This window comes from Pacificispira spongiicola, from assembly GCF_012926505.1.
In the GTDB taxonomy this organism is placed as follows: domain Bacteria; phylum Pseudomonadota; class Alphaproteobacteria; order UBA8366; family Aestuariispiraceae; genus Pacificispira; species Pacificispira spongiicola.
Genome location: NZ_JABBNT010000002.1, coordinates 1 through 57,671 on the forward strand (window position 1 = coordinate 1; position 57,671 = coordinate 57,671).

At 57.5% G+C, this 57,671-nt stretch carries 50 protein-coding genes and 1 tRNA gene (1 of these 51 running past the window's edge); 20 read left to right on the forward strand and 31 right to left on the reverse strand.

The window, feature by feature from the left end; translation table 11 throughout:
* Positions 1 to 111: 111 nt before the first annotated feature.
* The 5 genes from HH303_RS05260 to HH303_RS05280 all read left to right on the forward strand — a co-directional run bounded on the left by HH303_RS05260 (position 112) and on the right by HH303_RS05280 (position 5,465).
* The gene (locus HH303_RS05260) at positions 112 to 564 is read left to right on the forward strand and encodes a hypothetical protein (protein WP_169624196.1); all 453 of its coding nucleotides are present in this window, start codon (positions 112 to 114) and stop codon (positions 562 to 564) included.
* 71 nt (positions 565 to 635) lie between these two features.
* Positions 636 to 2,645, forward strand: coding sequence for a phage tail length tape measure family protein (locus HH303_RS05265; protein ID WP_169624197.1), 2,010 nt, complete (start codon positions 636 to 638; stop codon positions 2,643 to 2,645).
* A 67-nt stretch (positions 2,646 to 2,712) separates the two neighbouring features.
* Positions 2,713 to 2,946, forward strand: a complete 234-nt coding sequence (locus tag HH303_RS05270; protein ID WP_169624198.1) for a hypothetical protein — start codon at positions 2,713 to 2,715, stop codon at positions 2,944 to 2,946.
* Between the two features lie 419 nt (positions 2,947 to 3,365).
* Entirely contained in the window at positions 3,366 to 5,084 is a 1,719-nt protein-coding gene (locus tag HH303_RS05275; RefSeq protein ID WP_169624199.1) for a DNA methyltransferase, read from the forward strand.
* A gap of 33 nt (positions 5,085 to 5,117) precedes the next feature.
* On the forward strand, positions 5,118 to 5,465 hold the full coding sequence (locus HH303_RS05280) for a hypothetical protein (RefSeq protein ID WP_169624200.1): 348 nt from the start codon (positions 5,118 to 5,120) through the stop codon (positions 5,463 to 5,465).
* A gap of 821 nt (positions 5,466 to 6,286) precedes the next feature.
* On the opposite strand, the gene HH303_RS05285 is transcribed toward HH303_RS05280, so the two are convergent.
* Complete coding sequence (locus HH303_RS05285; RefSeq protein WP_319637316.1) at positions 6,287 to 6,532, reverse strand: helix-turn-helix domain-containing protein; 246 nt, start codon at positions 6,530 to 6,532, stop codon at positions 6,287 to 6,289.
* 107 nt (positions 6,533 to 6,639) lie between these two features.
* Between HH303_RS05285 and HH303_RS05290 the strand changes: the two genes are divergently transcribed.
* From HH303_RS05290 to HH303_RS20255, 6 genes are all read left to right on the forward strand, one after another.
* A complete protein-coding gene (locus HH303_RS05290; protein ID WP_169624201.1) occupies positions 6,640 to 7,107 on the forward strand; it encodes a hypothetical protein in 468 nt (155 codons plus the stop codon).
* Positions 7,108 to 7,243: 136 nt separating this feature from the next.
* Positions 7,244 to 7,912: a hypothetical protein gene (locus tag HH303_RS05295; RefSeq protein ID WP_169624202.1), complete on the forward strand. Its 669-nt coding sequence runs from the start codon at positions 7,244 to 7,246 to the stop codon at positions 7,910 to 7,912.
* Between the two features lie 390 nt (positions 7,913 to 8,302).
* A complete protein-coding gene (locus tag HH303_RS05300; protein WP_169624203.1) occupies positions 8,303 to 9,118 on the forward strand; it encodes a DNA/RNA non-specific endonuclease in 816 nt (271 codons plus the stop codon).
* Between the two features lie 45 nt (positions 9,119 to 9,163).
* Positions 9,164 to 9,316, forward strand: coding sequence for a hypothetical protein (locus tag HH303_RS05305; protein WP_169624204.1), 153 nt, complete (start codon positions 9,164 to 9,166; stop codon positions 9,314 to 9,316).
* 72 nt (positions 9,317 to 9,388) lie between these two features.
* Positions 9,389 to 9,700 carry a hypothetical protein gene (locus tag HH303_RS05310; RefSeq protein ID WP_169624205.1) on the forward strand — a complete coding sequence of 104 codons (312 nt, stop codon included), beginning with the start codon at positions 9,389 to 9,391 and terminating at the stop codon, positions 9,698 to 9,700.
* Between the two features lie 838 nt (positions 9,701 to 10,538).
* Positions 10,539 to 12,359, forward strand: coding sequence for an ATP-binding protein (locus HH303_RS20255; protein WP_169624206.1), 1,821 nt, complete (start codon positions 10,539 to 10,541; stop codon positions 12,357 to 12,359).
* A 38-nt stretch (positions 12,360 to 12,397) separates the two neighbouring features.
* Here the strand turns inward: HH303_RS20255 and infA are convergent, their stop codons facing one another.
* Positions 12,398 to 12,616, reverse strand: a complete 219-nt coding sequence (gene infA, locus HH303_RS05320) for a translation initiation factor IF-1 (protein ID WP_169624207.1) — start codon at positions 12,614 to 12,616, stop codon at positions 12,398 to 12,400.
* 350 nt (positions 12,617 to 12,966) lie between these two features.
* Between infA and HH303_RS05325 the strand changes: the two genes are divergently transcribed.
* Entirely contained in the window at positions 12,967 to 13,473 is a 507-nt protein-coding gene (locus HH303_RS05325; protein ID WP_169624208.1) for a response regulator, read from the forward strand.
* Here HH303_RS05325 and HH303_RS05330 read toward each other — a convergent pair.
* From HH303_RS05330 to HH303_RS05350, 5 genes are all read right to left on the reverse strand, one after another.
* Positions 13,422 to 13,826 (reverse strand): DUF6285 domain-containing protein, encoded by a 405-nt coding sequence (locus HH303_RS05330; protein ID WP_169624209.1) that lies wholly within the window; start codon positions 13,824 to 13,826, stop codon positions 13,422 to 13,424. The genes HH303_RS05325 and HH303_RS05330 overlap by 52 nt on opposite strands.
* On the reverse strand, positions 13,823 to 14,872 hold the full coding sequence (locus HH303_RS05335) for a phosphotransferase family protein (RefSeq protein ID WP_169624210.1): 1,050 nt from the start codon (positions 14,870 to 14,872) through the stop codon (positions 13,823 to 13,825). The genes HH303_RS05330 and HH303_RS05335 overlap by 4 nt, the downstream gene beginning before the upstream one ends.
* Before the next feature lie 125 nt (positions 14,873 to 14,997).
* Positions 14,998 to 15,312, reverse strand: a complete 315-nt coding sequence (locus tag HH303_RS05340) for an NIPSNAP family protein (protein ID WP_169624211.1) — start codon at positions 15,310 to 15,312, stop codon at positions 14,998 to 15,000.
* A gap of 22 nt (positions 15,313 to 15,334) precedes the next feature.
* Positions 15,335 to 16,096 carry an SDR family NAD(P)-dependent oxidoreductase gene (locus HH303_RS05345; protein ID WP_169624212.1) on the reverse strand — a complete coding sequence of 254 codons (762 nt, stop codon included), beginning with the start codon at positions 16,094 to 16,096 and terminating at the stop codon, positions 15,335 to 15,337.
* 35 nt (positions 16,097 to 16,131) lie between these two features.
* Positions 16,132 to 17,775 carry an acyl-CoA synthetase gene (locus HH303_RS05350; protein ID WP_227421592.1) on the reverse strand — a complete coding sequence of 548 codons (1,644 nt, stop codon included), beginning with the start codon at positions 17,773 to 17,775 and terminating at the stop codon, positions 16,132 to 16,134.
* 191 nt (positions 17,776 to 17,966) lie between these two features.
* On the opposite strand from HH303_RS05350, the gene HH303_RS05355 reads away from it, so the two are divergent.
* Both HH303_RS05355 and HH303_RS05360 read left to right on the forward strand, forming a co-directional pair.
* On the forward strand, positions 17,967 to 19,316 hold the full coding sequence (locus HH303_RS05355) for a diguanylate cyclase domain-containing protein (protein WP_169624213.1): 1,350 nt from the start codon (positions 17,967 to 17,969) through the stop codon (positions 19,314 to 19,316).
* Positions 19,317 to 19,400: 84 nt separating this feature from the next.
* A complete protein-coding gene (locus tag HH303_RS05360; RefSeq protein WP_169624214.1) occupies positions 19,401 to 20,063 on the forward strand; it encodes a DsbA family oxidoreductase in 663 nt (220 codons plus the stop codon).
* Positions 20,064 to 20,069: 6 nt separating this feature from the next.
* Here HH303_RS05360 and mfd read toward each other — a convergent pair whose 3' ends face one another.
* Together mfd and HH303_RS05370 are read right to left on the reverse strand one after the other, a co-directional pair.
* A complete protein-coding gene (gene mfd / locus HH303_RS05365; protein WP_169625052.1) occupies positions 20,070 to 23,510 on the reverse strand; it encodes a transcription-repair coupling factor in 3,441 nt (1,146 codons plus the stop codon).
* 42 nt (positions 23,511 to 23,552) lie between these two features.
* Positions 23,553 to 23,861 (reverse strand): FAD assembly factor SdhE, encoded by a 309-nt coding sequence (locus HH303_RS05370; RefSeq protein ID WP_169624215.1) that lies wholly within the window; start codon positions 23,859 to 23,861, stop codon positions 23,553 to 23,555.
* Positions 23,862 to 24,020: 159 nt separating this feature from the next.
* Between HH303_RS05370 and recG the strand changes: the two genes are divergently transcribed.
* Positions 24,021 to 26,105, forward strand: a complete 2,085-nt coding sequence (recG, locus tag HH303_RS05375) for an ATP-dependent DNA helicase RecG (protein ID WP_169624216.1) — start codon at positions 24,021 to 24,023, stop codon at positions 26,103 to 26,105.
* Here the strand turns inward: recG and HH303_RS05380 are convergent.
* Together HH303_RS05380 and HH303_RS05385 are read right to left on the reverse strand one after the other, a co-directional pair.
* Positions 26,102 to 26,815 (reverse strand): DUF502 domain-containing protein, encoded by a 714-nt coding sequence (locus HH303_RS05380; protein WP_169624217.1) that lies wholly within the window; start codon positions 26,813 to 26,815, stop codon positions 26,102 to 26,104. The two genes, recG and HH303_RS05380, sit on opposite strands and share 4 nt — an antisense overlap.
* A 96-nt stretch (positions 26,816 to 26,911) precedes the next feature.
* Entirely contained in the window at positions 26,912 to 28,591 is a 1,680-nt protein-coding gene (locus tag HH303_RS05385) for a sensor histidine kinase (protein WP_169624218.1), read from the reverse strand.
* A gap of 167 nt (positions 28,592 to 28,758) precedes the next feature.
* Between HH303_RS05385 and HH303_RS05390 the strand changes: the two genes are divergently transcribed.
* From HH303_RS05390 to HH303_RS05400, 3 genes are all read left to right on the forward strand, one after another.
* Entirely contained in the window at positions 28,759 to 29,457 is a 699-nt protein-coding gene (locus HH303_RS05390; RefSeq protein WP_169624219.1) for a Crp/Fnr family transcriptional regulator, read from the forward strand.
* A 379-nt stretch (positions 29,458 to 29,836) separates the two neighbouring features.
* A tRNA-Lys gene (locus HH303_RS05395) sits at positions 29,837 to 29,912 on the forward strand.
* 308 nt (positions 29,913 to 30,220) lie between these two features.
* On the forward strand, positions 30,221 to 31,417 hold the full coding sequence (locus tag HH303_RS05400) for a hypothetical protein (protein WP_169624220.1): 1,197 nt from the start codon (positions 30,221 to 30,223) through the stop codon (positions 31,415 to 31,417).
* Positions 31,418 to 31,568: 151 nt separating this feature from the next.
* Here HH303_RS05400 and HH303_RS05405 read toward each other — a convergent pair whose 3' ends face one another.
* Together HH303_RS05405 and HH303_RS05410 are read right to left on the reverse strand one after the other, a co-directional pair.
* Positions 31,569 to 34,214 carry an AAA family ATPase gene (locus HH303_RS05405; RefSeq protein WP_169624221.1) on the reverse strand — a complete coding sequence of 882 codons (2,646 nt, stop codon included), beginning with the start codon at positions 34,212 to 34,214 and terminating at the stop codon, positions 31,569 to 31,571.
* A gap of 255 nt (positions 34,215 to 34,469) precedes the next feature.
* Positions 34,470 to 36,095 carry a recombinase family protein gene (locus HH303_RS05410; protein WP_169624222.1) on the reverse strand — a complete coding sequence of 542 codons (1,626 nt, stop codon included), beginning with the start codon at positions 36,093 to 36,095 and terminating at the stop codon, positions 34,470 to 34,472.
* 800 nt (positions 36,096 to 36,895) lie between these two features.
* On the opposite strand from HH303_RS05410, the gene HH303_RS05415 reads away from it, so the two are divergent.
* Complete coding sequence (locus HH303_RS05415) at positions 36,896 to 38,044, forward strand: ABC transporter transmembrane domain-containing protein (RefSeq protein ID WP_169624223.1); 1,149 nt, start codon at positions 36,896 to 36,898, stop codon at positions 38,042 to 38,044.
* 38 nt (positions 38,045 to 38,082) lie between these two features.
* Here HH303_RS05415 and HH303_RS05420 read toward each other — a convergent pair whose 3' ends face one another.
* The 13 genes from HH303_RS05420 to HH303_RS05480 all read right to left on the reverse strand — a co-directional run bounded on the left by HH303_RS05420 (position 38,083) and on the right by HH303_RS05480 (position 51,522).
* The gene (locus HH303_RS05420; RefSeq protein WP_169624224.1) at positions 38,083 to 38,526 is read right to left on the reverse strand and encodes a c-type cytochrome; all 444 of its coding nucleotides are present in this window, start codon (positions 38,524 to 38,526) and stop codon (positions 38,083 to 38,085) included.
* A gap of 28 nt (positions 38,527 to 38,554) precedes the next feature.
* On the reverse strand, positions 38,555 to 39,226 hold the full coding sequence (locus HH303_RS05425; RefSeq protein WP_169624225.1) for a TVP38/TMEM64 family protein: 672 nt from the start codon (positions 39,224 to 39,226) through the stop codon (positions 38,555 to 38,557).
* 6 nt (positions 39,227 to 39,232) lie between these two features.
* Complete coding sequence (locus HH303_RS05430; protein ID WP_169624226.1) at positions 39,233 to 40,564, reverse strand: APC family permease; 1,332 nt, start codon at positions 40,562 to 40,564, stop codon at positions 39,233 to 39,235.
* 14 nt (positions 40,565 to 40,578) lie between these two features.
* Entirely contained in the window at positions 40,579 to 41,229 is a 651-nt protein-coding gene (locus HH303_RS05435; RefSeq protein ID WP_169624227.1) for a methyltransferase family protein, read from the reverse strand.
* Positions 41,226 to 41,411 (reverse strand): DUF2933 domain-containing protein, encoded by a 186-nt coding sequence (locus HH303_RS05440; protein ID WP_227421593.1) that lies wholly within the window; start codon positions 41,409 to 41,411, stop codon positions 41,226 to 41,228. The genes HH303_RS05435 and HH303_RS05440 overlap by 4 nt, the downstream gene beginning before the upstream one ends.
* 100 nt (positions 41,412 to 41,511) lie before the next feature.
* Entirely contained in the window at positions 41,512 to 43,740 is a 2,229-nt protein-coding gene (locus HH303_RS05445) for a copper-transporting P-type ATPase (protein WP_169624229.1), read from the reverse strand.
* A gap of 141 nt (positions 43,741 to 43,881) precedes the next feature.
* Positions 43,882 to 44,580 (reverse strand): copper resistance protein B, encoded by a 699-nt coding sequence (locus HH303_RS05450; RefSeq protein WP_169624230.1) that lies wholly within the window; start codon positions 44,578 to 44,580, stop codon positions 43,882 to 43,884.
* Positions 44,577 to 46,400, reverse strand: a complete 1,824-nt coding sequence (locus HH303_RS05455; protein ID WP_169624231.1) for a copper resistance system multicopper oxidase — start codon at positions 46,398 to 46,400, stop codon at positions 44,577 to 44,579. The genes HH303_RS05450 and HH303_RS05455 overlap by 4 nt, the downstream gene beginning before the upstream one ends.
* 19 nt (positions 46,401 to 46,419) lie before the next feature.
* Positions 46,420 to 46,965, reverse strand: a complete 546-nt coding sequence (locus HH303_RS05460) for a cupredoxin domain-containing protein (protein WP_227421594.1) — start codon at positions 46,963 to 46,965, stop codon at positions 46,420 to 46,422.
* A gap of 488 nt (positions 46,966 to 47,453) precedes the next feature.
* Positions 47,454 to 48,890, reverse strand: coding sequence for a TraI/MobA(P) family conjugative relaxase (gene traI / locus HH303_RS05465; protein WP_169624232.1), 1,437 nt, complete (start codon positions 48,888 to 48,890; stop codon positions 47,454 to 47,456).
* Positions 48,891 to 48,892: 2 nt separating this feature from the next.
* Positions 48,893 to 49,225 (reverse strand): plasmid mobilization protein, encoded by a 333-nt coding sequence (locus HH303_RS05470; protein WP_169624233.1) that lies wholly within the window; start codon positions 49,223 to 49,225, stop codon positions 48,893 to 48,895.
* 7 nt (positions 49,226 to 49,232) lie between these two features.
* A complete protein-coding gene (locus HH303_RS05475; protein WP_169624234.1) occupies positions 49,233 to 51,365 on the reverse strand; it encodes a zincin-like metallopeptidase domain-containing protein in 2,133 nt (710 codons plus the stop codon).
* On the reverse strand, positions 51,355 to 51,522 hold the full coding sequence (locus tag HH303_RS05480; protein ID WP_169624235.1) for a conjugal transfer protein TraD: 168 nt from the start codon (positions 51,520 to 51,522) through the stop codon (positions 51,355 to 51,357). The genes HH303_RS05475 and HH303_RS05480 overlap by 11 nt, the downstream gene beginning before the upstream one ends.
* A 42-nt stretch (positions 51,523 to 51,564) precedes the next feature.
* On the opposite strand from HH303_RS05480, the gene HH303_RS05485 reads away from it, so the two are divergent.
* Positions 51,565 to 51,816 carry a hypothetical protein gene (locus HH303_RS05485; protein WP_169624236.1) on the forward strand — a complete coding sequence of 84 codons (252 nt, stop codon included), beginning with the start codon at positions 51,565 to 51,567 and terminating at the stop codon, positions 51,814 to 51,816.
* Here HH303_RS05485 and HH303_RS05490 read toward each other — a convergent pair.
* The 5 genes in view from HH303_RS05490 to HH303_RS05510 are tightly spaced (each overlapping or abutting the next) and all read right to left on the reverse strand, a layout consistent with a single transcriptional unit that may run on beyond the window.
* A complete protein-coding gene (locus HH303_RS05490) occupies positions 51,779 to 52,045 on the reverse strand; it encodes a helix-turn-helix domain-containing protein (protein ID WP_169624237.1) in 267 nt (88 codons plus the stop codon). The genes HH303_RS05485 and HH303_RS05490 overlap by 38 nt on opposite strands.
* Positions 52,042 to 53,907 carry a type IV secretory system conjugative DNA transfer family protein gene (locus HH303_RS05495; RefSeq protein ID WP_169624238.1) on the reverse strand — a complete coding sequence of 622 codons (1,866 nt, stop codon included), beginning with the start codon at positions 53,905 to 53,907 and terminating at the stop codon, positions 52,042 to 52,044. The genes HH303_RS05490 and HH303_RS05495 overlap by 4 nt, the downstream gene beginning before the upstream one ends.
* Positions 53,904 to 54,866 carry an ATPase, T2SS/T4P/T4SS family gene (locus tag HH303_RS05500; protein WP_169625054.1) on the reverse strand — a complete coding sequence of 321 codons (963 nt, stop codon included), beginning with the start codon at positions 54,864 to 54,866 and terminating at the stop codon, positions 53,904 to 53,906. The genes HH303_RS05495 and HH303_RS05500 overlap by 4 nt, the downstream gene beginning before the upstream one ends.
* A complete protein-coding gene (locus tag HH303_RS05505; protein ID WP_169624239.1) occupies positions 54,866 to 56,998 on the reverse strand; it encodes a hypothetical protein in 2,133 nt (710 codons plus the stop codon). Before HH303_RS05505 ends, HH303_RS05500 begins: the two co-directional genes overlap by 1 nt.
* Positions 56,998 to 57,671: the 3' portion of a TrbI/VirB10 family protein gene (locus tag HH303_RS05510; RefSeq protein WP_169624240.1), read on the reverse strand. Its footprint extends 415 nt past the window's final position; only the last 674 of its 1,089 coding nucleotides appear in the window; the start codon falls outside the window, past its right edge — the gene reads right to left on this strand; it ends in the stop codon at positions 56,998 to 57,000. Before HH303_RS05510 ends, HH303_RS05505 begins: the two co-directional genes overlap by 1 nt.

Consider the following 57,671-nt stretch of genomic DNA (forward strand, 5'->3'; position numbering starts at 1 on the left):
GAGCTGCACCCGTCGCCCGCACCCTCGCCGCCCGCCCCCCACATGTGCGGGGTAGAGTCCGACCCGGCCACCAGGGGTAGGGGGTGTCAATTTCTAGGGGTTCGGAGCCCCATGTCCGGGCTCGGGCTAAATTTTCCGCAATGGCAAATAGAAAAATGGAAATCGACGATGGCTATTCGAGGGAAACACCCAGATTCACCGAACTTGCGGCTAATTACGGGAACGCACCGTAAGGATAGGCATGGCGAGATTTCAGCGACAAAAGCGAGTGTCCGATCTGCCCGCAAATCCTTCGGGAATCTTGAACAACCCGAAGGATTGAAAGGCGAAGCGCTCAAGGCGTGGAAGAAGTTCATCGCCCCCGCCGGATGGTTGGACGGGAGTCGAGAGCCTTCGGCCATCGCTTTTTGCGAACTATGGTCTGAATTCCGTTCGAACCCTTCGGAGTTCCTGGCTTCAAAACATGCGCAACTTCGCGGCTATATGGCGGATCTTGGAATTACTGACGAACGCAACCGGCCGGTCCGCGAAGAGGACGAGCGGGACGAGTTCTTCGACGACTGAAGGCTTGAGATTCAAGGAACTAAACGATGGCCATTGAACAAGTCGGCATGGCGGTGACGATTGAGGCGCAATTGGAGCGCTTCGACCGGAACATGAAGGCCAGCGGAGTCATTGTCGATACCGTCGCCACTGGCATGGATAAAGCGACGAAACGCGCCGCTACCAGCTTCAATCGGTTGGAGGGGGCGCTTAATCCGGCAGCCGCCGCGACACGTCGGTACGAAAGGGATGTTCAGCGCGTCAAAACCGCACTTGATAGCGGCGTAGTCAGTAACGAGCGTGCAGCACAGGTCTTGTCGCGTCTGGGGGATCAGTACGAGCGAGCATCACAAACCGGGTCCAATATGACTCGGTCCCTGGGGCAAAGCGCGCGCGGCTCCCGTCAGATGGGCATGGCTATTCAACAGGCCGGTTATCAGGTCGGTGACTTTGCGGTTCAGGTTGCTTCCGGTCAAAACCCGCTTCGCGCCTTCATCCAGCAGGGGACCCAGCTTGTCTCTATGTTTGGCCCGTGGGGTGCGGTTATCGGCGCGGCTGGTGCGGTCGTCGGGGCACTCGTGACCGCGTTTTGGGAGAGCAACGAGGCGGCGGAGACGGCGACCGACAAAATTGATGCGTTCGCGCTGGCCACCCAAAATATGGATTCGCTTGTCGCGCACGGTGCGAAATCCCTGGGAGAAATGCGAACGGCTTTTTCGCAATTGGATAGCACGATCCGGGAAATCGAAACCGTAAAAATACAGACCCAAATCGACACCACGAGGGCAGCGATGCGCGCCCTCGCGGTCGACGCGTCGCAGTATCGGAAATCGATCGAAGACATTTCCGATCTATCGTTCATGCCTTCGTCAGAATCCGGCCCGGTTCTAACGATTTCGGATGACGCCGCTCAGTTTGAATCCCAGATCAAAGAACTTAGTAAATCCATCGAGGCGGCGCGCAAGGCGGGCGACCTTGAAGCCGCCCAGGCGATGCTGAAGCGCCTGAACGAAATTCAGGAGCTCCAGCGTCGGTTGGACGCGCTCCAGAACAGTCTGGAAACACTGGGCGGCGGCGGGAAGGAATTTGGAGACGGCTTGTCGCCGGAAAAACAGTGGGATCGCGTCAAAAATGTGATGGCGTCCACACAAGGCGTCAATTCTCTGACCACCGGCGGACCGTCCCCGGAGTCTCAGGCAGTTTTCGACCGCGCCAACGCCAGTACCGACCGTTACCGGGACACGCTGGAACGGCTGAAAAAGGCGATGGAGGACGGCAAGGCGGTCGAGCTATCCGTCCGTACCGAACGGGAGCAGCACGCCGATACCCTGGAACGTCTGGATCGTCTCCTGATGCAGGGTGCTATCAGTCAGGAAACCTATAACCGGGCCGCTCAGAATGCGAACCGGACGCTGATGCAGTCGGACCCGGTGCTAAGTACGGTTGCTCATGGACTGGATTCCACGACAACCGGCTTGTTTCGGTTTGGTGATGCGGCGGAAAGCAATGCGGAGCGTGTGCGGAATGCGCTAGTCGGCATGTTGAACGACATCAGCGAGGAATTCGGTCGACGCGCACTGACTAACCCACTTCTCAATCTGCTGTTCGACGCTGGATTGCCGACGTTGACGGGATTGTTCAGCGGTGGTGGCGGAATCAACATCGCCAGCAACGCTCTTGCGTCCGGTTCCGTTCTGCCGCCTAGCCTTGCGGCTGGATTGTTCCACAGTGGCGGTATCGTCGGTAGTGGCGGTGTGCAGCGCGATGTCCCTGCGGCGCTGTTCGCAGAAGCCCCACGCTATCACAGCGGTGGCGTGGTTATGCCTGGAGAGGTTCCGGCAATCCTGAAACGTGACGAGGAAGTTCTGACGCGAAGCGATCCGCGACACCGCTACAATTTCGGTCGTGGTTCCGGCGCGGCCAGCGGCCCCACATTCAACATCGACGCGCGCGGTGCGGATCGCCAGGGCATGGCCGAACTTAGCGCTACGGTTCGTGCGTTGAACGGGAAAATAAATCGTATCGACGCCACTTTGGAGCCCCGCGCCGTCAAGTCGATGGTCGATACGCGACGCCGGAATCCGAAAATCTTCAGTGGATAAGCGAATGTGTTCGGAACCGATCAGAAACCACCCCGCATTCGTTTCACGAGAAGGTTTCGTCGCCTTCATGGCAGAAATCTGGCCCCATCTGGACCTATGTCTCGCCATCACAGAGGACTTCACGACGACCGGCGATGCGGGCCCCTATCGGCTCGGGGGAACACCCATTGAAATCGCTGACGACGCCGAATCTAAAGCGGCGTTACTGGAGCATATGGCGAGCCTGCTTCGGTGTTCCGCTCAGATCGTCCGCGCATCGGATTCCACGGTCTTCCACTTGATCGACGGCGGGAAGAAATAGCAGCTAGCTCTTTGCCTGCTAGGCTGCGCTATTGTGTTGACCGCAGATTGAGGCTTGGCCGCGCCCTAATGCCTCAGTCGGGCGGCACGGTCGGTGCGGAGACCGGAAGCCCAAAGCCTTTGTCTCCAAGAGACACATACCACAATGCATATATCCTTCAGCGGTTAATGCCGACAGGTAATGTAACGAGGGCGCAACCGAGGGAACAAGGGTTTGGTGAGCAGTGATCCGGGTGTTGAGTATCTACTTTTCAGGCAAGAATTCAAAACTGAGGTCGTTTCGTATGACCTATAACTTGTGCCTAAAAAATAAAACCATACTATATAATGAATTCATTCTTACAATTACCTAATATTATTTGACAGACCTCGAATAAACAAAAATCATTCAAGGGTTGTTAATGGTCGGGGGCGCCCATCATGAGTAACATCCTTTATTTTGGCGACAACTTAGAGATACTGCGTGAACGCGTGTCTGGTAACTCTGTCGACCTTATTTATCTGGATCCACCGTTCAACAGCCAAGCGCAATATAACGTGCTTTTTGAGAGTCCCGACGAAGATGCCGCTGCTGCTCAGGCGGGCGCGTTTCGAGACATGTGGGCGTGGGGTGAAGAGGCTGAGTCGGCCTACTCAGATGTTATGAAAATCGGGGGAGCTGTCGCGCGCTTTGTTGACGCCATGCGGTCAGCGCTTGGGGAAAGCGACCTTATGGCATACTTAGCGATGATGTCTGTCCGACTTATTGAGCTACGCAGGGTTCTCAAAGACGATGGAACTTTATATCTGCACTGCGATGCTAATGCTTCACATTATTTGAAAGTAATTCTAGACGGAATATTTGGAGCCAATCGATTTACTAATGAAATCATTTGGCAGAGGAGCAACGCAAAGAGTCACGCTTACAATAGGTTCTCTTCTGGTCATGATGCTCTCCTCATGTACCGTAAGGGCGATAAATTCACGTGGAACACTCAATACAAACCACACTCTGAAAAATATATAAAAAGCCACTACTCAAAGGTAGAGCCAAGTACTGGTCGAAACTATACATTGGGTGATTGCCTAAATCCAAATCCAAATAGGCCTAATCTAACATATGAGTGGAATGGACATGTTCGCGTTTGGCGGTGGAAGAAGGAAAAAATGCAGGCACTGCATAACCAAGGCCGTCTAGTATACACCAAGACCGGCATGCCGCGTTACAAGCGTTACCTCGATGAAATGAAAGGAACCCCCTTCACTACAGTATGGACCGACATCCCGCCTTTAAACTCGCAGGCTCGAGAACGTCTTGGATATCCAACGCAAAAGCCTTTAACCCTCTTGGAGAGAATAGTTTCCGCCTCTTCGAATGAAGGTGATGTTGTTTTGGACCCATTCTGCGGGTGCGGAACTACGATTGAGGCCGCTCAACGGCTAAATAGGGCGTGGATCGGAATCGATGTTGCTATTCATGCCGTAAAAGTTGTTGAAGGCCGTTTAGAGAAGGTTGCCAATGCAGGCAGATCGTATGGTCTGGAGGGTATTCCAAGAGACTTCGCGTCGGCGGTTCGACTTGCCGAGAAGGATAAGTATCAGTTCCAATGGTGGGCCAATTACCTCTTTAATCCCCATGCTCTTCGAGAACAGAAGCGTGGAGCCGATAGAGGGGTGGATGGTGAGCTGTATTTCCCGAATGGGCCAGGACGCCCTTGGGGGCGGATGCTTACGTCGGTGAAGGGCGGCGACAACATCGGCCCCGCGATGGTGAGAGACTTTCGAGGAGTGCTGGACCGCGAAAAGGCTGAGCTTGGTCTTTTTATTAGCCTACGGCGTCCGACTAAGTCGATGGTCGCGGAGGCGGCTTCTGCTGGCCTAGCCAAGACTGTGCATGGTTCGATTCCTCGCCTTCAGATCGTTTCCATAGAAGATTGGTTTTCTGGTAAAAAGCCTCAACTCCCACCGGTTGAGCACCTCCCCTCCGCTGCATTCTCTTCTACCGCACGAAAAGAAGCAAAAGCGCGCGACATTCCCGATCCAAGGCAGCCTGAACTTCCCCTTTCCTTCAAGGGCGGAAAGGCCAAAAGCGACACCGTCCTGCACTTTAACCCACGTATGATAGATTACGACGGAATTGACAGACGGGCAGCACAATAGAGTTTGTTGCCAGCGCAACAGGCCGATCACCTGATGTGGCGCAAGGAGGTGTGGGAGTGGATCAGGAATAGTGGAACAATTTGTTCCACTTTAACCGGGCGCGGGAACACAGCGTTCGCATCTGAAACCGCCGCCGCAATCGGCAAAACGAAACAAGACATCAACCGCGCTGTCTCACGAGCCGAAAAAATCGCCCCCGATGTTCTGGCGGAAGTATCCGGCACGGACCACGACAAGGGTGTGGAACTGGACGCGCTGAAGCGGCTGTCGCCAGACGAACAGCGGCAGGCTTTGCAATCATTCCTGAAAGTTACCTTTAGACGCGAGCGCCAGAGTTTCAATGTCATCAGGCGCGTATCGTTTGTGACGGGGGTAAATTAAACGCTCCAATAGCGGCGCAGACTTCGACCACCGAAGATACAAATCAAGACCCTTCGGCTTATCAGATAAAGTCATCCGAATTTCGCGATGCGTTCCAGGCGGAATAGCAGCGAAAACCGACGCGACGTTGTTTGGCGATCCAGAATCTATGTCCTTATGAAAGGATCGGTGGAGCGAACCATGAAGGTCAATTCCATGTGGGTAGGCATCAAACGCAAAATCGCCATCCGTCACCGCGTGGACGGTCTCTAGGATGATCGTTCGGCGGGATGGATTCTGAATCAGAAGGTAGAATTCTTCGTCACCGTCGTCCCGGCATAGCAATTCCGCCGTCGGAATGTTGCCGCTAACCTGTCGGATATATGTCAGGACCGCTATAGTGGCACTGACAAACGACACAACGATTGCCAGGACATCCATACCTTAACTCCTTCCGAAACCGCCCCGAATCCGACGATCATTTGAGCAGCAGGTCCTCGATTAACTCGATTACATATCCCCACGAATCAACAGCGTAGCAAAGCTGCCCAAAACGGCTGCCACAACAGCTATGAGCATTTCCCGGCCGGTCCGCCACCACACGGACCGGCGCTCCAATTGTTGCAGTCTCACGACAGACGCTTCCTTGACGATTAAAGACCAACTTTTATGACGCTCATCTAGATCGTGATCGGGCCCATAGAGGAGGCTGTCATTCAACAATACAAGAAATGCCCGGAGATCATCGACTGACGCGGAGTAAATCGCTGATTCAAGCTCGGGGGAGCGTTCCACCCGAAGAGCAGCGACAAGTGCCTGCAATCCCCGTGATCTATCCACGCTCACTCCTTCCGCAGCCTAACACCTGCCCCGCCCCCATTCTCAGGGATGAAGACGACGCCAGCGGCCTCTAGGGCGCTGCGCATCTTGTCGACGGTCGAAAGACGGATATCTCCGCCCGCCTCATAGCGAGTGACGGTATTCCGCCCCACGCTCGCAGCTTCTGCAAGCTGCGACGTTGACCAACCTAGCGCAGCGCGCCCCATACGACATTGTTCACGAGTCATCATTGGTGCAATTTGCACCATTTTGCACTTGACCGCAACAATTCTATGTGCACTCTATTTGGTGCATTTTGCACCACTAAAGGAATTGCGCTGCGTCCAGCCGGACGAACCAAGAGGGAGAGATTGAAATGAACACCGAAACGAAGACATCAACCCGCCGTTCCATCTTGAAAGGCAGTGCAGCGGCACTCGCCGGGATGGCATTAGTTCCCACGATGGCAAAGGCCGCTGCCGATCCACACCCGGTTTGGCTGGCCGAACTGACGGCCATTCGCGCCGAGGGCAAGAAACAGATCGAACCGCTTTACCGCGAAGCCGAAACGCGGTTTCCCGGCGAGCACAACGACATGGAACGAATTCGCTACTGCCTCGCCACGATCACCCCTGTCGCGGACGATTTCAGCGACAGGCACGGCGCGCGAGCGGCGGAACTGGAGCGACTGATCTTGACGACGCCCGCAAAGACCGTCGCCGGGATTAAGGCACAAGTCGGTATGGCCTGTGACGGGTCCAATATCAGCTCCGCGCTGTTTCCATCTTATGATCCTTGGGACGTTCTCCGCTCCTTGGAGGCATCGCTTGCCGAGATGGCATAAGCCGGACGACTGACGGGAACAGACGCCAATCACCCCCCGCCAATCGCCCGCACCCCCTAGTCACCTAGAGAAACCCGACTATGCACCGCGCCCGAAACAGCAACAAGGTCGGTCCTAGTCGGGGGGAGAACACAGAATGAAAACCGATATCACCCGCCGCGCCGCCCTGGCAGGCTCCACCGCCGCGATTTTTGCGGCTGGCATGGATACCGCCGAAGCGGCCCCCGTCGATCCGCACATCGCTTGGTTGGCCGAACTGGATCGCATTCACACTGTGCATGTAGCGCTGGGGAGCCAGGAAGACGTGCTTAACGGTGCCTTGCTCCGCGACTTGGGCGGGCTTGGTCCTGACGTAACGGTCAGCACGGGTACCTATGTGACGGACAGGCAAGCGATCATCGATATGCTGGATGGACTGCCGACGCCCGACGACCTGAAAGACCGGGACACGCTCAACCAAGTGTCGTTTCGTCGCCTCCGGCAGACGTGGGAAAAAGCCCTGGAAGAGTTCGACGCCAAGACGGCGCGCTTCGAAGCCCATCCGGCATATCAACGGATGAAGGAATGTAAGGGGCGGACTAACGACCTTATCGTTCAAGAGGAAAAGATTGCCCGGCTTATGGTCGATACCCCCGCCAAGACGCTGGCCGGTGTTCACGCCCAAATGGTCCTTCTCGAACAATGGATCGGTGACGATTTTGAGTATATAGACGCGCGGGATATTAAGCTCGCGGCCCGTATCCGTGAGACGCTGGCGACGATTATCGTAGAGCAAAAGCCGGGCGTGCTTCCCCGACTCGCCTAGCATGACAAACATGCAATTTCGGCCCCTGCCACGGCGGGGGCTTTTTCTTTGTGTGGTGAATGAGTGCAGGAAAAACCGCTGATATCCGCGTTTCATATCGCTATCGTCAGCCGCCTGTGATTTATTATCGATAAATTATACGCCCTATAAGGGAGTTGTCTCGATGCGCAGAATTTTCGCGCTCGCACTTTGTGCCCTAGCCCTCGTCGGCTGCGATGAGCGGACCGCAACCCCGCTGAGCGATGGAACCGTGGAACTGCGATACCATGATCCGTTTACGAACCACCCTCGCGCTGCTGCGTCTATCCTTCACTATGAAGCGATGGAATCGTGTCCCAACGGCTACGAGAAATTGACCGACCGCACCGAAACGAATGACGAGAAAAATCTATGGTACGTCTGGACCGTGCGCTGCAACTGAACCTCGATCCTAAAAGCTCCCATTCTGTAAAGGGAAAGCCGATGCGACATATGGTTATGGCGTTGCTAATCGGGCTTGCTGCGTTTGCCGCAGTTCCGGCACGGGCGGACACGATCATCCTGGATTATCCCGGATTTACGCTTTGGTACGATTGTGCAATCGGCGGAGCCGTCGCCGCGCGGTACGAGATTGGACCCGATACCGGCTCGTTAGAGCGCGACCACGCATTTTTCCTAGACGAGAATCTGCCTGACGACTGCAAGGGCCAAGTCAGCACGGACACATATGCTTCGGTCCCGAACGCCCCAGACGATTACGACCTGGGCCACCTCGTACCGGCCAATCATCTGGACGACAGGAAGGACGCAATCGCGGCGTCCAATGTCATGACCAACATCACGCCCCAGCAATCATCATTCAATCGTACCGGCGCATGGCGGAAGACAGAGAAGTTAATCGAATGCTGGCGAGACGAAACCGACAAAGGCCCGCTGATAATTTGGATTGCCGTTGTCTGGGGTACCGATGCGAGCAACGATCATTTCATACAGTCGCATGGAATCGTCACGCCCGACCGATTCATGAAATTAGTCTATCGGCCTGTGACGGGCGATGCCGTCGCCTGGGACTTCCCAAATGCTAAAATCCGATCTGGCGATACGTCAAATTATCTGACCACGCCTGCCGAAGTTATCAAGGCGCTGGGCGTGCCCCTGCATCTGGGCGGCATCGACATCGACAAGAAAACGACGACTTGGCCCGATCCAGGTTGCGATCAAGGGTGATCCTCAGTCGTGGACCCAAAAGACATATTCCGAACCGCAAAGATCTTGATCGATCAACATGGCGAAGACGCCTGCATTGAGGCCGCTGTCAACGCGGATCGCTTTCTCGACAAGGGCGATATTGAGGGAGCCGCAGTCTGGCGGAAAATTGTCAAAGCCATTGCCGATCTACAGGCCGAGACCGGGACGATCCACTAGAATTGCATGGGTCACGCCATGAATAATATGGGGTACGATCAAGGTTAGCTATTTCAGTTGAAGGCCACACACATGACTAACTTCCTGAATGAAAAAACCGCCCGTGATCAGGGAAGGCAGCAAAGCCTATCACCCGAACAGGCCACCGCTGGCTTCACCGCAGCCGCGTCCAAAGTTGTCGGATGGTTGCTGGTTATCATCGGCATCGGTGGATCGGCAATCACTGCCCTTACGCTCGCCGTCTCTGAGGGCGCGATCCGTGCGACCGACGCCGTATCACTCGTTGCGCCGTTCTTCGCGTTAGGATTGGCTGGGCTGCTATTTGCCGTTCTCGGGCGCGCCCTTGATTTGCTTCATAGAATTGCCGACGGGAAACGCACCTAGCCTCCCAATTGGCGCGCCCCCTAGCATTTAATCAGAAGTGAGGTTTTCGTATGTGCAGCGATTTTTCCGACGAGGTAGCTCGTCTCGATCGAATACTTGGTATCGAGACCCCGCGTCAAAACGCTACGCCTCCTGATTCCCAAGGCGAGTATCAACTAAAACCACCCAAAATATCGGTGATGCGGCCATGGCCTGCCGCGATGGACGTTAAAACAGCGTGTGCCTATTGCGGAAATCTGTCGCCCACAATGCTGCGAACACATGCACCGCCACCAAGGAGAATCGGCGGGCGGAGAGTTTGGCTAAAGGATCAGTTGGACGATTGGCTGCTACGCCTTCCTGGCGCACATTCGATAGATCCTCTTGAACCGCAGGATTGGCCCGACGATTAGCAGTAAATAGTGCGGCCCGTTTGTCCTGCGCTCAAGCGCTGTTTTAAGGGTGGGTCAAAACGTGGGTTTTATAAATATACCAGAAATAACTAATTGTTTTTCAATACAATTGAGCGGACACCCTGTCCGCCAGATTTTCGATGCGCGCCGCCGCCCGCCAACCCGGCGCGCATGGCTTCGGGTTCGAACTTCGTTTCTCTCCCTCCGCCAGATTTCCATATCTCACGGCCATTCGTTTCGCTCTTGCCTCTGATGGGCCGTTACCATAGCGAAAGGCATGGTAACGAATGCTTGAACGGGCGGACTCGTCAAATATCGAGTACGATCCTTGGGGAACCCGGCAGTATACATAGATTTTACAATGCCATTCCGGGAACGGTAGAAAAAATCGATAGATCGGTCACCGTCCTACGAACCGGTGAACGGGTTGTTTGAGAGGGGTATGCGTGACAAAGACCGCTGCCAGAACCGCACTTGTTCTCGTAGCCTTTGGCGCGATCGCGATTCTTTTGACCTTCGTCATTAACTTGGCCGGAAATGCCCGCAATCAGGAGGAAACTCGTATCCAGGAATCCGTAACCGGGTTTGCGCGTGCCCTGGACCACGAACTCTTCACATCGATACAGCAATTGCAGGCGCTATCCGCTTTTGTCGATTCCAGTGAATTCGTCAGTTCGGACGAATTTCACCATTTCATTCAGCGCACGGATATTTTCTCTCGGGTCGGACTATTAAGATCGGTTGCTCTGGCGGCGGTGCTGAAAGACGAAGATATGGAGGCGTATCGGGCGTGGAGCGGGAACACTCGTCCACCGGTCGTGTCGGACGGCATGCCGAAAGTTCATGCGCCGATAATCTTCCAACTCGGGTCGCCGTCCCTCGCAATCCCCGGCATCGGCGACGACCTCATCCATTTGGATGGTGTGGCGGCGGCCGCGCAACTGGCGGAAGGCAGCGCGACCCCGACAATCACGGTCCTAGAGCCGGACGCCGGATCAAAGACCAAGCCTCGCCCCATCGTCGCGCTGATTATCCCACTTCACACATCGGCCAGCATCGGTTTTCCGAAAATAGGTCAGGACGGGCGGAGCGACGGGAACGTCGTTCTGATTTTCGCCGAACTTTATCTGGAACGGGCGATGCGGGATCTTTTGCACAGTATCGTTAGCCTCAACACATACCGTATCCGCCTTGTCGACCTTTCCGGCGATACGGCCGTCCAACTTTATGAATCGGCGACCATTGCCGAGTATGAAAAGCCAATCGACACCCGAGATATCGAACGGGCCGGTCGCCGCTGGCAAATCCAATTATACAAACCGTTCGGGGAAATTCCTCCGGCGCCCGGTAATATTTTCATTCTCTTTGGGGTTTTGGGGATCGGGTTGATCATCGCGCTCGCCATCGTCATCGACCGTTTGATGCAAATTCAGCGGTCCCTGGAAAACGAGGTCCTATCCCGAACGGAAGAGTTGCGTAGCGTCAATATGGAATTGAAGCTCGTCGCGCATCAGGCACAGAACGAAAGTGCCGCGAAGTCCCGCTTTCTGGCGCATATGAGCCACGAGCTCAGAACACCACTCAACGCGATCATCGGGTTTTCCCAGATTCTGGAAGGCGAGCATCTGGGGCCGCTTGGGAATGAAAACTACCGCGATTATGTCAAAATGATCTCCCAGGCCGGAAAGGCGCAATTGGCCCTCGTGGATGGTATTCTTACCATCGCAGATGCCGGGAACGATCATCTTTACATCGATACGACCGCATCGGCCTGTGACATTGTCGCGTTGGTAGGCAGTTGCGTTCAAAAACGCCAATGCGATGCAGAAAAGAAAAAGATTTCCCTTGAATACGATGCGCCCGAAAACGACGCCATGTTCCTGTGTCCGCCGAAAACGGTCAGTAGGATTTTCGACAACGTCCTATCCAATGCCTTGAAATACACGGATAAAGGCGGTTCTGTCAGAGTGACCGTCACAGAGAACGAAGCTGCCGGAACCTTCTCCATAACCGTTTCGGATACAGGCATCGGCATGGATCAGGCCCTGCTCGACAGGGTCCTGAATCCGTTCGAATCCAATGGGTTGAATCCCTATACGGCGAGAAGCGGTGCGGGGATCGGCTTGGCCTCCGCCAACAACCTCATCAACCGGTGCGGCGGCAGCCTGTCGATCGACTCGACGCCGGGTCAGGGTACGACCGTGACGTTGCTGTTTCGCTTCGATCGCGCCGCGCACAACGACGAAAACCGCAAACCTCCCCAATAAGCGGAGTTTTGCGGCCGTTTCCAGTCGGAATACGCGCCTTATTTATGGCGGAACGTAATACGGCCCTTGGTCAGGTCGTAGGGCGTCATTTCAACGTCGACCTTATCGCCGACCATGACGCGGATGCGGAATTTACGCATCTTCCCCGCAGTATGAGCAATGATTTCATGCCCATTCTCAAGCTCGACCCGAAACGTTGCGTTGGGCAGCTTTTCCACCACGGTACCTTGAAACTCGATCAGTTCTTCTTTCGACATATATGCCGTCCAGGCTCTTTCCTTCGTTATTAGGATCGGGGGAACCCGGCCCTTTCAGATGCGCGGAATACGCCACGCGGCCGCAAGGGCCGTCAATCGTGTCGATCCCGACGGTTTCCGTCTCGTTGACCGAAGCCGCCTGCCCGCCCTGTGGGAACGGGGTCCCGATCGTCGAGGAAGCGCGCGTAGGGTATGGTCTAAAACACTCGGAAAAACAAGCCCCGGCGGGCCGCGTTGTGAAGTGGCCGAACCATTCCGCCCAAAAAACGCTGACCGTCGGTCTTTAGGCGGGTGACAATCGACTGATTAAACGCCAACATTGATTCCGGGAAAAGCGGAGCGTTGGGGTTATGACCTATGATTTAAGCGAGTTGTCCGTCCTTGTCGTGGATGATGACGTGTTCGTTTTGAAGATGATGCGGTCATTGCTGAACGGCTTCGGAATCGTCAAGGTCCGAACCGTCGGAAACTCCGTCATGGCCTTGTCGGAATTGGAGTCAGAGGGCGCGGATATCGTCTTCGTCGATTGGGATATGTCGCCGGAAAACGGCATCGAGTTCACCAAAATGCTGCGCCTGGGTGATTACAGCCCAGATCGATACGTCCCGATCATCATCATGACGGGGCATACGGAACGATCCCTTGTCCTGTCCGCCCGCGATGCCGGTGTGAACGAATTCCTGGCGAAACCGATGACGGTTCGCTCCCTGTATCAGCGCATCATGTCCGTGATCGAACGGCCCCGCCCCTTCGTCCGGTCACCGGACTATTTCGGTCCCGACCGTCGACGCATCACCGACCCGAACTACAAGGGCCCCGACCGCCGGGCATCGTCTGACGAACTGGTCGATATCTGATCCGCCGCCTTCAGATAATCCGGGTTCACCAAGGCCAGACGGTCCCTTACGTCTTCCATCAGCGTCTCATAGAGCCGTAGAGCACCATCTGGATCGTCAAAATCACCGTTTCGGATCGCGGCACACAGATCACCTACCGTCGCCCCGGTCGGCAGAATCCGCTCCATCCGGCGGGCCTGCCGCTCCCGCAGGCCACCAGCATCCTCCAAATCCCGTTCCGCACAGCCCAGGGCGGCCAAGATCATCAACGCATCCAACTGCTTTTCTTCCGGCAGCGACGGCATCAATTCCTGACGAAAAACATCTGCGGCGGCACGCAGAAGATCGGCGGTGTGCGGCTTATCCGGTGTCATGCTCCCGTCCTCTCCGGTGCGGTCATCCGCAGAATCTCCAACTCCAGTTCCGCAGGTCGACGCCCGGTCAAACCAAGGTCGAGCGTCCGCTCCCCGCCGACAAGATAGCGGTTCACCTGCTGCAGCGCGATCACCGCCCACCGCAGATGGGCATAGACTTCCCACCAAAACGCTTTCCGCGGGTCGATGGAAATGCCGCTTTCCGCCTCGTATCCGCACCGAAACGCTTCCCGTGTTCCGATGCCGCCCGCCGGCAAGTCGCGTCGGGCGAAACGCCAGCACATGCCATGAAACCAGCCGATATCCTCATGACGGTCCGACCAACCAGCGAATTCCCAGTCCAGAATCGCGGTCAATCCCGCCTCATCCAGCATATAGTTGCCGGTGCGAAAATCGTGATGGGCCAGGACGATTTCCGCCGGTGCCGGTTTGTGCCGGTATAACCAGCGAAACGCCCATTCCAGGACAGGCCGTTGCGCGCCCATTTTATCCAGAAATCCGCGCATCGCGGCCAATTCCGCTTCTGCCGCGTCGATGGGCGGCGGTTGAAGGAAATCAAAACGATGGGATTTCGGCGTGATCTTGTGAATGCGCGCCAGTTCCCGCCCCAACCGTTCGGTCAACGCGTCCCGGTCGCCGCCGATCCGTTCGTCCCGTGTGATTTTCTGTCCCAATGCCGTGCCGCGCACCCGGCGCATCAGGCAGAAATCCTTGCCGATCACCGATTTGTCGGTCACGCAGGCCATCGGTTCCGGGACGGTCACGCCCAAATCCCAAGCGGCGCGCAGTAGCTCAAATTCCTGCGCGCGTCCCAGGCTGATTTCCACACCGGTCGGGCTATCCGTGCGCAAAACGCATTCCAGACGTTCCGGACCGCCACTCTCCCTTTGGATGGTCAGATCGACGGCCCAGTTTTCCTGAATCGCGCCGCCGGAAAGCGGCCATAGCCCGTCTATCGAGATGTCCGTGGCCAACAATGGGGCTTTCAGGCTTTCCGCTACTCTGGCCTGGGCTTCAGCATTTCCGGCCAAACCGACGCCTGTCATTTCTCGGCACTCTCCATCACCCGGCTCATCATTCTATTTCCGTCAGGAATAGCCGCTTCCACAGCCCGATACAGCGTATCGGCGACCTGTATCTTCGTAATGGAGACGATTGTCTGAAGCGACGATCAGGGTTTGAAGAACGGCGCCGGCGAAACGATCTTGTTCTGCATCTTTTGCAGCAGCGGCAGAGCGGCTTTCAGATACTCGCCCCAGCCCGGCTCCGCCGCAAGCTGCGCGCGCTTGGCAGCGCGGTCAGAAAGATCGTCGTATTTCCAGATATGCACGACCTGGTTCAGCTCACCGATATCCATGGATACGTACCAACCGACAGGCTCCCCCAGATATTTACGTTGAAGCGGGAAACCCTTTTCCTCGTATACCTTCAGGAAATCGTTCAGTTTTCCGGGGATGACGTCATAGGTACGATGATCGAAAATCATGGGGATTCTCCTAATGATGAAATCAGGGGGTAACGAGAGAATGACCGCCGTCGACGGTCATGATTTGGCCAGTCATCCAGGCAGACGCGTCGGTAGACAGATACAGCAAGGCGCCATCTAGGTCTTCCGGTTTGCCGAAGCGCCGGATCGGGATTTCCCGCATCATCTCCCGCCCCGCATCGCTCTCCAAAAAGGCGCGGTTCAGGTCGGTGACGATATAGCCGGGAGCAATGGCGTTCACGCGGATTCCGTATTTCGCCCATTCATAGGCAAGCGCCCGCGTCATATGCGACAGGCCCGCCTTGGACACGCAATACGAAATCTCCGTCTTCGAGACACGGTCGGCAAGCAGGCTGGAGATATTGACGATCGTCCCGGATTTCTGTGCGCTCATTCGCTTGGCGCAGGCCTTGGCCATGAAAAACGCGCCCTTCAGATTGACGTCCAGGACCGCATCCCAGTCTTCTTCGGTCTGTGACAGGGACGGCTTTACAATGACGGTCCCGGCATTGTTCACAAGCAGGTCGATCCCGCCCAAGGCGCTATCCGCCGCCGCCACGCATTCTTCGATCGACTCGGTATCCGCGATGTCCAGGGCGACCGGCAGGGTTCGGCGACCGGTCTCCGCGGCGATTTTCTCCGCCTCTTCCGTCAAACGGTCTTCGCGGCGCGCGGCGAGGACGATATCGGCACCGGCCCGCGCCAGAGTCCAGGCAAAGTGCCGCCCAAAGCCGCTGGACGCCCCAGTCACAAGCGCACGTTTACCGTCGAGCCGCAATTCCATGACTCCCTCCAGGTCTTTACCGGTATCCGCCCGCCTTACAGGTCCCTCGCCTGGGACCGCAGCACGAATTTCTGAATCTTGCCGGTCGCCGTTTTGGGCAGCGGCCCGAAGATCACCTTCGTCGGCGCCTTGTATCGCGCCATGTTGTTCTTGCAATAGTCGATGACGTCTTGCGCGCTCAACGCATCTTCATGCCCCGGTGCCATGGTGACATAGGCGCAGGGCGTTTCACCCCACTTCTCGTCCGGCGCGGCGACCACCGCGGCTTCCATGATATGTGGATGACGGAACAAGACCTCTTCGACTTCCAAGGAAGATATGTTTTCCCCGCCGGAAATGATGATGTCCTTGGCGCGGTCCTTGACCTCGATATAACCGTCTTCATGCATCACGGCCAAATCCCCGGTATTCAGCCAGCCGCCTTTCAAGGCCTCCGCCGTTGCCGTCGGGTTCTTCAAATATCCGCGCATGACGGTATTCGACCGGATCATCAGCATGCCGATGGTCTCTCCGTCGGGGGGAACGTCTTCGAAGGTTTCCGGATCCGCGACCCGTTGCCCGTCGAGCGCGACCATGGCCACGCCTTGCCGCGCCATCAGCGGTGCGCGCTGGTCCAGGGGCATATCGTCCCATTCCGGCTGCCAGGCGCAGACCGTGGACGGGCCGTAGCATTCGGTCATGCCGTACATATGGGTGACGTTGAAGCCCATCGCCTCCATCTTCGCAATCACGGCGGACGGTGGCGCGGCCCCGCCGGTGCAGACTTCAACCCGCTGCGGGAATTCGCATTTCTGGCTGTCCGGCGCGTGAATCAGCATGGTCAGTACGATCGGCGCGCCGCACATATGGGTGACCTTGTAGTCCCGAAGCATCGGGAAGATCAGCGCCGGATCGACGCGGCGCAGGCAGACATGCGTCCCGCAGGCCGCCGTCACGGCCCAGGTATAGGTCCAGCCGTTGCAATGAAACATCGGCAAGGTCCATAGATAGACCGACCGACTGTTCAACTGGAACGTCAGGGCGTTCGACATGGCGTTCAGATAGGCGCCGCGGTGATGATAGACGACGCCTTTCGGGTTCCCGGTGGTGCCGGATGTGTAATTGAGCGCCAGGGCGTCCCATTCGTCGACGGGCGGGTCGTGGCGGAAATCGGGATCGCCTTCCGCATCCAGCATCGTTTCGTAGTCGGTCGTGCCGACGCGCGGGCCTTCCGGCGCTTCCGGATCGATAATATCGACGATGATCTCCGGCTTATTCTTGGTGATCTTCAGCGCCTCGCCCATCACATCGTTCAGGGAACATTCGGACAGCACCGCTTTCGATTCCCCATGCTCCAGAATGAAGGCAAGCGTCGGCGCGTCCAGCCGCGTGTTCAACGCATTCAGGACCGCACCGATCATCGGGACCGCATAGTGCGCTTCCAACAATGCCGGGATATTCGGCGACAGAACGGAAACCGTATCCCCACGCCCGATGCCGCGCGCCTTCAAGGCCGAGGCAAACCGCCGGACCCGTTCCAGAAACTGCGCATAGGTATATCGGATATCGCCATGAATGACGGCCGTGCGGTTCGGATAGACAGTCGCGGCGCGGATCAGGAACCCGACAGGCGATAACGGGACGTAATTCGCCGGTCCCTTGTCCAAATCCGTGTCGAAAATCGTTTCCAAACCGGACATCGCTGCGCTTCCTCCCCTGATGCCCCGTCCTTGGCTTCCCCATTATTACGCGGAAGGGGGATTTCGCTCGCAACGGGGAAACGTTTTGATATCTTTGTTGATGAGTAGGCCGACAAGGTCAAGGGTGATCGCAGCGTTGCTTCGGTCGTCGAATGCGGCGCGCAACGCGTGTCGACCGAGAGGGAGTATTTATGCAGACCCGACATATAGCCTATATCCTTATCGGCGATCCCGACCCTGACAGGGCGCTCTCCCTTTCCGATACGCTGACCCGTGCCGGATATCGCTGCATCCAGGCATCCGACTACAACACCGTTCTGGGCCTCGTGGACAAACGCCGACCGGATTTGGTGCTCCTATCCGGTTTCACCGGGGCACCGACCGATATGGATATTGCGGGCGCGTTGAAATCCGCAAGCGCGACCGAGAACATTCCCGTCGTGCTGCTGAATTCCGATATGTCCGACGATACGATGGCCCTGGGCAAGGAAATCGGCGTCGACGATATCTTGCCGAACGGGGCCAGTGACGGCGAAATCCTGACCCGCCTGCCCCGCCTGATCCGGTCGTCCGTGATGTTCGCGGAACTGGCCCGGCGCTGCGACACCGCGCGGGATATGGGGCTGGACGTTGATCCGCGCACCTATCACCGGCACTACACCGACGCGCCCTTGGTGATGGCCGTCGCTTTTGGAACGGGCGATTTAGATGGGCTGGGGGACGCGTTGGACGCATCGGGCCTGGATTGTCGGCGGGAAGCCGATCCCTACAAGGCTGCCGACCGCCTGCACGAAGAACGGTTCGACGCTGTTGTCGTCGCGACGGGACTTGGCACGAACAACCTGGAACGGGTGCAGTATCTCTGTTCGCATATCCGCAGCAACCCGCGCCTGTTCAACCTGCCAATCCTGGTCCTGTCGGATGGTGGTAGCGAGGAAATGGACGCACTGTATCGGGGCGGCGCGGCGATCGTGCTGCCGTCCTCCTCCTCCGCCCTGCGGATCGCGACCTATATTCATATGCTTGTCGCCCGCCAGCGTCAGAAATGGTCCTTGCGCGATGCCTTCGTCGCGACCCGTAAGGGCGATGCCGCCGATAAGTGCGGAAAGGCGTATTCTGCGGCATTCTGGGACGCCCATCTGGCGCGCGACCTGAAGAATGCGGAAGAGCGCGGCCGGAACCTGTCCGTCGCCTATATCACCGTTCCCACCCTGCCCCGGATCCTCGAAGAATATGGGGAGGAAAACGCCGACATCCTGGCGCAGCAACTGGCGGACTGGATGAACGGCATGACACGTATCGAAGATACCGTCGCGCGCATCCGTCAGGACGCTTTCGCGATCCTGCTGCCCGATACGTCGGAATATGAGGCGAACCGCGTCGTGCATCGCATTATCGGGATTCTGCATACATCCGAATTTCATCTGGGCGAGGAAGTCATGCAGGTCATCCATGCCTGGGTCGAAGGCGGCGTTGCGGGGCTTCAAGCGGGCGACAATCCAGCATCACTGTTGGATCGCGCCCGTGCCGCAGCCCTCTAATATTTTGGGGTCGGAATACTTACGACCGGGTCACATCCCCGTGACCGTGCTGGACCAGTCGAACACGCGACCTATGTGAGCGGTATGGTTACGATAGAAATATACGCGGACCCGATCTGTCCCTGGTGCTTCATCGGTAAAAAGCGCCTTGAAGCGGCGCTTGCCCTGCGCCCGGATGTGAAGACCGAAATACGCTGGCGCACCTTCCAACTGAATCCCGACATGCCCAGCGACGGAATGGAACGACAAAGCTATTTGAGTGCCAAATTCGGCGGGGCCGGTCGCGCGAACGAGATTTATTCCCACATCCGCAAGGTCGGCGAGCAGGTCGGCATTCCCTTCGCCTTCGACCGAATTCACCGTACGCCGAATACGATGAAGGCGCATCGCCTGATCCGCTATGCCCAGACCCAGGAAGACGCATCCGGCCCGACCGGCATGACCGACCGGCTGGTCGAGTCGCTCTACACCTCATATTTCCTAAATGGGGCGGATATCGGGTCGGACGAAATCCTGTTGGATTTGGCGGAAGACGCCGGTTTGGCTCGAAGCGCGGTACAGACCTATCTGGATGGGCGGCTGAACGAAGCCGAACTCCAATCGGAAGACATGTTGGCCCGACGCTTGGGCATCGGCGGCGTGCCATGCTTCATCGTCGACGGTCGATATGCCCTGTCCGGCGCTCAGGAACCTGAAGCCTTCCTGCCCTTGCTTGAAATGGCGATGCAGGAAGCCGCCGTCGAATAACCCTCTCTAATTCGCAACCTTCGCCAGGGCTTCCGCGACCTTGCGAACACCGGTCAACCGGCGTTTCGGTTCGGTCCACGGCCGCATGACAACCATCTTGTGGTCGGGCCGCAGTTTCGCCGTCCCCGCCATTTTCTGGATAAAGCCGATCAGCCCCGCCGGGTTGGAGAAATCGTCGTTTCGGAAGGATATCGACGCGCCCTTCGGTCCCGCATCGATCTTGTCGATCCCGGCTTTCTTGCAGGCCTGCTTGATGGCCACGATTTCCAGCAGGTTTTCCACCTCGTCCGGCATTGGGCCGAAGCGGTCGACGATTTCCACCGCGAAAGCATCGATTTCCTTGCGGGATGTCAGGTCCGACAGGCGGCGGTACAGGCCGAGGCGAACCGAGAGATCATGGACGTATTTTTCGGGGATCAACACAGCGATCCCGACATTGATCGTCGGGGTCCAGGTTTCCTCGATCTCCTCCGCCCGGATATGGTCGCGGGCGGCGGCGACGGCCTCTTCCAGCATGCGCTGGTACAGTTCCACGCCGACTTCCTTGACGTGGCCGGACTGTTCCTCCCCGACGAGATTCCCCGCCCCGCGAATATCCAGATCGTGGCTGGCCAGCGTGAATCCGGCACCCAAGCTATCGAGCGTCTGCATGACGTCCAGGCGTTTTCGGGCCGTTTCCGTCAGGACCTTGCCCGGCGGCAGCGTCAGGTAACAATAGGCGCGCTGCTTGCCGCGTCCGATGCGTCCCCGCAACTGATACAGCTGCGCCAAACCGAACATATCCGCCCGATGAATAATCATCGTGTTCGCGTTCGGGATGTCGAGGCCGCTTTCCACGATATTCGTGGACAGCAGGATATCGTATTTCCCAGCCACGAAATCGGTCATGACGTCTTCCAACTCCTTCGCGGGCATGCGGCCATGGGCCACGGCAACGGAGGAGTTCGGGGTCAGTTCGCTGATCCGTTCGCGGACCCGGTCCAGATCGGCCAGACGCGGGCAGACATAGAATATCTGACCGCCGCGATAGCGTTCCCGGCGGATAGCCTCGCGCAAGACCACCGGATCGAACGGCAGGACGAATGTCCGCACCGCCAATCGATCGACCGGCGGGCTGGCGATGATCGACATTTCCCGTACCCCGGCCAGGGCCATCTGCAACGTGCGCGGGATCGGCGTCGCGGTCAGGGTCAGCACATGCACATTGGTGCGCAGTTGTTTCAGGCGTTCCTTCTGCTGCACGCCGAAATGCTGTTCCTCATCGACGATCAGCAGGCCCAGATTGCGGAACTTGATCGATTTGGCCAACAACGCGTGCGTGCCGACGACGATATCGACCGATCCGTCCTCGATTCCGGATTTGGTTTCTTCCGCCGCCTTGCCGGTGACGAGCCGCGACAATTGCCGGACGCGGACCGGCAGACCTTCAAACCGTTCCTTGAAGTTGCGGTAATGCTGACGCGCCAACAAGGTCGTCGGCACGACGACGGCAACCTGCTTCCCCGACAGTGCCACGAGGAAGGCCGCGCGCAGCCCGACTTCCGTCTTGCCGAACCCGACATCCCCGCAGATCAATCGGTCCATCGGCTTGCCCGACGCCAGGTCGCCGAAAACGTCCTCGATCGCCTTCATCTGATCGTCGGTTTCGGTATAGGCGAAACGGGCGCAGAATTCGTCATAGGCCCCTTCCGGCGGCACCACGGAATCACCCTTTCGCAAGGCCCGTTCCGCGGCGATTTTCATCAGCCCTTCCGCGATTTCGCGGACGCGTTCCTTCAGTTTCGCCTTACGCGCCTGCCAGGCGACGCCGCCCAGCTTATCCAGCTGAACGCCGGACTCCTCGGACCCATATCGCGACAGGACTTCCAGGTTTTCAACGGGCAGGAACAGACGATCGTCCCCGGCATAGATCAGCCGCAGGCAGTCATGGGGAGCGCCGTCGATCTTCAGCGTCTCCAATCCGTCGTATCGGCCGATACCGTGATCGACATGAACGACGAGGTCTCCGGTTTCGATCGCGGACAATTCCGCAATGAACTCCTCCCCCCGACGACGACGGCGGGCCGGACGGGCCATGCGTTCGCCCAAAATATCGGTTTCGCTGATGATCTGAACGCCGTCGATTTCGAACCCGGCATCCAGGGGCATCAGACCGATGACCGCCTTCCCCATCGGAACGGCGTCGATATCGGCCCAGGATTTCGCATCCCCCAGATCCTCGATACCGCCGTCGCGGATCAGCAATTTCAAACGTTCCCGCGCCCCTTCGCTGGACGCCGCGAACAGGGTGCGTTTTGACGGTGCCCGGGCGACACGCTGCGCCACGGCCTCGAACAGGTCCTGATCCGGCGCCTTCCGCGCGGCGGCGAAATCCGGAATCCGGCGGGCGCCCGCATCGACCCCTGCCGCGCCGTCCGGTTGCGGATATGGGTTCAACGCGTAATGCCGCGCCTGGGACAGCCGATCTTTCCACTCCGACTCCCCGAAATACAGATGGTCCGGTGGGATGGGTTTATAGGGTGGGACCGCGTCCTCTCCGGCCTTTCCGCGCCGCTTCGCGCGGATTTGTTCTTCCTCCACACGGGCGCCGTAATGATCGCGGATCGTTTCCAACCGCGCCGCAATCGCCTCGTCCGCCTGGATATCCAGGAAAATGGGGGAATCGGGCAGCCAGTCCGGCACCGTCTCCATATGGTCGTGGAACAAGGGCAGCCAATGTTCGACGCCGGGCGCTCGGCGGCCTTCGCTGACCGCCTCAAACAGGGGATCGCCGGTCGCATCGCCGCCGAACATGGCGCGATAGGCTTGCCGGAATCGGTCGATATGCGGCCGGTCCAACATGATCTCGCTGACCGGGCGCAGGACCAGTTCCACCGCATCCCCCAGGGTTCGTTGCGACATGGCGTCGAAACGGCGGATGGTTTCCAACTCGTCTCCGAAGAAATCGAGCCGAAGCGGGTCATCCTCCCCCGGCGGGAACACATCCATGATGCCGCCACGTATCGCATATTCCCCCGGCTCGCGAACCGTCGTCGCGCGGCGGTACCCGTTGCGCTCAAAAAACGCCTGGATAACGTCGACGCCGACATGCGTGCCGATTTTTGCCTCTAAGGTCGATTCGCGGAAGGATTTCGCTGGTGGAACCCGCTGCAAAACAGACGAAATCGTCGTTAGAACAATCGCTTGACCAGATATACCGGCAGCCAAACTTGACAGTGTGTCAAGGCGATGCGCGACCGATTCAGCGTTCGGAGAAACCCGATCGTAGGGCAGACAATCCCATGCCGGAAGCACATATTGACGAATATCGGGGGCAACGAAGCTCAAGCGTTCCGCAACCTGATGCATTCGGGATTCGTCCCGCATCACGATCAGCACGGGGGCGTCATGGGCCCGCGCCGCATCGGCGAAAATCAGGCTATCGGCCCCTTCCGGCGCACCGGCCATATCGACCCTGCCCGGCGCACGCGACGAAAAATCGATCACGCGTCAGTCCTCCACCGGCGCGCGGGCGCCCAAAGGATCTTCCGAAAACCGCAGGATGCGATGAAACAGGGGCGTGTCGACGATGTCCGGGATCGGCGCGTTATGGGCCAACATCGCATAAAACGCCTGATCCGGGATTTGCAGCAGCCGTTCGAATTCGTCCAGATCGGCAGCATCGAAACTTTCCAGATATCGATCGGCAAAATTGCCAAGGATGATATCCATCTCCTTGATGCCGCGATGCCATGCGCGGAACTTCAGCTTTTTGCGCCGATTGTCGAGATTCTGTTCGTTGTCGTTGCCGGCCGTCATCGTGCCTGTTCCTTTTTGGAGAGAACCGGGTTTTACCCTTCCAAAAGCCGCATCGCAAACCCGCCTCGGCTTTTGCGGTGCAATTCCTGACATTGTCTTGTACGGCACGGCAGTTAGACTGTCGGGCGATCCCGTCCACCCCTGTTTCCAACGATTGTCATGCGCCCGGAAATCCTCTTCCCGCTCTTTGCGAAGCTCGACAGCCTGAAAGGCGTCGGACCGCGTATCGCGGCGCTGATGGAAAAGGCGGCGGGGCCGCATGTCGTCGACCTGCTGTGGCACCTGCCGCGAGAGATCATCGATCGGCGCGATCGCCCGACGGTCGCCGCGGCCCTTCCCGGCAAGATCGTCACATTGACGGTGCGTGTCGGTCGCCATGAAGCCCCATCAGACAGGCGGCGGCCCTATCGTATCCACACCGCTGACGATACCGGGAATCTGATCCTGACCTACTTTCGCGGGGATCGGAAATATCTGGAACAGATCCTGCCGCCCGGCGAGACGCGAATCGTTTCCGGACGCTTGGATCTCTATAACGGGATCAAGCAGATGGCACATCCCGACCATGTGCAGCCCTTGGACAGGGCCGACGAGATCCCGGGAATCGAAGCCGTATATCCCCTGACCCAGGGCATCACGCCGAAAGTCCTGGCGAAGGCCATTCATGCCGCCCTGGATCGCGCGCCAGAAATGCCGGAATGGCTGGACGACGCCTTCCTGAAACAGCGCGAGTGGCCGACTTGGCGGCAGGCGATCACAACCGCCCATGCCCCAGAAGGGTCCGGCGACCTGTCCCCCCTGTCCCGATCGCGCCTGCGTCTCGCCTATGACGAATTACTGGCGAACCAGTTGGCGTTGACCCTGGTGCGGATGCGGGCAAAGCGTCAAGGCGGGCAGGTCATCAAGGGCGACGGCTCCCTGCGCCGCAGGGTGGAAAGCGCCCTGCCCTTCGCCCTGACCGGCAGCCAGATCACGGCGCTGTCAGAAATATACGGCGACATGGCCTCCCCACACCGGATGTTGCGCCTGCTGCAAGGCGATGTCGGCAGCGGGAAGACCGTCGTCGCGTTACTGGCCATGCTGAACGCGGTTGAAACCGGCGGACAGGCCGCCCTGATGGCGCCAACCGAAATCCTGGCGCGGCAGCATTTCGACACCATTGCCCCCCTGTTGACCCCGCTCGGCCTGAAATGCGTGGTCCTGACCGGTCGGGACAAGGGGGCGGTGCGGCGTGATGCCTTGGCGGCACTTGCGGAAGGCAGCGCGAAACTCGCCATCGGCACCCATGCCCTGTTCCAGGATGATGTCGAATTTCGTGACCTGAAGCTGGCGGTCATCGACGAACAGCACCGGTTCGGCGTGCATCAGCGCCTGACACTTGGCGCCAAAGGGGCAAAGACGGATATGCTGGTCATGACCGCGACGCCGATCCCGCGCACGCTGACCATGACGGCTTATGGTGACCTCGACTCCTCCCGCCTGACCGACAAACCGCCGGGGCGCAAGCCGATCAAGACAGTGGTGGTCGCCCATCACCGCTTGACGGAGGTCGTCGACGGTCTGACCCGGAAACTACGCGAAGGGGCGAAAATCTATTGGGTCTGTCCCCTCGTGGAGGAATCCGAGACCAACGATCTCGCCAATGCCGAAGGTCGCCATGCCGATCTGATCAAGCATTTCGGGGAAGATCGCGTCGCCCTTGTTCATGGTCGTATGAAGGGTAAGGAAAAGGACGCGGCGATGGACCGCTTCGTCAACGGACCGGGGGATATCCTGGTCGCCACGACGGTGATCGAGGTCGGCGTCAACGTCCCCGCCGCCACCGTCATGGTGATTGAACAGGCGGAACGCTTCGGACTGGCACAGTTGCACCAGTTGCGCGGTCGGATCGGACGCGGCGACGCGGAATCCACCTGCATCCTGGTCCGGTCCGAAGAGCTGACGCAGACGGCCCGCGAACGCCTGCGCACCCTGTCCGAAACCGAAGACGGTTTCGTGATCGCCGAAAAGGACCTGGAACTACGCGGCGCGGGGGAAATTCTGGGCACGAAGCAAAGCGGCCTGCCGGAATTCCGTCTCGCGGACATCGCCCTGCACGGCGAATTGATGCGGATCGCCAATGACGACGCGAAACTGGTGTTGGAACGGGACCCGGACCTGACCGGCGACCGCGGCAAGCGCCTGCGACTGCTGCTGTATCTATTCGAACGCGACGCGGCGATCGCGAATTTGAAGTCCGGTTAGGATTGCGGGCTTTTTCCGTTGCCGTTTTCCCCCACCAGATGGTCGCCCGGATGAACGATCCCGGCGGAAATGACCAGCTTCACCGCGTCTTCCACCGGCATGTCGAGGACGCGAATATCTTCCTTCGGGACGAATAGCAGGAAGCCGGAGGTCGGGTTCGGCGTCGTCGGCAGGAAAACGTTCACATGCTCCCCGCCCAGCTTCGCCTTCAATTCGCCCTGAGTATTGGCGGTGACGAAAGCGATCGCCCAGATCCCCTTGCGCGGATATTCAACCAGAACCGCCTGCCGGAACGCGTCGGACTGGTTTTGCAGCACCGTCTGAAAAATCTGCTTCGTCAGCTTGTAAAGGCTGCGGATGATCGGCATCCGGTCCAGCAAGTGCTCGCCCATGCGAACGACCCAGCGGCCCACGAGCCCGGCGGTAAAGGCGCCGATCATCGTGATCACCGTGACCAGAACGACGACCCCCAATCCGGGTAGACCGAAATCGATGCCGAGATACTGCTGGATATACGTGTCGGGATTGTAGCGGGCCGGGATCAGTGGAACGATCGTATCGTCGACATAGGATACGATCCAGACGGCCAGGGCGATCGTGATTGCGATCGGCGCGGTTACAAGAACCCCGGCGAAGAAATACGCCCTGAGCTTGCTGAAAACGCCCGAGCGGGAGGGGTGTTCTTCGTCGTCATGCGAACTGTCGTTCATTTACCGATCACGCTTTCCGGCTACGGATGCTGCATCGCACCCAAGCGCTCACTATACCGGCGTTACGACGCACCGCAATCGCGATCCGCAACGGGATTACAGATCGTAACTGACCCGGTTCGGTTTGAAGATCACGGTCGCCGTCGTCCCCTTCCCCGGGAAAGATACGATTTCAAGATCGGCATCGTGCAATTGTGCCATGTTCTGCGCCAACGGCAGCCCCAGTCCGGTCCCGGAGGAATCGCGTTCCACACCGTCGTTCAATTGCTTGAACTTGGACAGTGCGACCGGAATGTCCTGCGGCCGCATCCCGATCCCGGTATCCTTTACCTGAAGATGGAAACTGCCGTCCTCTGCCAGGAAAGCGGAAATTTCGACATGGCCGCCACGCGGCGTGAACTTGATCGCATTGGACAGAAGGTTCAGCAGGATTTGTTTCACCCGTCGTTCGTCGCACCGCAGATACGGCAATGTCTTCTGAACCTCGGTGCTGATTTCGACCCCGGCATTGCGGGCACGTTCGTGAACCAGCCGGACTGTTGAATCGATCAGGGCCGCCGGGATCACATAATCCTCGTCCAGCTCCAGATGTCCGGCCTCCGCCTTCGACAAGTCCAGAATATCGTTGATCAGCGCCAAAAGGTGACGGCCGCTTTGGCAGATATCAGACGAGTATTCGCGATACTTTTGCCAGGCATCCGGCCCGTGCAGTTGGTCTTCCAGGATTTCCGAAAAACCGATAATGGCATTCAGCGGCGTGCGCAGCTCATGGCTCATATTCGCCAAGAATTCGGATTTGGTCCGGTTCGCGAGTTCCGCCTGATCGCGGGCCCTTGCCAATTCGACCGTCCGCGCCTTCACCGCTTGCGTCACTCGACGGTTCAACAACAGCAGGGACGCGATCAACACCCCGACCAAAACAAACAAGACCGTACCGCCCAAGCGCACCATGAAGCCCAGGGATTGCTCGGACCCGGCCTGATAGGTCGGCAACATTTCCCAAATATAGCGCCATGTCGTCTGCCCATAGGTAACCGGCAAGACGAAGGTACGCACCGTATTCGCGGCCTCTTCCGGATTGCCCATGATCGACCGCCGGTTCGCGCCGGTATGGTCCTGTTCCTCCAGACGCAGGACCAAGCCGTCGGGCGCCGCCGTGCTCATCAAATTCTTGAAATAGGTGCCTATATCGAACATCGCGATGACGACCGCGTCCTCGTCATCGAACTGCACGGCAGTGATCAGGCTGGAAAGGCTGCTGCCGTTACTCTGCGCCAGGGATGAGCTCAGCACCACATCCCCCTGATTTTCCAAAGCCATTTTCGCGCAGTCCAAAAAGGGTGTCGTCTGCGCCAGGGAGGCGCCTACCTTCAAGGGCCCGGCCCCGTCTGAACTGTAGACGATGGAAAAGTCATCGACGGGTATTTCTCCGCTCGGGCGGGATCTCGTCGCCAGGGCGACAGACAGGAAACGGACGGAATCCGCATATCGGACGGATTTTTTTACCAGCGAATCGAACCGTGACCGATCCAGACTTTCCGCGGCCGACAATCTCTCGGAAATGACCTGGGTTGCGATATAGCCCTGTTTTAGGGCCAGGGTCGCGAATTCGGTCAACCGCACGGCATCGTTCCTGGCGCGGTTAATCAGCGACGCCTGCTCCTGATAGTCCAACCGGTCCGCCGCATAGAAGGTCGTCGCCAGCCCACCGACAACGATGGACAGCGCGAACAATGCCACCCAAAGCACACTGGACCCGAACCTGAACCGCTTCATACGCTCCCCGTATGCCCTACTACCGCGAAGAAACACCGAAAACTACTCATATAAAGGTAGTATTTACTAGCCTAATCCGTATTACGGCGCTTGGCGATAACCCGCTCGCCATACTCCGGTAGTTGGGATAGGGTTTCGCCGACCGTTTGGGGACAGGAGAAAATTGTATGTCAGGGGATTCGGATCGCAGTCTTGCGAGCATTTTCCTGTTCAAGGGATTGTCCGAAGACGCATTGCGGAAGATCGAGGAACGCTGTCGCTGGCGGGATTACGCCCCGCAGGAGACAATCATCGATTTCAAGGACGATTCCGAAGACGTTTATTTCATCACCAAGGGGGTCGCCCGGGTCGTGAACTACTCCGTTTCGGGCCGTGAGGTCGCCTTCGACGATCTGCGCACGGGATCGCTGTTCGGTGAACTGGCCGCGATCGACGGGGAGCCCCGCTCCGCCAATGTCGTCGCCATCGCCCCATCCACCGTCGCGACGATGAATGCCTCCACCTTCCGCAGCATGCTGGAAGAACACCCGCCGGTCGCCATTGTCCTGATGAAGCGTCTGGCGCAAATGGTCCGACTGTCCGTCGAACGAATCATGGACCTCAGCACCTTGGGCGCGAACAACCGGGTTCACGCGGAATTGCTGCGCCTTGCGAAATCGAACATCCGCGATGACGGGTCCGCCGTCATCTCCCCCGTCCCGATTCATAGCGAACTGGCCAGCCGCGTTTCGACGACCCGTGAAACCGTCGCCCGCGTCCTCAGCGACCTGACACGCAAGGGTTTGGTGAAAAAGAGTGGTAACAGTCTGATTCTATTGGATACGGAACGCCTGCAAGACATGGTCGAACAGTTCCGCGGCGATTGATCCGCCCCCTTCCTCGATGGGTGGATACCCAAAAATCGCCACATTTTCGCCGTCTCCCGTGACCGTCGTCACTGCATGATCCTCCGTGTTCGGGCACAATCCTGAACGAGAAGAGGAGATGAAGAGATGGTTCAGATTAAAACACTGCTCCTGACGGTCCCCCTCAGCCTATTGGCCCTGTTGCTGAGCGCGGGCGAGAAGTGGTTCCTGGTATCGTTCTGAGTATCGTTCTGATCGATAGAGGGGCGCGTTTCCGGAGCTCTCCGACCATCGGAAAGAAATGCTGCCGATCGTGCGCACAAATGATTGACCACCCGGTCCGGCTTGCCTATGTTCCGCCCCGTTCGCCGGGGCGGCCAATCAGTCCCCCTTTGCGCACGGGCACTTAGCTCAGTTGGTAGAGCATTCGACTTTTAATCGAACGGTCACAGGTTCGAATCCTGTAGTGCCCACCACCGCTTTCCGCTGATTCGCTTGGGATCGATTCTATGGTCCCACTGGTGGCGCTGCAAGCCCTAACGAAGGGGTTTGCGGAAAATCACGCTTATTACGCGAACATAGATCCGGATAAAAAGAGAGCCGGCAGCCCTGCCAGGCTCCGGCTCTTTTTGAAGCACCGGCAGCCCACAAGCTACTCAGCACCTCACGAAATCTCACAATTTCGAGGCTAGTGGGCTTCCGAATGCCTGTCAACGGGAAACGGCTGTTTCCCGAACGGACCTGCTTTGCCCATATGCGCACTCCGCGCCCCGGGAGGATACGGTTGTCCCACCCGGCGCTGTCCCGCATTCAACGGCTCCATGCCGCCATGGATGCACGAGAAATCAATACGCTTGTCGCCTGCCGAGAGATCGCCAGCTTGGCGAAGGAATTGCAGGAAACCGATCCAGATGCCTTCTCTCGATACGAGGCATTGGCGGCAGAAAGACGGGCCAAACAGTATCGCGACTACGAATCGCAACCGGCGAATAACGCCCCAGAGGTTCTCAAGCCGGCCGACAAGGCTGCGAAATCGGCAATCAAGCCGCTGCGCAATCTCTACTGCGACGCAGCCGAACGCCGGCGCACGAGCGCCAATGCCCGTCGCTGGTGCATCGAATCGGGGGTTTGGACGATCCGCGATCTGACCGACACGCAGTCCCGTGTCCTGGTCGAACTCCTACGCGAATGCCTCAAGGCTAAGCGCAAGGCAACGTACCTGACCCACGATCAACTCGCTGAGCGCGCCGGTTGCTCCCGCAGTTCGGTCAAAACGACGATTCGTCTGCTGGTCGAACGCAGCCTTATCTTCGTCCGTCGTGAGCGGATCTCAGCACGCAAGAACGCCCCGAACCTTTATCTTCCCTGCCGCCAGATTGTTCAGGCGCTCGGCCCTTATGTGTCGACGACGATGAGTATAGGGGGGCAAGACACCGCCCCCCTTGGTTTAAGAGATAATAAATCAATAAATCCTACAGAGAATCCTACGCCACCGGAAAAAGCCAAAAAACGTAGGACGGTTAACGGCAAGAACGATAGCGACAGGAAATCGCCCCCCAGACCTTCCTTCAACGCCGAGGATCGCGAAATCGTCATCCAAGCCATCCCGCTCCTCGACGGCAAACCGATCTCCCCCCGCATTGCCGACGGTGAGTTGCACGCCAGGATCGACATGATCCGTGCCGTACTGCTGCCCGAAATCTCAGCGGCGCAATACGGCATTGCGCTCCGAGAGAGAGGTACAGACGGCGCCATCGCGCTACTAGCGACGGCCTTGAAGGCTATGACAAGGACAACCGCCCCCATCCGCTCCCCCGTCGCCTACTTCAGAGGTACCGTGAGTTTTAGACGAACGACTTTCAATCCCGCAAAATCCCTACGCTCTACGATCGGGACCCACCTAGAATGCGCTAACAAACAAGAAATCGCGGAGATATTTGTCGAGCGAGTCCTAGCGTGGAGGGTAGACCTTCTTCACTGACACTACAGTCTTGTTTGCCAAAATCTCACGTTTTCGATGGACAAATTCTTCGGAACGGGGTCACCGGTCAAACAGGGTACTCTCGCAGTTCTGGCTTAGGATGCAGTTAACTTGCCCATGAACTGGCAATAGAATCGTCATTATCGGATTGTCACTTTTTCGATTTTTTGCCGTCGCTAATGGCCTGCTTTGTTGTTTTCACACGCTCGATCAATGCTTCAAGGTCATCAGGATCAAGCGTTCCCCCTGTGTATTCATCTGAATGTGAATGCCCGCCGATTAAACGGGATACATCACCGTGCAGGTTGCGAAGCGCTTCTGCTATCTCATCCGTCCAGAAAATTTGCCGCAGATTGTTGACGCGTATGTGCTCTTCCCATCTAACGACCGTGCCGTTGAGAAGCTCGTGAATTATCGTTTCTTCAATCGTCCTCCGTAGGGCATCCGCGCCCTTTTCAATAAGGTCAACACGCTCCTGTCCGGCTGACTTCTTGGCCTTAGCGAGGCATTCACTTGCTTTGTGGACTGAAAGGTATGATTTGTGATTGGCTGGAGAGTCATTGAGCTTCACCGCTCCCGGGTTGCCGGAATAATCACGCTCAATCCAATGAACATCGGCAGAAATCCCATCCTGCGATTTAGTAAGCTCGGTTAACATCGTCACGAAGACAATATCGTGCGAGAACACAATCACTTGCCTGATAGCTGATTCTTCCACAAGACGACGGGCAATGCGCTTTTTACGCATGTGATCAAGTGACGTTACAGGATCATCAAAGATGATAGCGGCACTTGCGGGGTTTAAGTTTACTTCAGTCAGGAAGTCGGCAAGGGCTAAGGCGCGCTGCTCCCCTTCGCTGAATATATCTTCCGGCTTGTGCCCACCCTGCACCTTTAATCCGCGAAGCGTCTTACCTGCGCTTCCGCGTGCCTTAAACTCAATGGGGAGCGCACATTCAAGTTTGGCGCATTCTTCTTCCAGTCGGGCTTTGTAGGCACCCTCGATCAGGGTCTGGAAAAGACCTTTCTGCTTTTCGGTTACAAAGCGCGGATTAGGCTTGGCCTTTCCGGCCATTTCTATCCACGCAAGACCCTCAACAAACGCGGCAACATCCTCGATATTTTTACCGAGAACCTGACGCTGCCGAAGGGTGATGTGCTCGGATTTGAGATTAGCAAGCATTTCGTCGAATTTGCCGTCTTTGAGCGCCGTTTCCTGTGCATGTATTTCGGCAACCGAATTGGCGATTTCGGCATCGGGCAAGGTCAAATTTCCGGCGGGTAGATGATCCGCCTGCCCGGCATCAAGCGCCCCAACAAGCACTTCTCGGCGCGCGGCAAAGGTTGCCGATACCCCGTCAAATGTCGCGACAAGATCGGGATTGATTTTTGCGAGTTCCGATCGGGCACGGCTATCGGCAGGCAACAATGTAAGCTTGAGCGCCCGAAGCTCATTTAGGTAGGCATTAATTTTCTCGTCGGCGGATACCGCCGCCTTGCGAGCATCAGCGTCCAGATACCCCCACATACGTTTTATAAGCGTGGCGCTCGGTTCGTCTAAGGGGCGATGACACAAAAGACATGGGTCGCCTTCCGCTGGGTAAGTGTCGCTCTCGGCCTGACCGAGCGTGCGGCTGGCCTCTACAAAGGCATCCCACTCATCGGTTCCGGTTTTCGTGAGGTTTGGGTGCGATACAGTTTCGGCACCAACCTTGATCGCCCCCGCCGTAGCCGCTCGGTGCTCGCCTAGCATCGTGCGTGCCTTAACACTGGCCTCGTCACCCAAGCTCCCACAAATTTCGTCCATTTTCTTTTGCAAGGCAGCGATATCCACCTTGGCCGTCGCGAGCGCCTTTAAGGTCTCAACAGGGGACTTTGCGAGAAGCTCCTTTTCCTGGCGGGCAACCTCATCAAGTCGCTCTTGCTCGGCTTGACCAAAGACCGAAAGCGTCCGGAGCGCCGCAATGTCACTTTTGGAGGTGAGCTTGGCCAGTTGATCGGCAATCGGGCCAGAGTCGGCAAAGAGTTGATCGAATTTGTTTGGCTTGGTTCGCGAGGCGATATCGGCATCCAGCTTTTCAATGATAAGCCCGACAACCCGCATCAACTCATCAAACACATCAAACCCAGCGGGCTGAAAGCCGAGTTCGCTCTCTTTTGCCAAGTGGACACGGGCAACCGACGAGTCAAAAACGCTGATGCGCTGAAGGTCGGAATCCTCATCGCCGACGGTAAAAGCGATGGCCTCACTCTTGCCAGTTCCCTTTTCAATCAAAAACTCCGCCGTCGCGGGCGTGTCCGGCGCTTTATTATCATAGATATTATGAATGATTGTCGGATCGGATCGGCTGAAACATGCCGATGACAGCATTCGGGCAAAGCCACTTTTCCCAGCCCCGTTGTGCCCATAAACAACAGTGAGCCCTGCGCCAAATGTCAAAGACGAGGTTTCTGGGATAGCGTTGACGTTTTTAAGGGCCCGCATTTCTTGGAGGACAAGCGAGCTCACGCCTGCAACTGCTGCACGACCGGTGACAGAAGCAGGGATATCGGGCAATTCCTCATCGCCCGCATCGAGTTTGTTGTCCCGTTGAAAGAGCCGATAAGCCTCATTCACCCGCTCGTCAGTGAGCGTCCCGTCACGCACCGCATGGGAGACTATGAACCGCTGCCAGCTTGCTAGAGTCAGCCCCCAATCGTTTAACTCATCCCAGATCGTCTTAGTAGTAGCGGGCGCTTCCACAAAAAATTCACCAAGCGCCTCAGCTAAACCTTCAATATATATTTCATCGGCCATGGAACGTGCCCCACACTGATCTTCTTTGTGGAGGTTAACACAACCTTAAGCGGATGGAAGGCGGCTCCGCTCTTAATCATTAGTAAAGGTGCTTTTTGAATAGCCCTTTCTGTAACTGGACTTTGTGAGCCAATCCCTATTGCGTAGTCCTGTCACCGATGTCTTGCTTCTGTATGAGGTCGGCATGCAATCGCCACCTGATTGGTTTTGATTAGGATAAGGCCGACCAATCTAGAAACGCGCGATCACGATGCCTCACGCAATTTTGGCACTGTTCGCATAAGTGCGAGACGGTTCAAACAAGTCCGGCCACAAATCTGCCGCGTCACAGTAGAACGTAGCCCAGCCATCCGGCTTAAGGAAAATCTCGAGACTTTCACCGTGATGTTTCGATTTGATTGGCGACAACTCAATTTTCGCGACCAAATGCTCGATCAACCGTTGAATTAGCCGTGCATATTTTTGATCTAAGAATCTGGCTTCTGCCCGGTTTAAAGCGGTTTTGAGGCGCCCTTTTATCTCCGCCGTTGAATCCGGCACAGAAGGCGGAGGCGCTATTGCCTTGAGTTCGTTCAACCGTGCTTCCAAGTTGACGATCCGCTCAACCGTGCTCCCAGGATTTACACCGTTTTCTACGGCGTCCAACAATCGCGCGTGGCGTTTTTCCAGGTCTCGGATCTCCGTTTCTACCCCTTCATAAGAGGCCCATCGAGGAGCTAACGATTCAACAAGGCACTCTATCCATCTACTTTCAGCATCAATCCGGGCGAATAAGAACTCGAATAGGACATTTTTTAGAACCTCTTCTTTGGTCCCTCGGTTATTCGAGCACTTTCCTTCCTGGAATCGCGCGACGTTGCAGACATACCGTCCGGCATTCGCAATACCCTTTTCTCCGCCGCATTCACCGCAAACCACCAACGACGTGAGCGGCCGTTTGTTGATTGGCCGCCCCCGTATATGCCCGATCTTTCCTGTCGCCGGGGATAGTCGGCGCTCAGCTCGGCGCCGTTGCACCTGTTCCAACAAACTGTCCGGGATAATCTGAAGCTCGGGAACAAAACGCTTGTCCCACTGATCCTTGGGCTTCAGGACATGGCGCGCCTTGCCTGTTCGCGGATCTATGACTTTTCGGCTTCGGTTATAGACGATCCAACCGCTATACATCTCATTGTTCAGTATTCCCTGGCTTCTGGATGGCGCGCCCAGGATCGCAGATACACGCCAGGCTTTTCCGCCCGGACTTGGGATCATGTCCGCATTCAATGATCGGGCGATTTGGTTTGGCGTAGTTCCTGATGCGAACTCCTCGAAGATCCGCAGCACTACAGCCGACTCTTCGGGATGGATCATCCGTAGACCGGTTTCATAATTTCCTCGAGCATCCAGAACGCCTTTCACCACGCGGTATCCATAGCACAAACCGGCCGGGACCCTCCCCTGCGCCAAGCGGCTCTTGTGCGCGCGCCGGACCTTATCCCGCAGGTCCTTCAGGAACACGGCATTCATTGTCCCCTTGAATCCAATATGGAGGTCTGAGATCCGGCCTTCATGGGCAGTCAGAATTGAGACGTCCTGGCATTGGAGAGTCCGATAAATCGACGCGATATCTGCGAGATCGCGTGACAAACGATCAAGTCCTTCGGCGATAATGATATCAACGCCTCCTGCTTCGGCCAATGCGAGCAGATCGATTACGCCCGGGCGATTCAAGGTCGCACCGGTATAGGCCGCGTCGGTGAACACGCCGACAGGTCTCACGACACCGAGCTCTTTCTTCATTAATTCGGTGCAAAGGAAGACCTGATCTTCAATCGACGAGGGATTTTGAAGATCTGAAGAATAGCGCGCATATATCGCGACCCGGCTGCGTCGAGACATCCTAACCTACTGATTCCGTGAAGGAACGAAGGAAAGGAGCTTACCCTCGTTCTCAAGAGTAACAACCCTTTAGCGGTTAGTCGCCGGGGATGCACTCCCTAAATGGTTGCATTCAAATGGTATTCTCAGAAATTCTCAAATTTTCTCGCAATTGACCCGAATTGGGTCTCGAATTCTCAAATCTTCTCACAATTTCTCACGTCGTAGGTTGGCAAGATAGGTGAAGTGGTCCCACTTCTCGAACCGGGCGTATTCGCGGCTTCGCCGCTCAATGCAAATGAGACCATATTTCAGACCTATTGATTCGTGATACTTCTACGCAGTGAGCCGCGCTCCGATTTTGAACATACCGGTTGGGCCTTCATAAAGGCGATAGGGAAATTTCAATGCGAAAGCCCCAAACTATCTGCCTTCACTTCCGCTCAGGTCATTATCTTTGCCGCCGCCCGTTCCAAATTACAGCTATTCCCAAAAGCCATCCCTACAATATCTGGGAGGGCGCGCAAGTTTGCCCCCAGCCGCCGTTCCATTTCTCTCAAACCTATTGAAGATTCGGCTACAACGTCGTCGCTATTCATATAGTAAAATTGATAGAAAAGTCGCCAACCAGAGGCTCCCAGAAAAGCCCCGAATCCGCCTCAAAATAGCCTAAAATCAGGGCTTTAAGTGCCATCCGAGGAAACACGAACCTTCTAAATCGACTCGCAGCTGGTGCATTGGGAGAAAGAATTTCCGACTTACCGCTCGAACCATGCCCAAACTCAGAATCAGCTATTAAATTAAAATAGGACCGAACAGACGTGATCGAACTTGTTCATTCATACGTAGACAACTATTCCGCCTTAGTTAACAACGGATCACACTGGTGGGTTCATACAGTACTATTTTTTACAATGTACGCTCTGCCGCTCCTCCTAGGAGCTCAGATACTGAATTCGATCTTACCGTTTCTTAAGCGTATTCTAATTGCGAAACTTGCGTCGCAACGGTCTGGCTGGATCAGCAAAGCATCACTCGGCAGTTATGTCCTCAAGCATTCGTGGCGGCGGCAAATTAAGCTCGCGGTATTGGCCACGTTATCGCTACCAGCATTGTACGCAAGTCTCGAACTTCCCAAAGTAATAATAAATAACGCCATAGAGTCTGGCCATTATCCAATTAAGTATCTCGTATTCGAGATTACTCAGACTTCAGCACTTATAATTTTGTGTATCTTGTTCTTGGTGGTTGTGGGCGTTCATGGATTTCTTAAGTTCCATGTGAATATGCAGGCCGGAGCGCTTGCTGAACATATTTCGAGGCGCCTGCGGCTCGACATCTCACGAACCACATTCAAAAAGAATCGAAACAAGAACGGTGACCTAATACCCATTATTGTTCAGGAAGTAGAGCCGGTTGCGGGATTCGCAGCGGAATCGATTGTACTCCCTCTCCTGCAAGGCGGAACTTTCCTGACGATTTTAACATTCATGCTAGTCCAGGACGTTGTCCTTGGCCTTGCAGCGATGGCTCTCCTACCCATCCAAATTTATATTGTTCCGAAATTTCAGCGTAAAATCAACATGCTATCCCGTTCCCGACTTGTCGAAGTCCGCGAGTTGGGAGAACGGATTAGCGAACGCAGTGGAATGAGCGGAGAGGAGACCCGGAAAATTTACCTTTCATACAGAGTTCTTCAAAATATCCGCATTGGAATTCACAAGAAAAAATATCTTCTCAAAACGATAAACAACTTCATATCGCAGTTGACGCCATTTTTCTTCTATACAATTGGAGGATACCTTGTGATTTCCGGCGACTTGTCTCTTGGAGCACTGATCGCCGTGCTGACGGCTTACAAAGACATCGGTGCCCCCTTAAAAGAGGTCTTTCGTTACTATCAAGCGCAGGCCGACGCAAATGTCAGGTACAGCGAGATAGCACCGTACCTAAGTAGGAAGCCAGCGTAGGGCGGCCCCCAAAAGTGCGGACCGTCCTAGAGACTTGGCTACATTGTGTGCTTTTCGTAACGGATCCCGTTCGCGGACTGAAGTTCACGAATATATGCTACAATACGAGCAACTTCTTGCGGACTTACGTGCTGTTGCGCAGGCATATCGCCGAATCTCCAGTGGTGCTGTCTCGCCCCCATGGCAACAGCACGATAAAATGCTTCGTCGGAGTGATGGCCCGGGTTGTAAATGTTGTGGATAAGCGGAGGTCCGCTTTTTGTCCCAATCGCATTCATTCCGTGACATTTTGCGCAGGTATTGTTGAAAGACTGCTCGCCTGCAAACGCGACCTCAGAGAATTCTGGAATCACCAAGGTTGCACCAGCTTCCGATGGCTTATCGGCGCTTTGCCGCCATAGGTACGCACCGCCAGCAACTGATGCGATAGCAACGATCGTAACGATCGATTTGAGGCCGAATTTTTTCTTTGCGTCCTTCATAACCTTGTTTCCCTTTTGAGTATTTATTTTATCGGTTTCGTCTTGTGTTGAACAATATGCCGCCGATTGTGAGTAGCCCTAGAGCCCCTAGGGCGAACAGGATATCGATCATGCCACCTTCCGAAGCACGAATACCGGCACCGGCATGCGATAGAAGGAATGTCGCGGGAACCATTCCAAACAGTGTTGAGATTGCGAACCAGCGCCGATGGATTTCCGTCAATCCAGCCGCGTAACTGACAACATCGAACGAAACCGCGGGCAACAGCCGCGTTAACAACACCATCGCAGACAATCCAATTTGCGATTTCGATGTCAGTACCGGTATTGACCGCCCGGATATCCACTCTCTTGTCGGTACGCGCGCAAAACGCCGGGCAATTTCAAATGCTATCAATGCACCAATTTCGGCGCCAACAAGCGCGTAGATGGTTCCCCAGAAATGTCCGTAAGCGGCGCCAGCCGCCAAAGTGATCGGTGCGCTGGGAATGGGGCTGACGACAACGGCGAACACCATGATCAGAACTAGTATGACCGGACCAATCAGGGGATGACGATCAAGTACTGCTATCAAGGATTCCGAAAAGCCCTGGTCATCTTGACCGAAATACAAAAGAAACAGAGCGACGGCCAGGGCCGCGATTATCAATGCCGCGAGCCGGGTTAATCGTTGAGAAAAGATATTTCGCTTCGTACCCATGGCATATCAATGCCCAGACATGCCTTCATCGGTCGGAGCGCGCCATCGCGACAGATAAAAGCGCTCGAAGACGAATACCGCCGCAATCGCCGCTACCGCGTAGACGACAATGGTTGGGTCGTACTGTAGTTTCATCACTGTGAATACGACGAGAACTATCGCGTCGAAAGAAAAGGCTGTTAGCAGGACAAGACCTGCAGCTCCGATCTCTTTTCTTCGAAACCGCCAGACCCCCCAATGCACAGCCATATCCATGACAAGGTAGAAAAATGCGCCCAACGAGGCGATCCTGCTCAGATCGAATAGGACAGCGAGCGTAGAGGCAATTACTACGGTATACACCAATGTATGACGCTGAATTGGCCCTGACATGCCGAAGTGGCTGTGGGGTATCATTTTCATGTCGGTCAGCATCGTGAGCATTCGCGAAACGGCGAAAACACTGGCAAGCACAGCGGAAGCAGTTGCGACGACTGCCAACAAAATAGTTAGTAGGAAGCCGACTTGTCCCAGCGTTGGCTCGGCAGCTTCGGCTAATGAATAGTCTCGGGCAGCAACAATTTTCTCGATTGGAAGGCTCGCTCCAACGCCATATGCGACCATCAGATAGACAATGACGCATAGAGCAATGGAAATGGTAATCGCACGCCCCACATTTTTATGCGGCTCCGTTATTTCCGAACCACTATTCGTAATTGTAGTGAAACCCTTAAATGCAAGAATAGCCAACGCAACCGACGCGACGAATCCTGTCAGGCCGTAAGAGTCACCGGCGCTGGGCTCTGTCGCGAAACCTAAGCCACTGCCCCAAATCGCGGCTCCACCGAATAATGCAATACCGCCAATTTTGATCACAGCCATGACGATCGAGAAAAGACCGATAGACCGGTTCCCGGCAATATTGATCAGAAATGCGAACAGGATAACGGCCACAGCAAGTACAGGAACTAGCGGCCCGCCTTCCATATCGAACGGGCGCAGCAAATAGGTCGCAAATGTGCGTGCAACGAGACTTTCAGCGATGACCATGCTGAACGCCATCAGCAGGGCGGCGCCGGCAGCGATCGCACCCGCCCCATAGCACTTCTGTAGGATCATCGCGATTCCGCCCGCTGAAGGCCAGGCATTCGACATTTTGACATAGCTATAAGCGCTGAAGCTGGTGATGATCGCTCCTGCCACAAAGGCCAGCGGGAAAAGCGGTCCGGCGAGCTCTGCAATTTGTCCGGTTAAGGCAAATATGCCTGCACCGATCATTACGCCGGTTCCCATGGCAACGGCGCCACCGAGAGTGATCGAGCCGGACTTATATTCGTTAGTCTCGTGCATATGGTCCATCGTCTCTCTCATCTTCACGCAATATATGGGCCTGCACCAAAGTTCGGTATGAATCGCGGAACGTGCGCTGCGTAACGATGATAATCCTCCCCAAACCGAGCGTACGAGTCAGCTTCCTCCGATCTTGCAAGACGCACATACATCCATACGAGTGCTGGAAACATGACAAGCGTGAGCAACGTCGGCCATTGCACCAGGAAACCTGCCAGGATGAGGACAAATCCGGCATATTGAGGGTGTCTCACGCGTGCGTATGGCCCAGTGACCGCGAGCTGTCCCGATCTTTGGGCGGCCCAAAGGTGGTGCCAAGCCACCGAGATCAGCCAAAAACCAGCCCCGATCAACGCAAAACTCAGCAGGTGAAATGGGCCGAAGTGCGGGTTTGTTTTCCAACCGAACATCATTTCTGGCAGGTGGCCGCTATCGTGCGCAAACCAATCTATGCCAGGCCAGTTCGATTGTAGCCATCCTGACAGGACAAAGATTGTGAGTGGAAAACCGTACATTTCGGTAAACAAAGCGATGATGAAGGCGCTGAATGCACCAAAACTCCGCCAGTCTCGAGACGTTTTCGGCTTGTAAAAGCTAAAAGCGAAAATGATGAAAACGGCCGAGTTCACAATCACCATCAGCCAAAGACCATAGGACGGGCCAGCTTCATTCATGCCTTGTCCTCGTCAGAGTTGCGGTTGCTACCGTGACCACCGTGACCACCATGCATAAAAAAATGCATGCCGACGCATATGAGGATCGGCAACCAGATGACCCAATCGCTCCCGGCGATATGAACGCGATGTTCGTAGGCCAGCATTAAACCTGCGACGACAATCAGGACGACAAGCGTCATGCCTGTTCTCGATCGCAAGAAAGGTACAAGTTGGACCTTATTATCCGATTGAGGGTCTCTGTCGGGCGTCGAGGGAACGCTCATTTCGCTTCTCCTGTTTTCAGATTTTCGCACTGCGCAGTCGTAACGAGTTCAGCACAACAGAGATGGACGAGGCGCTCATCGCAAAAGCCGCAAACATGGGACTGATCAAAATCCCGAAGAATGGGAATAGAACACCCGCCGCCACTGGCACACCCGCTGCGTTGTATATCAACGCGAAGAAGAGATTCTGGCGGATGTTGTTCATTGTCGACTGCGCAAGTCGCCGCGCACGTACAATTCCGTCCAGATTTCCTTTCACCAAGGTAATTCCGGCGCTTTCAATCGCGACATCCGCCCCGGTCCCCATTGCGATCCCCACATCGGCTTGCGCGAGGGCTGGAGCATCGTTCACGCCGTCACCAGCCATCGCTACCTTTTTGCCTGCCGCTTGAAGGTCGCGAATGATGCGCGCTTTGTCTTCAGGCAGGACATCTGCGCGGATTTCATCGATGCCTAGCTTTGCTGCCACGGCCGTTGCGGTCCGTTCATTGTCTCCGGTTGCCATGATGATCCGAAAGCCGAGCTCATGGAGCGCTTGCAGCGCCGCTGGCGTCGACTCCTTCACCGGGTCGGCGACACTGATAAGGCCGCCCAAGCGACCATCGACAATAACGAACATTACAGTCTCGCCTTCGTCGCGGCGGGTGTTCGCAACCTCCGAAACCGAACCGCCATCGATGCCCAGATCGTGGAGCATTTTTGCGTTACCAAGTGCAACCGACTGGCCTGCGATGCTTCCCTTAACCCCCTTCCCGGTGACGGCCTCGAAATCCGTCGCTTCCGTCAGCGCGACGCTTTTCTCCTCCGCACCGCGGACGATGGCTTCCGCGAGAGGATGTTCTGAACCCTTTTCCAAGGTCGCCGCGAGCCGAAGCACATCTGCTTCATCGAAGCCGTCTTCCGGCAAGACCGCGACCAACCTGGGTTTCCCTTCCGTCAACGTTCCAGTTTTATCGACAATCAACGTGTCGATTTTCTCGAACCTTTCGAGGGCTTCGGCGTTTTTGATCAGCACGCCGAGTTGAGCGCCCCGCCCGGTCGCGGTCATGATCGACATAGGAGTCGCCAATCCCAATGCGCATGGGCATGCGATAATCAGAACTGCGACCGCTGATATAAGTGCATATGACAATGCGGGGTTTGGTCCCCATACTGCCCACCCTACAAACGCCAATGCCGCGATCCCGATAACTCCCGGCACGAAGTAACCGGCGACCATATCCGCATACTTTTGGATAGGCGCGCGAGATCGCTGAGCCTTTGAAACCATGTCAACGATCTGAGAGAGCATCGTGTCGGCCCCGACCCTTGTCGCCTCCATGATAAAGCTGCCGGTTCCATTAATTGTAGCGCCAGTCAATGGATCGCCGGGCGTCTTTTCGACCGGTACCGGTTCACCCGTAATCATGCTTTCGTCAACGGACGAACGCCCGTCCAGCACTACTCCATCCACCGGGATCTTTTCGCCCGGCCGGACCCGTATCCGGGCACCAATCTCGACATCTTCGAGCGCTATTTCGTGTTCCTGTCCATCGGGCCCGATAACTCGAGCGGTTTTTGCTGCTAGATCCAAGAGCGCTCGTATCGCTTTGCCCGTGCCTTCCCGAGCCCGCAATTCCATAACCTGACCAAGAAGTACAAGCGTGACGATAACTGCAGCCGCCTCGAAATATACGCCCACATGTCCATCCGCGTTTCGGAACCCGTCCGGAAACACCTCTGGCCATGCCACGGCTACAATGCTGAATGCCCAGGCTGACGAAATTCCCATCGCTATAAGCGAAAACATGTTCAAGTTGATTGTGCGGAAAGAATTCCATCCTCTTACCAGGAACGGCCAACCGCACCACAAAACAACGGGTGTTCCCAATGCCATTTCGATCCAGAGTGTGGTTCGTTCCCCAAATATGTCTCTAACGCCGCTTAATCCGACAAATGGTCCCATGGTTAGAATAAGAAGCGGCAAGGTCAGGATCGCTCCGCCCCAGAACCGTCTCGTAAAATCCACTAACTCCAGGTTTGGGCCTTCTTCAGCCATATTGCCGCTTTCCAACTCCAACCCCATGCCGCAAATCGGGCACGAGCCCGGGTTCGGTTGCCGAACCTGAGGATGCATCGGACAGGTATAAACAGGACCGGTATGGCCTGGTGGAACCTGGTCGAACTCTCCGTCGGCGTCCGTCTTCGACTCGTGATGACAGTGGTCATGGCCTTTGGCTTGATGGTGGCTATCGTGTCCGGACATGCTCGTCTCCTGCGGTTTGGAACGAATGTGACGTATCCAGTCACTGGAAGGTCAATGCTGATTTTGCGATATTGCCGTGCGATAACCACACGGTTCTTTTTGCGGACCCCAGCGAAACTGATTTCGCTGGGGTCATTCGCCTTAGAACAGCATCTTTAAACCGGTTACGAGGTATGTAGCGTCCCGGCTTTTTCCGTCCTCAGATCGATAGCGTGCGGTATCGCCATATGTACTTTCGTAATGCACACCGACATAAGGCGACAGAAGGCGGTCCACGAGATCATAGCTTAATCGCAGGCCGATTTCGCTTTTAATTCCCCCGGCACCGAGTCCGATTACAGGATCGTCCTTGAGCGGGAGCGTCACTTCCCAACTTGGTGTAAGCGTCACCCGGTTCGTGATCAGTCCTTCATAGTCGATTTCGGCGCGGGCGAACGGTTTGTTCGAAACATAGAGGTCCATATCAACTTCGAACCATTGCTTCGCCAGACCATGAAGTCCGAGCACGCCATAAAAGCGATCCGGCCCTTTCGGTGTCGAAGCGAGAACACCGACAACGCCGTCGAAGAATGTCGAGACCGGGATCTGCACCCTCGCTTGGTTGTCGAGAACCTCGAAACTGCGTTCGTCCGTTGCATATTCCGCCTCGCTTCTCCACACGAACTTCATTTCGTCTGTACCCACGAGAGCATCGAAATCCCACGCGTAGGCGTTTCCGTTTTGCTCCCCCAGGCGGTACTCGAATTTCTCGACATCGACCCCCCAAATTAAAGGTTCCGCCGACGCTGCCGTTACTCCGGCGAGAGTAAAAGCTGCCGCTATAAGAGTCCGTTTAATCATTGTACACCTCCCGCCAGGATGTCATTGCCGGATGCAGCAGCTTGTTGATTGGGGCCGCCTTCAACAACGACTTTCCGGAACATGCCGCTATCAGCATGGTAGGAAAGATGACAGTGGAAGGCCCACTGACCCGGTGCGTCCACCTCCGTCTCGGTGTAAACGGTCGTTCCCGGCGCGACGCTGATCACGTGTTTAACAGGATCAAATTTGCCGTTTCCATTGTCGAGAATGGACCACATGCCGTGCAGATGCATCGGATGCGCCATCATCGTCTCGTTGACGAATTTGAACCGCACTCTCTCACCGTATTGAAGGACGATCGGATCTGCGTCGGCATACTTTACGCCGTTTATAGACCAGATATATCTCTCCATATTTCCTGTGAGTCGAAGTTCTATTTCCCGCGTTGCCTCTCTATCCGGGTAAAGAGGTTTCTGGGCCTTCAGGTCAGCGTAGGATAGGAACTTGCCATCATTGTAGGCCGTAGGCGTCAATCCGCTGCCAGGGGCGTAGAACGGGTCTGCCGTATCTACGGCCATACCGCCATGTGCCGAATGATCCATTCCCTCCATGCTGCTGCCATCGGGCATGACATGAGCATTTGTCGAAGACATGCCTTGGCCCATCGAATTATGGTCCATGCCGGACATCATTTTCCCATCCTGCATTACATGTTCACCCATAGGCATGCCGGACTGACCCATGGTGCCGTGGTTCATAGCGCCATTGTCCATAGCCATGGCACCATGATCCATTCCTTCATGCGCCATTCCCATATCAGCCATGGTCAAGAGGGGCGGTTCGCGGAGCATAGGAACCTCGGCTGTCATACCTTCCGCAGGAGCAAGGGTACCGCGCGCAAAAGCGGAACGGCTCATGGATTCAGCGAACAAAGTGAAGGCCTTTGCCTCCTTGGGCTGAACGATGACATCATATGTCTCAGCGACGGCAATTCGGAATTCGTCGACTTTAACGGGCTGAACGTTGTTGCCGTCCGACTGCACGATTGTCATTTGCAGCCCCGGAATACGGATGTCGAAATAGGTCATTGCAGACGAGTTGATGAACCTAAGGCGGATTCGTTCTCCCGGCTCAAACAACCCGGTCCAGTTCGCCGTCGGCCCCATACCATTGATCAGAGGAGTCACACCCTGAAGGTCTTCTATGTCCGTTGGCATCATCCGCATATCGCCCCAATCGGCGCGGTCCGATAAGGTGGGTTCGAGACCTTTGCTGTCGACGTCGGACAAAAAGTCCATGAACGTCCGTTGTTGACGGTTGTAGTAGTCCGGCATCATTTTCAGGTTTCGCATGACACGCGAGCCTGAATGGGGGTGTGCATCGGTCAACTGTACGACGTATTCACGGTCGAATCGGAAAGGTTCTCGGCCTTTCGGCTCTATAACGATTGCCCCGTAGGCCCCATCCGGCTCCTGAAACCCAGAATGGCTGTGAAACCAATACGTGCCGCTCTGCACGATCGGAAAGCGGTAGGTGAAGGTTTCGCCCGGTTCGATGCCGGTATAACTGATACCTGGGACGCCGTCCTGCTCGAATGGCAGGATCAACCCATGCCAATGGATTGATGTCGACGAAGAAAGGTTATTGGTGACATTGATTGTCACGTCCTCTCCTTCTTTGAAGCGAAGGACAGGACCAGGTGAGGTGCCGTTGTATCCGATACCGGTACGCGTGAAATCGCCAGTATCGATCGTCACTTGGTCAACAGTTAGGTTGTATGTTTCGGCCTGTACCGCCGTCATCGGCGGTAGCAGACCGATCCCGATCACAATGACCGGGACCAGCCGCGTGAGCTTCATGTCAGATAGTTCCCGTTCGTCAGTGCGAAAGCTTGATTTGACCCATCATCCCGGAGTCGTAGTGCCCTGGAACGTTGCAGGCGAATTCAAGTTCAGCGTGTTCGGGAAACTGCCAGACGATCTCGGCTTCCTGACCCGGCTCCAATAACGCACTATTCGCATCGTCATGCATTCCGTGTCCCATCGACTGCTGCATCGCCTTCGCGGCATCCCAGTCGATACGATCGGAAAGGAGCACCCCGTGCTCCATCATCATCATCATCTCCGACTGATGGTCGGCATGCATAGCGGCTGTTCCGATATTGAATTCGTGAACGAATTCGCCGCTATTCTTGATGACGAATTTTACGGTCTCGCCTTCTTTGATCGAGACATTTTCCGGCTCGTAATAATTGTCGAACATCTCGATTTGGATGGTCCGTGTAACCTTTGAAGGGTCGCCGGGCTGCCCAACCTCTCCCATCATGCCGGAATGTCCCCCAGCGGCGATCGCCGAGGACGTAGCAAAGGAAACTGCGGACACGAGGATGCTGGCCGACGCAATGCGGCTGAAAGCGGTCTTCATTCTTGAAACTCCCAGATAAACTTGACGGTTGCCTGTCACAACAGGCCGATTTTTCAAATGGCGGGAACCGTCAGGCTCTAGGAGGGCGGGGGTCCGATGGGATGTTTCGGCCCATCAGAAATGTGTCTTCAGTGAAAAAACTTGCCTCACCGACCGCAAATTTCACACTCGAAGTTTGAGGAGTGCCGATGGCCAACGGAGCACAGTTGCCGCCGAAGACCATGCAGTGAAAGTCCGCTATCGGGCAGGGAGACGAGTCCTGATCCAACATCCGATCAATCTTACCGGAAGCCATGTGGTCTGCGTGGTCGTTAGCCTGCGCGTTCGGAACCACGGCACTCGCCATCGACATGACGAACGCCCCCAACACGATTAGCTTGAGCAATTTGCGCATCCACATGAGAGCTTTTATGGTGTGGTGGCAATGATAAGTCAATAGCGACGGCATCACACGGATTGGTCTTCAAGATGTTATTCGTTGCGACTTCCTATCTTATCTTTGTCATTTCCTGGACCGTAACTTTAGAAACCCGCCAAACATAACGATTTGCGCCGAATCTCGCTCGACCAGGCCATCTTCCGGTACTCTTTTTAGCCATTTCGTCTCCGAGAGAAATCGAAATCACGTCGCCCCGCTTCACCTTCCCTGCCTCAACCGCTTGCCCGAGGTCGTTCCCCCAGATCGTCGCCGGTGCGCGATCGCCTGTCCGGATCGTAACGAAGTAAGAGTCCGGAGCGCCCTCTTTATGTCGATAAGGTGCCTTGCCGTGGTCAAGAAGGATCGTCTTCTCAGGCACCTTCGGCTCCATCGAACGAGCCGCCGCACTTTTGGCGACCTCCGAGGTCCTTCGCGCGGGTCTCGACGCATCTGCCCCCACCAACAGATCCAGCAGGCCTCGATGACTGAGGATCAGCGCCATCGCGAGCGGATCGATCAGCGCATCTGCATAGAGAAAGGCCTTCCAGTTTCGATAGAGTTTCCCGACCAGGCTCGGCGCCTTCGCCTGGCGTCCGCGCATTGTCACATAGTGCCGCCACATCGACCCCATGCCCGCCAGACGCTTTGACGGCCGCACCCGGTTGAACCGGGTCACTTTTGCTGGCGCCGTACGCCGAGACGGCTCGAACGCGCCTAGCTTCTCCTCCAGGGCCTTCCGGGAGAAGTTCCGGCCAAGCGTGCTGGCCTTGATTCCCTTCCCGCCTTTGAGCGTCAGCAGCGCCAAGCCGTTACCGCGTTTGGCAAAGGCGAGGCCTTCCTTCGCGGCGAGGTCCTGGAGCTGCGCCCAGGTCGTCGCCTGTCCAAAGACCTCAGCCAGACGCTCACGGTGCTCCAGGATCTTGCGCTCCGTCGACGCCTCCCAGGTCGTCGCCTCGTAATCGCGTGCCTTGGGCGTCAACAGGCGTTCGATCGGGTCCTTGTCCTGGGTGATACCGGGCTGAAGCCCGTATTTCTGCTCCATGGCGCGACAGGTCCGGGCGAGCGCCTTAAAATCCTGCCTCGGCTCGTGGATCGTCAGCTTCTCCGGGTGGATCTTCGAATAGGCAATATGGATGTGATAGTGATCCGTATTGTCATGGGTACCGGCAACACGGGCGTGATCCTCGAAGCCGAGCGCCTGGGCGAAGTGCCGCTCGATGTCCTTCAGCACGTCCAGCTCCGGCTTTTCGCCGGCGGCGAAGCTGACGACGAGGTGATAGGTCTTGTCGGCCTGGGAACGGGTATTGAGACTATGCGCCGCCATGATCTCCTTTACCGCCAGGTCGAGATCCTCCCGCTCCGTGCCGGCATCGGCATTCACGATCCACAGATGATCGAGCTTCTCGTCGCCCTCCTTGGCGGCCGCGATGTAATAGGCGCGCTTGGAGAAGGGCGGCGGTTTTCCCGCCGCCCTGTCCTTCTTTTCCATAACCTTATGCGCGATCATCGCTAGATTGTCCGAACGATGGCCTTAAGGCGGTCCTGAAGGACCCGGATATCGCCGATGAGCTCCTCGACGGAGCAGGTCCCGTCCGGCGTATCCGTCCGCCATCCGTCGTCATCGAGCGCGAGGCGCAGCAGGTTGCCGAGCCGGGCCTGGTCCGCATTCACCTTCAGGAGATCGCGGATCGTATTCGCCCGCTCCGGCGCCGGTACCGAGAGGCCCGTCACGATCCGGCGGATGTAATCGGAGATCGAGAGATTGGCGGCGCCGGCCTTGGCGACCAGCTCCGCCTTCTCCTCGACCTCCAGATAGCACTTGGTGAGTTTCTTCTTTCCCATGGTGCCGTCACATCGCCAGGGACTGAGCGCGTCCCGCCGTCTTGCGCTCCCCCGCGTTGCGCTCCGGAGAGCCCGAGCGCGGCCGGCCGATCACCGCATCGAAGATATCCTTCACGACCGCCTTGCCGGCACTCCGGGCTTTGTCGTTGAAGTCGGTCATGCCGGCCTCGCGCTCCGCCGGCGTCAGACCCGGATTGACCGCGATTCCGCCGACCGCCTTCGCCGCCTCCTCACCCTTGCGGAGACCGGCGTTCCGGTCCTTGGCGTGATCGTCATCGGCAGCGACGAAGATCCGCGCCTCGGGATAGGTCTCCCGGATCGTCTCGGCCACGGGGCGTAGATTGCCGGCGTCAAAGGCTACGACGACGGGATAGCCGGTCGCCTCGTGGATCGTTGCCGCCGTCGAATAGCCCTCGCCGATCACAACGGGGCCTTTCGCGTCGATCTCACCGATGACGTGATAGAGACCGGCCTTGCGGCCACCCTTCAGGAAGCGCTTTTCGCCTTCCGGCGAGATCCGTTGGATGTTCCAGGTCTTCCCGGCCGCATCGCGCAGCGGCACCATCAACTGACCTGTCGCATCTTCGAGCAGACCATGCGCCGCCACACCCTTCGCCAGGAGATAGGGATGTTCGGGCGACGGCGCTCCTCGTTCCGAGGCGGTCCGCCATTGCACGTCGCTCCAGGTCGCGGCGAGCTCCTGCCTTTCCTGAAGCTCCCTCTCCCGCTCCACCCGGCGTTCCTCGACCGCACGGCGGGCGCGATCGATCTCCTCCTTGGATAGCGTATTGCCGGTCGCAACCCATTTGAGGGATTTCTCGCCGGTCTTGAAGTTCATCGCTTGGCCGTTCGGTGCCCCATCCAGGAAGCCGCGATAAGAGCCGGATTTCTGGCCGGGCTTGTCGCCCTCGACCGAGACGCGATGCCAGTCGCCGTCCATCTGGGGGGCGCCGTCGATCTGGAGGCCGGCGTCCTGAAGGAAGATTGTAAACTCGGCAACAGGATCGACCTCATTGCGCGCCTTGTCGCTGGGCGTGACCCACCGGGCCAGCTGGTCGAGATCCGCCCCGTCCGGCGCGTACCAGGATTTGGCGCGCTTGTCCCATTTGGCGCCGGCGGCCTTGGCAGCTTCCTTTTCCTCGAAGGGGACCGTCAGGAAGTGGCGGGTTTTGCTCTCTGGCTCGGCTGTCTGCATGGCCTGCTCCTGTTGCGGGGATTGAGTACGGCCCTGCTGGGCGATGCGCTCCAGCTCCTGGCGGCGCTCCGGCTCCATCACCCAGGACCGGATGATCTCGGCATCCCGCGCCGCGCGGAACAGCACGTTGCGATCCTCCTTGATCGCCTTCAGCCAGGAGCCGACATAGCCGGCATGGCGTTCCGGATAATGGCCGAGCGACAGATCGCGGCCGACCATATAGGCCGACATTTCCGCGCGGAGCTCCTCGATCGCATAGGTCTCGGACCCGAAGGGACCGAACTCCCGCGCGAGCCGGCTTTCATGGCCGCTGGCATGTCCCAGTTCGTGCAGCGCCGTTGCGTAGTATTCGTAGGCGCTCGGGAAGGCCGCCTTATGCGGCAGATGGATGCGATCCTCCCTCGGCGTGTAAAAGGCGCGGTCGGCCTGATCGTGACGGATATCGACACCGCCGGCCGCCAGAACCCGTTCCGCCTCCTCGACCGGCTCGAAGCGGATCGGCGGGGCCTGGAACGGTTCGATCCCGTCGATCTGGTCGCCGTTGAAGACATTGGCGTAGAAGACCTGCGGCCGCTCGAGGCGATACTCGACCGTTTGCGGCTTCCCGGCCTCATCCAGCACCGGCCTGCCGTCCCCGTCGAGAAGGGCGCTGCGCTCGGTCCATTTCCAATACTCGACGGAGGTCGATCGCTCCCCCTTTCGGACCTGGCCGCCCAACTCCTGCGCCTGGCGATAGGTCAGCCAACGCGGATCGACCCAGCCCTGCAGTTCCAGCCACCAGGCATTGATGCCGCGATAGGGCTTGTTGGAGATCGGATTGAATGGCGCCGAGATGCCGACATTGGGCTCCCAGGGTTTCTGCCAGGAGGCCTCGCCCTGTTCGATCAATCGGGTGAACTCCTCGGCGACGGTCTCGCGGAAGGGTTTGCGGGTGTCAGTCGCCATCGCTCAGCCCTCCGGACTCGCGCGCCGTCTCTTCGTCGAGCGCATCCTCCTCAAAGGCCCCCATGGCGCCGGCCGCCTCCGGATCGACCGAGACCGGCACGCCTTTCAGCGTCAGCCGCTCGATCGTCGCGATCTCATCTTTCGGATCTGTCGTCATACCCTCTTCCTTTCCTGATTTATTTGTTCTAAGTGTGTTCTCATGATTGAGTTACGCGCCGTTTCCATCGACCTCCTGCGCAAAGCCCGTATCCTGGTGGCGAAGCCGAACCATCCCGGCAGCGGTGTGCCGGCACTGCGGCGCGAAGTTTTGGCCGGGTTGGACGAGGCGATCGCGAGCGCCGCCCCGCGCTTGGCAGGCCCTTTGGCACCCCATTCCACCCCCGATCCGGGGTTCACAATGGATACAGACCCGATCACGCCCCACTCCCTTCCTGACGAGGGACGGCGGTGAACTTGATCCCGTCTAGGAACCAGCGGACCTCGACACCGAGCCGTTCGGCGAAGGTCAGGAGTTCCGAGTTCCGCATCTTCCGGAAGCCGAGTTCGTAATCCCGAAGCGTCTCCACAGCGACGCCGGTCTCCTCGGCGAAGACCTCCCGGCTCAATCCGGCTTCCTCGCGCCGCAGCCGCAACCGCGAGCCGACCGCATAATCGATCTCGCTCATGATGCGTTTGGTCATGCTGTCCCTCCCCCGTTCAAAGCCTGTTCGTAACGATCAACCGGCGACAGGGTCGCAGCCGGCGTCGGCGGCGCGGCCGGTTCCGTCGGCACGGTCTCCTCACCTTCCACGCCCGGCCCCGGCGCCGGCATGCGGGCACGACGCAGCAGTTCCTTGTCTTGGAAGTAGAGGGTCTGTCGGCCCAGGATCGGCGCTGAACCGGACGGGAAGATCAGCATGTCGCCGGCGCGCGTGGCGTTGCCCTTCCAATCCTTCTCCAACCCGCGCAGTTTCATGCATTCGTCGACGGTCATAAGCGGGCGCGTCGTCTCCTGAAGGCTTTCCGAGACGCTGCCGATCGCAGACCCGGCCGCGCCGGACCGCGACCGCTTGCGCTGCACGACGGTGGTGGTGCCGGCCATCTTGGAGAGCGTCTCGGCCGTCTCGACCTCGTTGGGCGCGGCGGCGATCCGGATATGGCAATTGGCCGTGATCGCCTCGTCGCGGCCGTATTCCTTCCGCAACTGGCGTAGGTCCTGGATGATGATGAAGGCCTTCAGCCCGTAGCCGGCCATGAAGGCGAGCGCGCGTTCGAAGATCTCCAGCTTGCCGACCGACGTAAACTCATCGAGCATCAACAGGAGACGGTGCTTGTATCCCTTGAGGCTGCGCCCCTCGCCGAAGGCCATCTCCGAGGTAAGCCGCCGGAGGAACTGGTTCATCAGAATACGCGTCAGCGGCCGCAACCGGTCGATATCCGACGGCGGGATGACGATATAGAGCGACGCCGGCCGATCGCCGTTCATCAGATCGTCGAGCCGGAAGTCGCTTTCCGCGATATTCTTCGAGACGATCGGATCGGCATAGAGCGCCAATTGCACGGCGGCCGAACTGTGGACGCCGGAACGCTCCGGATGCGCCTTGATGCGCATCTTGGACGCGCCGCGACGGACCTCGTCATCAACGAGATCCAGACCATGATCGAACGCCAGAATGTCATCCAGGAAGGCGTCAAAACTGTCTTCGCCGCCGGCGCCGCCCTCGCCGATCGAGACCGCCGACATGAACCGGTTCACGTCCTTCAGATTGGCCCGCCGGTCGTCGTCGCGCTCGACGCGGTAGGTCACATGCAGGATGACGACGGAGAGCCATTCCCAACCGGACTGCATCCAGAAGTCCTTCAGCCCCTTGCCGTCCGGATCGATGATCATCGAGGCGATGTTCTGACAATCCTCGATAATGTGGCCGGAACCGACCCGGACTTCTCGAAGCGGGTTGTAGCGGATCGATCCGACCGGGGCCGTCGGCTCAAAGCGCAGGATGCGCTGTCCGATGGAGGCGCGATAACCGGCGGTCAGCGCATAGTTCTCGCCCTTGATGTCGAGCACCAGGACCGAGTCCGGCCAGGTCAGCAGCGTCGGGATGACAAGCCCGACGCCCTTGCCGGACCGGGTCGGCATGAAAGCCATGACATGCTCCGGCCCGTCATGGCGCAGGGTCTGGATCTTGCGCCAGGTCTTCCAGCCCCCGACCACGACACCACGCGGCGAGAACAAGCCCGCCTTGCGGATCTCGGAGACCCTTGCCCAGGCGGCGGAGCCGTGCAGCGCCTTGGAGCCGCGCCCGCCATGCAGGGTCGCTGCCGAGGCGCGCGATGCGAGGACCAAGACGACGAGAGCGCCGAGGATCATGCCGCCACCGGCGTAATAGGTCGGATACAGCAGGTCCGCCGGCAGACCGCCGGTCCGGCGCACCACCTGCCAAAGCCATTGCCACCATCTTGCATCTTGCCATTGGAAGCCGATGGCTTCGCGCCACCGCCACAGGACGAAGACGCCACCCAACACCGGAAGGCTCAGAAGCGAGAGGCGGATCGCGATCATGCGCCGGTCTCCTTCCCGTCCTTCAAGACGAAGCGGTCGGCGCGCGGCTCATAGATATCGGTGATGCGGCGGAAGCCGGAACTGTCGCGCTTGATCTGCACCACCACGTCGACCAGTTCGGAGAGGAACTCCGGCACACGCGGCATGGTCTCTCCGGACCAGGCGATGTTCTGATCGAACTTGCGATGGATCGCTTGATGCGGGCTCTCCGCGTGGATCGTGCACATGAAGCCGGTGACGCCGCTATTCAGCGCCGCCAGGGCCGCAAAGGCGTTCTGCGTCGAGATCTCCCCGAAGACGATGTGATCCGGCGTCGCGCGCATAAGGTGGTCGTAGAGCTGACGCCAGGTCTGGAGACCGGTCGCGTGGCTGCCGCCCTCCTCCCGGGCCGCGATCAGGCCGACGCCGTCCCAGAACCGGCCAAGCGACAGTTCGGGCGTATCCTCGACCCCGATCACCCGGCGATGGTCCGGAAGACCGGCCAACAGCATGTTCAACAAAGTCGTCTTACCGGTATTGGTCGCGCCCGAGACGATCAGGTTGCGCTCCCCGTCGACCGCGTCCGTTAAATAACGAACCACCGCCTCCGATGCCCCTACCTGATCCCAACTCGGCGTGAAGGGATGTTTGCAACGGATCGCCAGCGACAGGCCGGACTGGACCGACGGGCCGACCAGGCATTCGAAGCGATGCCCGCCCGGCAGCACGCAGGAGAGTTTGGGTCGGTCCTCTCCGTTAAAGCCCAGGCCATGATAGTTGCCGAGCGACCGCGCGACCGCCTCGACGGCCGCAAGCGTCAATCCCTCGTCCCTGACCGCTTGCTTCCCCGTTCCCCGCCGATCGGTGATGACGATCCCGGGCTTGGTCATGCGGATCTCGACGGTCGCCGGATCGTCGTAATGGGCCGAGAGCGGCGCCAGGGTCTCGCGCAGCAGCGGGCTGATCGCGATGTTGCCCATCACCAGCCCTCCGCCTGGTTCCATTCGGTCGTGGAAGAACCGAAGTAGACAGAGCCGTCAGCCGAGAACCCGTCGCGCGTCACCAAATTTGGGTTGGGACTGCACCCAGCCGCTTGATAGATGATGGTGTGAGAACTGTTGGACACCTGGACAATAGCTTGCCCGTCGTCACGCTGAAGCACCCGCTCTCCGCGATAAACTCGATAAATCACCTGATTGCTGTAACCGTAGGAGCATCCGCCCGATTGCGAATATTGGCTCCCGTCGACGTAACGCCAGGTCGGGGTCTGAACGACCGAAGAACAGGCGTCCTCGGAATAAGGAACACCGTCCCCGATCGGCTTCTTGTAATCCGTCCCATCCGGTCGCTCATGGATTTCATAAACTGTTGTCAGCCGCAGCGCATCGCAGCCGGCATATTCCGACTGTCCGTTCCATTCCGTGACACTGTTTTGGAAGACATAGGGCTGCTGGACGGCACCGTTCAGGACCGTCGCCGTCGTGATGTCATAGCGGCCGGAAGCCGGTTCGATATAGACCGTGCTCAGCGGCAGCGCGTAGAGCTGATCGTCGTGGTTCTGCCAACCGTTGGTCTCGTGCTGATGCGGCACCGCCGCCAACACGACGGATTCTTGGCATTCCGTAACCCGAACCTGTTTGCCGTCTTCCGTAAAATAGTACCGATCCTTCGGATAGGACCAACCGCCGGCGACGTCGTGGCGCCACAGCGCCGGGCTTGCGCAGCCCTCTTCCGTCCGTGTGACCGTCTTATCCGCATCCGGCGTGCAGTCGGTAATGAAGGCCGGAACCTCGTCGACCGTGATCCGGATCTTCTTCTGCGCGGCGATCGGTTCGCCACCCGCATCCGTCACCGGGCTGCAGAGGCTCTTCCCGCTCCCGTCGACATAGACCGATTGATGCGGATAGACCGTCTCGATATCGGCGCAACCGCCATGCTGATATTGGATGCCGTCCAGCTCATAGGTCCAGGCCGCCTGCTGCACGCTCTCCCCCGCGTCCCAATCGTGCCGGATGCCGCAAACCGTCGTGCTCTTGACCAGATCGACCGGCGCCTCGCTTTCCGACGCCGCGCAGCCGCGCGCCTCGACCTCCTTATTCGTGTGATTGACGTAAACCAGCCGTTCCTGAGGGGTCGCCGTCTCGGCGGTCACATCGACTTCGATCTTGCAGGCAGCGGCCACGATATCGAAGACCAGGTCCTCGTCCGCCAGACAATCGTCGCCGACATCCTGACGGTTGCCACCGCCATCGACATAGTAAGGCTGATATTGAGCGGTCGCCTTGCGGGCCTCCAAATCCTCGTTGTAAGCGCAGGACGCATAACTCCGCTTGATCGGATAGCTCACGCCGCTGTCGGAGCATTCCGTCTCGGAACTCACCACCCCATCGGTCAGCGTCAATCGCTTGTTCTGGACCTTTGCCAGTTCCGCATCGAGATCCACATCGATGAAGCAGCCCTCCGTCGTGATCATCGAGGTTTCGATCGGATCGGCGCTTTGCGTCACCGTGACGGCTTCAGGCGTTTTGTAAGAACCCGCCTGATCGTTCTGCGTCCCGCTGCCGCCGACTTCCCGCGCCCCGTTATCCTCCGCCTGGACGATCTGCTGCGACTCTTCCTCCGAGGGTGCCCCGTCCGGCTCGGCCAATCGGCGCAGGGCCGCGACCAGTTCCGGCCCGTCCCCCTTGATGGTGACGGATTGCGTGTTCAACGCCGCGTCTTCCAGATCGAACTGGGCCGCGAACTTCTCCGGCGTCAGCGCTTCCTGCTTTGCCCCCTTGGCAACGCCGGTCAGCACCACCTGGCCGATCTTGCGCCCGTCCACATCGACATAGCGCGCAAAGCCCTTCGCGGTGACGCCGGTCGCCAGCCCGGGCTCCGCGCCCGGCACCGAGACCAGGCTCAGATCCACCGCGACCGGCTCACCCGAAGCCAGAGGCACTACCGCCGGCGACCGGGCAACGATATCGACGAGCTGCGTCAGACTGTCCTCTGACGTTCCTGTCGTTTCCGCCGGTTCTGAGGATGTTGTCTGTGCCAGGACCGGGACGCTCAGCGCCGGCGCCGGCAGAATAAAGCCAGCCAGCACGGCGGCCATGAGATGCCGTTTCATCATTCTCCACCTTTCACTTGCTTGAGATACCAATCGAACTGCGGCCGGATCTGGACGCGCGTTCCCTGCGCCACCGTGACGATGGGCTTCAGATTGACCGTCTGTTCCAGGATCGAGGCGGTGATCTCGCCGAGCTTCTCGCTCAGCTCCTGCGCGCCCGTATCCGCGATACTGGAGATCGCATTGCCGTCATCGGCCACCGCCGTCGCGGCGCTTGCCAGACGCACGGCCCCGGAGATACCGGCCAGGACAAAGGCCGTGCCGTATTTTTCCCAAAACCGCGTATCGACCTCGCCGGTGATCCCGCCGCGTCCCTGCACATCGCCGACCGTCGCCTTCAATTGCAGGATCTCGGCCCGGTGCCCCGCGATCAGGATGCGCTTGCAGGTCAGCGCGATGCGGGTTTCGCCCAAATTCTCCGGGCTCTTGTAATCGCAGATCAGCCGCGAGCCCTTGGGGATCAGAATATGACGGTCGTGATAGCCGAAGACCGGACGGCTGGTCTGAATGATGACCTGCCCGCCCTCTTCCGAGCTCACCTGGCTATTGATCCCGGTCTCGACAATCCCGCTGATATAGCGATCGGCCGTCACGATCCGCGCATTGTCGACCGGCCCGGTCGAGATCCGGCCTTCCGCCTGATAATGCTCCTCCGGGATCGGCACCGGCGGCG

Coding starts and splice junctions, on each gene's coding strand:
- HH303_RS05260 (WP_169624196.1), top strand. CDS start 112: ATGTCCGGGCTCGGGCTAAATTTTCCGCAATGGCAAATAGAAAAATGG.
- HH303_RS05270 (WP_169624198.1), top strand. CDS start 2,713: ATGGCAGAAATCTGGCCCCATCTGGACCTATGTCTCGCCATCACAGAG.
- HH303_RS05275 (WP_169624199.1), top strand. CDS start 3,366: ATGAGTAACATCCTTTATTTTGGCGACAACTTAGAGATACTGCGTGAA.
- HH303_RS05280 (WP_169624200.1), top strand. CDS start 5,118: ATGTGGCGCAAGGAGGTGTGGGAGTGGATCAGGAATAGTGGAACAATT.
- HH303_RS05285 (WP_319637316.1), bottom strand. CDS start 6,532: ATGGTGCAAATTGCACCAATGATGACTCGTGAACAATGTCGTATGGGG.
- HH303_RS05290 (WP_169624201.1), top strand. CDS start 6,640: ATGAACACCGAAACGAAGACATCAACCCGCCGTTCCATCTTGAAAGGC.
- HH303_RS05295 (WP_169624202.1), top strand. CDS start 7,244: ATGAAAACCGATATCACCCGCCGCGCCGCCCTGGCAGGCTCCACCGCC.
- HH303_RS05300 (WP_169624203.1), top strand. CDS start 8,303: ATGGTACGTCTGGACCGTGCGCTGCAACTGAACCTCGATCCTAAAAGC.
- HH303_RS05310 (WP_169624205.1), top strand. CDS start 9,389: ATGACTAACTTCCTGAATGAAAAAACCGCCCGTGATCAGGGAAGGCAG.
- infA (WP_169624207.1), bottom strand. CDS start 12,616: ATGTCGAAAGAAGAACTGATCGAGTTTCAAGGTACCGTGGTGGAAAAG.
- HH303_RS05325 (WP_169624208.1), top strand. CDS start 12,967: ATGACCTATGATTTAAGCGAGTTGTCCGTCCTTGTCGTGGATGATGAC.
- HH303_RS05330 (WP_169624209.1), bottom strand. CDS start 13,826: ATGACACCGGATAAGCCGCACACCGCCGATCTTCTGCGTGCCGCCGCA.
- HH303_RS05335 (WP_169624210.1), bottom strand. CDS start 14,872: ATGACAGGCGTCGGTTTGGCCGGAAATGCTGAAGCCCAGGCCAGAGTA.
- HH303_RS05340 (WP_169624211.1), bottom strand. CDS start 15,312: ATGATTTTCGATCATCGTACCTATGACGTCATCCCCGGAAAACTGAAC.
- HH303_RS05345 (WP_169624212.1), bottom strand. CDS start 16,096: ATGGAATTGCGGCTCGACGGTAAACGTGCGCTTGTGACTGGGGCGTCC.
- HH303_RS05350 (WP_227421592.1), bottom strand. CDS start 17,775: ATGTCCGGTTTGGAAACGATTTTCGACACGGATTTGGACAAGGGACCG.
- HH303_RS05355 (WP_169624213.1), top strand. CDS start 17,967: ATGCAGACCCGACATATAGCCTATATCCTTATCGGCGATCCCGACCCT.
- HH303_RS05360 (WP_169624214.1), top strand. CDS start 19,401: ATGGTTACGATAGAAATATACGCGGACCCGATCTGTCCCTGGTGCTTC.
- mfd (WP_169625052.1), bottom strand. CDS start 23,510: ATGGCCGGTGCGCCGGAAGGGGCCGATAGCCTGATTTTCGCCGATGCG.
- HH303_RS05370 (WP_169624215.1), bottom strand. CDS start 23,861: ATGACGGCCGGCAACGACAACGAACAGAATCTCGACAATCGGCGCAAA.
- recG (WP_169624216.1), top strand. CDS start 24,021: ATGCGCCCGGAAATCCTCTTCCCGCTCTTTGCGAAGCTCGACAGCCTG.
- HH303_RS05380 (WP_169624217.1), bottom strand. CDS start 26,815: ATGAACGACAGTTCGCATGACGACGAAGAACACCCCTCCCGCTCGGGC.
- HH303_RS05385 (WP_169624218.1), bottom strand. CDS start 28,591: ATGAAGCGGTTCAGGTTCGGGTCCAGTGTGCTTTGGGTGGCATTGTTC.
- HH303_RS05390 (WP_169624219.1), top strand. CDS start 28,759: ATGTCAGGGGATTCGGATCGCAGTCTTGCGAGCATTTTCCTGTTCAAG.
- HH303_RS05405 (WP_169624221.1), bottom strand. CDS start 34,214: ATGGCCGATGAAATATATATTGAAGGTTTAGCTGAGGCGCTTGGTGAA.
- HH303_RS05410 (WP_169624222.1), bottom strand. CDS start 36,095: ATGTCTCGACGCAGCCGGGTCGCGATATATGCGCGCTATTCTTCAGAT.
- HH303_RS05420 (WP_169624224.1), bottom strand. CDS start 38,526: ATGAAGGACGCAAAGAAAAAATTCGGCCTCAAATCGATCGTTACGATC.
- HH303_RS05425 (WP_169624225.1), bottom strand. CDS start 39,226: ATGGGTACGAAGCGAAATATCTTTTCTCAACGATTAACCCGGCTCGCG.
- HH303_RS05430 (WP_169624226.1), bottom strand. CDS start 40,564: ATGGACCATATGCACGAGACTAACGAATATAAGTCCGGCTCGATCACT.
- HH303_RS05435 (WP_169624227.1), bottom strand. CDS start 41,229: ATGAATGAAGCTGGCCCGTCCTATGGTCTTTGGCTGATGGTGATTGTG.
- HH303_RS05440 (WP_227421593.1), bottom strand. CDS start 41,411: ATGACGCTTGTCGTCCTGATTGTCGTCGCAGGTTTAATGCTGGCCTAC.
- HH303_RS05445 (WP_169624229.1), bottom strand. CDS start 43,740: ATGTCCGGACACGATAGCCACCATCAAGCCAAAGGCCATGACCACTGT.
- HH303_RS05450 (WP_169624230.1), bottom strand. CDS start 44,580: ATGATTAAACGGACTCTTATAGCGGCAGCTTTTACTCTCGCCGGAGTA.
- HH303_RS05455 (WP_169624231.1), bottom strand. CDS start 46,400: ATGAAGCTCACGCGGCTGGTCCCGGTCATTGTGATCGGGATCGGTCTG.
- HH303_RS05460 (WP_227421594.1), bottom strand. CDS start 46,965: ATGAAGACCGCTTTCAGCCGCATTGCGTCGGCCAGCATCCTCGTGTCC.
- traI (WP_169624232.1), bottom strand. CDS start 48,890: ATGATCGCGCATAAGGTTATGGAAAAGAAGGACAGGGCGGCGGGAAAA.
- HH303_RS05470 (WP_169624233.1), bottom strand. CDS start 49,225: ATGGGAAAGAAGAAACTCACCAAGTGCTATCTGGAGGTCGAGGAGAAG.
- HH303_RS05475 (WP_169624234.1), bottom strand. CDS start 51,365: ATGGCGACTGACACCCGCAAACCCTTCCGCGAGACCGTCGCCGAGGAG.
- HH303_RS05480 (WP_169624235.1), bottom strand. CDS start 51,522: ATGACGACAGATCCGAAAGATGAGATCGCGACGATCGAGCGGCTGACG.
- HH303_RS05485 (WP_169624236.1), top strand. CDS start 51,565: ATGATTGAGTTACGCGCCGTTTCCATCGACCTCCTGCGCAAAGCCCGT.
- HH303_RS05490 (WP_169624237.1), bottom strand. CDS start 52,045: ATGACCAAACGCATCATGAGCGAGATCGATTATGCGGTCGGCTCGCGG.
- HH303_RS05495 (WP_169624238.1), bottom strand. CDS start 53,907: ATGATCGCGATCCGCCTCTCGCTTCTGAGCCTTCCGGTGTTGGGTGGC.
- HH303_RS05500 (WP_169625054.1), bottom strand. CDS start 54,866: ATGGGCAACATCGCGATCAGCCCGCTGCTGCGCGAGACCCTGGCGCCG.
- HH303_RS05505 (WP_169624239.1), bottom strand. CDS start 56,998: ATGAAACGGCATCTCATGGCCGCCGTGCTGGCTGGCTTTATTCTGCCG.